Origin of the sequence: Ancylobacter sp. FA202 (genome assembly GCF_000380205.1) — a bacterium.
Lineage (GTDB): Bacteria > Pseudomonadota > Alphaproteobacteria > Rhizobiales > Xanthobacteraceae > Ancylobacter.
Genome location: NZ_KB904820.1, coordinates 1 through 53,805 on the forward strand (window position 1 = coordinate 1; position 53,805 = coordinate 53,805).

Sequence of the window (53,805 nt, forward strand, 5' to 3'; positions counted from 1 at the left end):
GGCGCCATTCGAGGGAGTAGCGGGCAAGCTCGATCATAGCGCACCTCAAAGCAGGGCGAGCTGTTCGGCGGGGCGTGCCGGAATGTGAAAGCTGGACGCGGTAAGCTCGGCCGCCACGCTCTTGCGCTCGCGGGCTGGCGCGAACTCGATGGTGACAATTTCACAGAGGGGAGAAACGTCTTTCCAGCTGTCCCGGTAAAAGGTGGTATCGACGCCGATTCCGCATTCCATGTGCAGGCCGGTCAACCGCTCGAAGTCGACGCCGCGCCCCTCCTTCCTGCGATCGTAGAACTGCGCGCCGGAATAGACGAAGCTCGAAGACATCTGCGGGATGATGAACGTGCCGCGATCGGCAATCTGGCTCGCAATGTCGATGACGTGAAACTCAAATTCCGGGCCGTGATAGCGCGGGCCTCGGCCGCTGCGGGGCACCTTCCCGAACGGGGGATTAGAAATAGCGCTGTTGAACGTCGCGCCTCCAAGGTCGGCCTTCCACCAGTTGCGCCAGTCCATCACGTCGGCAACGATCCAACGGGCCTCGGGCACCAGCTTGCGGCCAATCTCGGCGTAACGCGGATTGATCTCGACGCACACCATTTCCCGGACAGCGGGCCGGGAGGAACCCAGCGCGATCACGTTGGAAGCGAGAACGCCGATACCCGCGCACAGGTCGATGACACGGCCGGCGACGGCATCAATGGCGCAATCCCCAGCAAGGCCGTCGGGAGTGAAGAACGCGCCCGCCGTGCCGTTGTTGTGGGTCGCCCCCTCGTGCCAGTTGTCGAAGACAAAGGCGCGCTCATCATCAGACAGACAGTCCTTGGTCAGGATCGCCTCGGCTTCCTTGTGGGCCTTGATCTGGGCCTTGGTGAGCTTTGCCATCTGTCTTCCCCTTTTTCGCTGCGAAGCAGGCTGCGTCCTGCTTCCTGAGGGTCGCGGAGACCGGGGGAGTTGGGGGGCAAGGGGGATGATGACGGGGGGGACCGCCCACCCGGAGGGCGGCGCGTTTACGCGCCGGCATGGCAGGCCCTTTAGGGCCGAATGCTGGGGGGTGGCGTCATCGCCCTTGCTGGGGCAGAGGGGGCAGCGCCCCCTGGCCCCGCGCTCTGACGATGGATCTCGCGCGCTCGGCGCGCCCTATGTGCCCTTGGGCAAGGGATCGTCACCCGAGAGGGACGAGACGCCGGCGCAGCTGGTGGCTCGGTGCGCCTGGCGCATAGAGCCCGGTCACGACGCGCCGCGGCGGGATGACTTGTATAGAAGGCTTGGAGGGCTTGATAAATCCTATGCGGCCGCTTGTAATTACAGATGGAATTATCTCTGTAAATATGGTTGCAGCTACAGGGTTAGTGCGATGTTTGAGCCAATATCCCATTATGAAAAGCTCGATGATGAAACATTGATGAGGCGGCACGCGCTGTACCGAGCATCAAATGACATCGAGGAATTCGAGAGAAAAAACCTAGAGTACGTTCGATCGGAATACAGCAGCCATGCCACGTCTATAGGGTTCAACGCCTTTTTGGATGAATGGCACAATATAGCCCTTATTGAATGTGTCATCGGCAATCGCGGGCTCGGTTACGAGCCGATCGTCATAGGCCGGAAGACGGCCATGATGCGCGCAACAGAGCACTATACATCAAAGATAATGTCTGGGGCCTACCTTGTTGACGAGGCGGGTGAGGACGAAAGGCAGAACCTTGCAGGGCGGAGGGTAATAAGATTCTTCGGACAATGCCTTATAAATCTTGGCGGCGTGCCGTTGGGGCGAAAAGTATTAATGGAGCATCTATCGCATAGCCGGATGATCGAAGAAGAATGGTTTGGGCTGACTGATGGGCGGGACATGGTCCGTCCGTGAACGAGGTGAGGCCGGCCTGTTTCTATAGCCACCGGAATGTCGTCGCCGGCATCGAGGGGGGGAGAGGCGAGAGGGGTGGCAAAGCCCCACTCTCGCAGCGGGCCGCTGCGCGGTCGATCCGCGCGGCGGCCGCGCACGGCACTTCAACCTGGATCGGGGGTGTGCTATATAAGTGGAGGTAGGGGAGCGGACTTTCGCCCGCTCCCCAGCTTTGCGCCTAGATGAAGATCGAGACCCGGAGCGCGGCCTGCCAGCCGCTCCGGGTTTTCTTCAAACTAAACGACACACTCAGCGGTATAAACCACATTGCGTGTCCTCCATTTGAGGGCAAGGCCCGTTGCCTCGGCCGGGAGGCCAATCTTCCCGGTGGCGCGGGCTGGCTTCGCGCCGGCTGCTTCTGCCCTCAAATTCGATCCCGTTTCTTATCGTCCTCGATGTTAAGAATGTCTCCGCTGGGCGCGCCTATGAGCTAGCGCCGTTTGACGGGAAGCCCCCAGAGCTGCCCAAGGTGCTCGGCAATCGCCACGGCGCGGGCCATATCGCCCGCCGGGCCATCGGTGATGCACTCGCACCCGGCATGCGTCTCGGTCGGCCGATACCGTCCATAGACGGACCACAGTTCTGCATCGGCGTCGTCGCACGCCTCGAAAATCGTCCCGTCATCGAAGGGCATGGAAACATCGCGCACGCCGCCAACCTCCAGCCAGTCGAACAGGGCGATTTCTTCGGTTGTCGGGGGCTTGCCGCCGGTCCAGCAGTTGAACAGCTCGGCCTCTGTGAAAATGTCGTCGGTCATGCCATCCGCCTTTCCAGAGCCATCAGGAGCCGGCGATAGAAGGCGATAGCCGCATCGCTGGCCTCGTCGGCGGTGTCGGCCTCGGGGAAGCCCGGCACGATCAGGGTGTGCCCGTCATAGGCGTGGCGCGCATGGATGGTCACGATATCCCGCACCGTCTCGTCATCGCCATGCAGCAGGGAAAAGGCGCCCTCGGGGACATGCCGGCCGAAGCCAATGATTCCGGTCGGGTAGCAGTATGAGAACGTTATGGGCAGCGGCGCCGGCGCGCCCTCGGGCTGAATTGTTACGGGCTCGGCCATGGTCTTCCTTCTCCTTTCGCTGCGAAGCAGGCTGCGTCCTGCTTCCTGAGGGTCGCGGAGACCGGGGGAGTTGGGGGGCAAGGGGGATGATGACGGGGGGGACCGCCCACCCGGAGGGCTGCGCGGAGCGCCGGCATGGCAGGCCGCTTGCGGCCGAATGCTGGGGGGTGGCGTCATCGCCCTTGCTGGGGATGAGGGGGCGGCGCCCCCTGGCCCCACGCGCTTACGATGGATCTCGCGCGCCCTGGCGCGCTCTATGTGAATGTGGATGTCGTCGCCGGCATCGAGGGGGGAGAGGCGAGAGGGGTGGCAAAGCCCCACTCTCGCGGCGGCCCGCTGCGCGGTCGATCCGCGCGGCGGCCGCGCTCGGCGCCTCAGCCGCTTGGCGTCGCCTTGATGACAAAAGGACCGACGTGCTGGCCCGTCTGCGCCTTGGCCTTGATTTGCTCAATCATCCGGTTCTGCTGCTCAGTCGGCACGCCCTGTTCAGTCCAGAGGCGGCGCAGTGCTGTTTCCGGGTGGTCTGTCATGTTGCGTCCCCGCGATGAAAGGTGGCCGGGGCGCGATACGCCCCGGCCCGTTGCTCACTCGGCGGCAAGCGCCACGTCGTCGCCCCTGTCGTCGTCGCCCATGTCCTCGGCGTCCTCGATGTCCTCGGCCGTGTCGGGGAAAGCCGGGGTCTCGATGCAGGCCGGCACGTAGTCGGCGCGCATCTCGGCAACGGTACGGATCACGGCCTCATACTTGGGCAGCTTCTGCATGCTGGCGATCCGGTCGGCCGGCACGTCCTGCGAGGCGAGGATATCGGCAAGCTGCTTCTTGGACAGGCGCTCAAGGAACGCTTGGTCTGCCTTGAAGTGCCGGGTGATGTCGAAGTTCACGGCGCGGGCGATTTCATCGGCGCGGGCAAGGCGCACCGGGCGCTTTTTCTCGTGGCGCATCTGCACGGCATTGAGGTTGATCGCCGTCACCACGGCCAGCAGGTCCAGCAGGGTCGGCAGCTTCTGCTCGATGAGCCATTCCCAAAGCTCGGCCACGTCGCCGGGCAAAGACTGGTTGATGCGCTCGATCAGGTCATTCCAGCCCGTGAGAGCGGCGCAGGCGGCGGGGTTCTGGATCGCCGGCGTCAGGTCCTTCTGCTCGCCGCGAAGCTCCACGGCGCTCTCAAAGGACGCATAGCCCATGCTGTTCTTGTAGAAGGCGCGGATCAGAAGCGGGTGAAGGCTGGCGGCAAGGGCGATATCCGGCCGGCCGGCGAGCGTGATGCGCAGCGCGGCGGTGCGCTGGGCTGTCAGTTCTTCCACCAGCACGGAAGAAATCGCGGGCGCGTCGTCGTCGGTAGCCTCGTCCGTCACCAGCGCGTCGGCTTCCTCGGCGGTCGCGCCGTTCCTGATGGCCTCGACAGCCTTCCAGTCGTCGGCCCGCACAAGGCCACGGGAAATCTGCATCGAACCGTCGCGACCGACACTGACCACGCAACCGGCCTTGCCGATCAAAGCGGGGTCATAGGTGGTCATTGCGTCGTACAGTGCTTCAAGGCACTCCTGCACGGCGTCGTAACGCTCGGAGGCGGCTTCAAGCTCGGCCTCGGTGCCATCGTCGGCGTTGAGCGTTTCGGTAAGCGCATCGGCTTCGGCCTGTAGCGCCTCAATCTCGGCCTGCTGCTCCGGCGTCGGCTCCCGCCGCGTGGGATAGATGCGGTGATAACCGGACGCATAATGCAGGTTGCCCTCAAGGTCGGGTTCCGCCCAACCCCAGCCCTCGGCGGCCAGCACCTCGGCTTCTTCGTTCAGCTTCTCCACGACCATGCGGGTGAGCAAGGGGCGATCCGTCAGATAGACATCGCTCGCGGCGGAAAAGAGGTCGCGGGATACGGCGCCGCCGGCCTGCTCATAGGCTTCCAACCCAATGCAGCGCGCGAAACGATGATCACCCTTCACATGCTCGCGGCTGAGAGTTTCACGGATCGTTCGGGGCTCGCGAGCATAGTAGCCCGTGGCGTCGAACCATGCGGCTTCCTGCTCGGCGTGATCGTCGGACAGGGCGAGAGCTTCGGCCTGCTCAAGGGTGATATCCCCCTCGCCCATGGCGGCGAGGATACGGGGGGACAGGTGGGCGAGCTTGAGGCGCCGCCGCACCGTCATGTGCGAAATGCCGAACCGGGCGGCGATTTCCTCCGGGGGCAACCCGCCTTCGGAGAGGGTGCGGAAGGCGGCGATTTCGTCCACCTCGCTCATGCGCTCGCGCACGATGTTCTCGGCCAACGAGAGTTCGGCATTGTTGGCCTCGGTACGGAACTGGCACATGATGCCATGATCCTTTGTGATTTTGCCCTCTTTCGCCAGCAGGGCGAAGGCGGCGAGGCGGCGGGCGCCGGCCACGACTTCAAACTTGCCCTTGCTCCCCTTGCTGACGACGAGATTTTGCAGCTGGCCGTGGGCGTGGAGGCTGGCGGCGAGTTCGGTGATGCCTGCATCGGACCGGAAGCGACGGACGTTCGCGGGGCTGGGAACCAGCTTGTTGAGGGGGATGGTGTGCAGGTCGGTGGTGGTGTCGGTCATCTGTCTTCCCCTTTTTCGCTGCGAAGCAGGCTGCGTCCTGCTTCCTGAGGGTCGCGGAGACCGGGGGAGTTGGGGGCAAGGGGGATGATGACGGGGGGGACCGCCCACCCGGAGGGCGGCGCGGAGCGCCGGCATGGCAGGCCGCTTTGCGGCCGAATGCTGGGGGGTGGCGTCATCGCCCTTGCTGGGGCAGAGGGGGCAGCGCCCCCTGGCCCCACGCGCTTCACGAAAGCGACTGGCGCGCCTGGCGCGCTCTGTGTGCCCTCGGGCAATGAGCCTCACATGCTGAACGGTTGGGCCTTGGACAACCGCACTTGCTACTCGGACGAGCAAGGTGCTCATTATTGTCAGCATGACTCGGCGGGGGACGCATGGACGACTACATTAATGTGACGCGCCAAGATGCGATCGCCGTAGCCGGCCGCGTCGAAGGCGATTTCTTCGACCGCAAGGCCGCGAAAATCGACGGGCGAGGCATACAGAAAATCGCCGTCGCTTTCGCCAACGCTGATGGCGGCGAAATTGTCATCGGAATTGCGGACGACAAGGACGAACCGGACGTCACGAAACGTTGGCAGGGCCTGCCAAATCCGGAGGACTTCAACAGTCACATTCAGGCGCTCGTCAACCTCAACCCGGCGATCGACTTCCGCCACGAGTTCCTGAAGGCCGAATCCTACCCAAACGTCGTCCTCCGTGTGTTCGTTGCCAAAAGCGTGAACGTATCCACCACCGCCGACGGCAAGGTTTATCAGCGCAGAGGCGCACAATCCCTCCCCGTAACCGATCCGGCAAAAGTGACGGCGCTCGCCTTCGCCAAGGGCGCAGCAAGCTACGAGGATACCGTGCTTCCTAATCTGACCGCGGAGGACATCGTTGACTCCAAAGTCCTCGCCGAATTCTGCGCGGAGATCACCCCCCCGCAGGAACCGCTGGCGTTTTGCGTAAACGAGGGCCTCATCGATCGGAAGAGTTACGTGCCCAACTCCGCAGGCGTCCTTCTCTTCAACGAAAATCCGCAAGCCGTCTTCCCCCGCCGGTGCGGCATCAAGATAGTGTTCTATGACACCCGTCAGATCGTTCCCGAGCGCGAGCATCTCAAGAAAAACATCACGATCTCTGGGCCTCTCTATAACCTGATCCACCGCGCCGTGGCCGAGATCCAGTCTATCATGTCCAACATCAGCATCCAGACGAAGGACGGATACAAGAAGGTCGACTACCCGCCCGAGGCGATCTGGGAGATTCTAGTCAACGCTGTTATCCATCGGGATTACTCGATCGCCGACGACATCCAGGTCGTCATCTTCCAGGACAGGATCGAGATTCGTAGCCCGGGGCGCTTGCCGGGATTCGTTACTACCGAAAACTTCCTCGACGTTCGCTACAGCCGGAATTCAAAAATCGTCCGCTGCCTGGCGCGTTATAAGACGCCACCGAACAAGGATCTCGGTGAGGGTCTGAACACTGCGTTCCAGAAGATGAAAGAGTGGAAGCTCCAAAGCCCTAAGCTCCAAGAGGAGAACAACTACGTCGTCGTCACCATTCCGCACACCCCCCTCGCCTCGCCGGAAGAGCTTATCATCGAATACCTCGCGAACAACGAGGAGATCCGGAACAAGCTCGCGAGGGACCTGACCGGCATCCGCTCCGAGAATCAGATGAAGGAGGTTTTCTACCGCCTCCGCGATCGAGGCCTGATCGAGCGCGTTCCCGGCAAAAAGGGCAACGCCGCGGCCTGGAGGAAGCCCGTCCCCGCCGAGGTTCAGGACTGAGCGATGCGGTCGGCGGGGATCTTTCTGCTGAACCCTGCGCATGAGCCGCGTCGGGCGGCCTCGATGTCGTGCTGCAGCCATGCCTGACCGACGAGCAGGGCGCGGATGGCCTCGCGCGGATCTCCACCACATGCGGCGATCGCGCTGTCGATCTCCTGATCGGTGATGTCGACGTGCGGCCCGGACTGTATGGAGGTCGGCATGGCCTGTCTCCCGATCGGCGGCGGATATCGTGTTTGAGAAAGGGCGCCGGAGCAAGTGAGCCAGCCCCGGCGCGAGTTAGGGAGGAACGTGGCAGGGCTATACGCCCTGCCGCCGCATCTTCTGCACGAGGGCCACGTTCGCGGCCGCCTGGTCGGCGGACAGGTCCCGGGCATAGGTTTCAGCGGCGGCGTCGCCCTTGCCCTGCATGGCGAGGACAAGGGCGTAGGACTGCCGCACGCGCGCATCGGCGTCGGGGCTCTCGGCGGCCTGTTTGGCGAGGGCTTCGGCCTCGGGCAGGCGGCCGGCGAGTGCGAGCGTCATGGCCTTGTTGGACATGACGCGCGGGTCCTGGCGCAGATTGAGCGAGCGATCGAAGAAGGCGAGCGCGGTCGCGTAGTCGCCCTTCTGCGCGGCCGCCACCCCCTGGGCGCTGAGGACGGACGGGTCCGGGCGATCGGGCGTATGGGCCTGAGCGAGGACACGTTCGGCGTCTCCGACCTGGCCGGCATTCAGGAGGCTCTTGCCATAGGCGGCACGAAGCTCGCGATCATTGGGGTTCTTCACGGCCGCGACCCGAAGGACGGCCGTGGCCTGTTCGCGCTGGCCCTGGGCTTGAAGGGCCTGGGCTTCCGCGATGACAGAGGAAGAGGGGGAACCGGCGGCGAAAGCCGCCGGTTTTGTGAGAGATGAGCACCCGGCTAACAGCAGCCCTGGCAAGATCGTGCCCACGCAAAGGAGCTTTTGCATATGGTTTCCGCTCGCCTTCAACTGTTCATGTCGCTGATACATGTCAGTCGCAGCGGATTTCATAAAACAGGTTGCGGTTGAGAGTGGCGCCGCTCTGGCTGCAAAGCGCCCCTTGATAGGACCAGCACTGGCGACCACGCGCCCATGATGGCCCCTTTTGGCCGGGTTTCGCCGAGAACATCTCGAATTGAGGCGTGGACTGACCGGCCTCCACGGTGGCGGTCGCCTGCGCCATTAGCTCGGCCTGGGAATAACACGTTCCGCCGCCGGTCTCTCCGCCCTTGGGATTACCCTCTCCCCACGCGAGGCAAGCATGGGCCGTGCCCACGCGCACCCAAGTGCAGGTTGAGGCGACGCAGGTGTTGACGTCGGTGCGAACAGCGCCCGTCGCGACCCAGCCGCTCCAGCTCGGTTCCGAGGCACCCGCCGCACAGGACGAGGTTCGTTCTTCTTCGGCCTCCCAGGTATGGCTGCCGGTTTGGCCGGCGGCGCACGCTCCGGTCTTCGCGCTCCAGCGACGTTCGGACGCCAGCGGCGTACAGACGGCTTCACGAGCGGTCGAGCCGGAGGCGACGAGCAGATTGCCGGACGGCGCAACCAGTCCGTAAAGCGGGCCGAACAGGGGGCTGTAGGGAAGCGTGCCGGAGAGGGTTACGCGACCATTGTCACGGGTGATGGAGAAGTCTGCTGCGTCGACGGACGCATAGTTTCCGTCTTTGAGAAATTCGGCGATCTGGGCCTTGGCGAGGGCGATCACCTGCGCGTCGGTTTTGCCGCGTGCGGCCTCGCCCACTGAGGTATCCATGGCATGCTGCAACTTGCTCTGCAGGGTGGAGGCGCGCGTGTAGTCGACCACCATGACGCCGGCGCCGAGGGCGGCGACGAGGAACAGCCCGACGAACACGGCGACGCTTCCCTCGGAGGAGGAGCACAGGCGGTCGATATGTCTCTTGAAGAGTCCGGTCATTGTCAGTTCCAGTGCAAGAATTCGATGGCGGCGGGCATGACCGCGAGGACCATCAGGGGCAGGAGGAAGAAAACGGCGACGGGAAGGGCCATGATCGCGGCTGTGGCGGCCGCTTTTTTCTCGATGCGGGACATGCGGATGGTGCGGCCGTCGGCAGCGAGGGCTCTGAAAGCTGGCCCGATTTCGGTTCCCTGTTCATCCGACTGGATGAAGGCCATGCAGGCGCTTTTGACTTCGACCACGTCGGAGCGACGGCCGAAATTCTCAAAGGCGGTCCGCTTTTCCGGCAGCAGGGACATTTCGGTGATGAGGATCGTCAGATCCTCGGCAAGCGCGCGCGAGCGGATGCTGATGTCCGTTGCGACGCGCCGCAGCGCGGCGTCGATCGACTGCCCGCCCTCGACGAGAATGATCATCAAGTCGAGAGCGTCGGGCCAAGCGTCCTGAATGGACGCCTGGCGCTTGCGCGTGGCGCGGTCGACGAGAATGTCCGGGACCTTCATGCCGATATAGGCGGCGAAGACTACGGCGCTCAGTTTCAGCGGCAGGGGCAGCGCCATCACATCGAGGACGCCGAAATAGATTACGCCTATCGCCATACCGGCGAAGGGAAACAGGAACTTCGCCGCGAGATAGGTGGCCTCGGCGCGCGTGCCGCGCTTGCCGGCGCGATGAAGCCGGTCCCGCATGTTCTCCATGGCGAACCACTTTCTGAGGGCGAGGGTCCGCACGAGATAGTCGGCGACGGCGTCGCGATAGGGCGCGGGCCGAGCCGGGACGGCGGGCGTGCCGGCCAGCATGCGAGGGCGGCTCCGGTCGCGGGCGCGGCCCATGGACAGCGCATGCAGAGCTGTGAAAACCGAGACGCCGATAAGAGCGGAGGCGAGTGCTAGCTGCGCTGACATGATGCTCACCCGCCGCTCATGGCGTTGTCTTGCATCCGCTTCAGCACAAAGAAGCCGATCAGCACCCAGACGATGCAGACAGCGGTAACGATGCGCCCGCTCGTCGTGGTCCAGAGGACCTGGGTTCGCTCGGGGTCCATGAAGTAGGTCAGGCCCAGCAGCAGGAACGGCATCGCGGCGAGGGCCTTCGCGCTGGAGCGCGCGGATGACCCCATGGCCTCGATCTTCTCGTTGAGCTTGCGGCGCTCGCGCAGCGTGTTCGAGAGATTGCCGAGGGTGTCGGCGATGGCGCCGCCCTCGGTCTCCTGGATGCTGATGGCGATGGCGAGGAACCGGGTGTCTGATATGGGCACCCGGTGGGCCAGCATTTCGGTTGCGTCTGTTAGCGAGGCACCGATGCCCTGTGCATGAACGACCAGCTCGAATTCCGTCCGGACGGGCTCGGCAGCCTCCTTGGCGACGGAGCGGATGCATTCTGAGACGGGCAGACCGGCGCGGGTTCCGCGCACCAGCACATCGAGGGCATTCGGAAGCTCTTGCGAGAACGCGGCGTACCGCGCCGCGATCTTGCGCTCCAGATAGGCGGCGGGAAGCATGATGCCGGCCGCTATGGCAAGCGGCAGGGAGATGATGGCCGATCCCGTGGGAACAAGAAGGACGAGGAAGACGAGGCCGCTGACGCCGATCTGCACGCGGCGATAGTGTGATCTGGACCAGGACAGGCCCGACCGTTCCAGGCGGAGTTCGACGGCGCGGGCGCGATCGCCGGCGCTGCTGCGGGCCTGCTCGTCACGGCTGAGCTGAGCGAGGCGATCCATGATCATCTGACGGCGTGCGTGTCTCGCCGTGCGTTCATCCCCGAACAGGGCCGCTCTTGTGCGATCCACAAAGGCTCGCTTGCGGTCGTCCGCCAGCGAGGGCCGGAGGTACGGATAGAACGAGGCCACCACGAGCAGCGACACGGAAAAGCCGCCAAACAGAGCTGCGAGGGTCTGCATCACGGCTCCCTCGCGGTCATGTTGAGGGTCGACAGCGCGGAGGCCAGGCGCTCGGCGAGGCCATAGCGTTCGGCAACCCGGTAGAAGGAGGGGCGCAGCTGCCCCTTGCCGACATGTCGGCCGCGCGCGTGGTCGTAGACGATCAGGTCTTCCGTGGTGATCGTCTCGCCCTCGACGCGCAGAACGTCGGTGACGTGCGTCACCACGCGCTTGCCGTCGATCAGCTGCTCGGTCTGAATGATGACGTCGAGCGAGTCGGCGAGGTCGCGCTTGATATTCAGGCTTGGCACGGACTGGTAGCCCGGCGCCGTCCGAACAAGCGCTTCCATGCGGGAGAGGGCGAGCCGGGGGTCATTGGCGTGCACGGTGCCCATGGAGCCGCTGTGGCCCGTGTTCATCGCCTGGATCAGGTCGACCGCCTCTTCGCCGCGCACCTCGCCAACGATGATGCGGTGCGGGCGTTGACGGAGCGCGTTGCGGACGAGCTGCCGCATTGTGACTTCGCCGGTTCCCTCCGCATTCGCGGCCCGGGTCTCCATGCGGACGACGTGGGGCTTCTGCAGCTGGAGTTCGGCGGTGTCCTCGCAGGTCACGATGCGCTCGCGCTCGTCGACGCAGGAAGACACGCAATTCAGCAGGGTGGTCTTGCCGGAACCCGTGCCGCCGGAAATCAGGATGTTGAGGCGGCACCGGCCGATGACGGCGATGACGTCCATGGTCTCGGGACTGAGCGAACCGGCGGCGACAAGTTGTTCGAGGGTGAGGCGTTCCTTGCGGAATTTCCGGATGGTCAGGATGGTGCCGTCGACCGCGATCGGCGGCAGGGTGACGTTGATGCGCGAGCCATCTTTCAGGCGGGCGTCGCAGATCGGCGAGGATGTATCGACGCGCCGGCCGGTTTCTTCGACCATGCGCTTGGCGATGCGCTGCAAGGCGTCTTCGCTGCGAAAGCGAATGTCGCTCTGCACCATGGCGCCGGCGATTTCGAGGTGTATGTCACCCGTGCCGTTGACCATGATTTCCGAGATATCGTCGCGCGCCAAAAGGGGTTCCAGCGGCCCGAAACCGCACATTTCGGCGGTCAGGTCGTTGATCAGCCATTCGCGATCCGCCGCTTTGAGAAAGCCGGCCTGCGGGTCGGACTGCAGCGTCTGACGGATGGCGTTGTTGACCTCGGCGCGGAAGGCGTCCGAATTCAGCGCCGCCGGATCGGCCGGACCGAAGGTGTCAGCCGCCTTGAACAGGGTGTCGGCCGTGCGGTTGCGGACGGCATCGAGGCGTTCGCGATCCTCGGCGCGAATGGTGGAGACCGGCGCGAGCTGGATCAGCTCGGGCTTGTGCACGGAAGCCGCCGGGGGGGCCGGGAGTTTGGTCCTGGTGCCAAAGAGAGCCATAGCGGCGTTCACTTCCTGAAGGGGGACAACAGGCGGGTGGGAAGGTCGCGCAGGGCGGCCAGCGGCCCGCTGCGCGCCGACGAGGTGGCAAGAGGGGGCGCGGCGGCCGGATCGCCGGGGGCGATGCGCGCATAGAGAGCCCGAAGAGCGCCGGCGGCCGCGCTGTCCGGTGCGCTGGCGGCGACAAGGGAGCCTTCGGCTTCCGCGTCGGCGAAGATCTTCGGCTCGGCAGGAACCGTCACAACGGTGCCCGGACTGACATTCAAGGCCCGCGCGACCTCTCCGACAGACCATTCCTGTTCGGCGCGTCCCGCCTGCCCGGCCTGGTTGAGCACCAGAACGGGGTCGGGACCGTCGACGGCGCGGATCTCGCGCAGTATGGCGCTGGCGCGGGGTATCGCGACAAAATCGGGTGTCGCGACGAGGACCAGGTGATCGGCCCTGGCGAGGGCCGAAAGGGTATCGGGTCCGAGGAGCCATGCCGGGAAGTCCGTCACGACCGTGCGGGCGGATTTGCGGGCGGTGTTGAGAAGGCTGGGAATGCCCCGCCGATCGACGCTGGCGCCAAAGTCGCTCTCGGCGCTGACAATGCCGAGGTTCGGCGAAAGCGGCGTGCTCATTGTGATTTTGTCGAGCATCTCCTGATCCAGCTCGAAAGGCTGGTAGAGCATGCGCGACAGGTCGGGGATGGACTCGACCAGAAGGCCCGGTAGCGACGACATGGGCGCGGACATATCGAGGAGCAGGCTGGAGCCCGAGCGTGCCCCGAGCCATGCGAGGTTGGCCGCGATGGAGGTGGCGCCGACGCCGCCGCGTGCCCCGATGACGAGAGTGACGGCGCCGATCGCGCCGTCGCTCTCGCGCCGCGACAGGATGTGATCGCCGATGGAGCGGATGAGGTCTGCCGCCGCGAAGGGGGCGACGAGATAGTCCGCCGCACCCTCGCGCTTCAGGCGGCGATAAAGCGAAATGTCGTTGTGGTGCCCGATGACGAAAACCTGGGTGGCCTCACCGCAATGGGGCGCGAGCAGCGCGAGCTCGGCCATCAGCTGATCGGCGCCCTGGCCGGGCTGCATCTCGATCGCGACGATATCGGGAACAGCGCCCAACTGCTGGATGGCGCGAATGAGACCGGGCACGCCGTCCTCTCCGAGGAGGCTGGTGACGCGCGACATGCTGGCGTGGCGGATCGCGGCGGACAGGACGGCGCCGACCGGCGCTGTCGTGTGAGCGGCCACCAGAGAGAGCCGCGGCAGCGCGCGGATGCCCGGCTCGGGCGAGGGAGAGGTGGTGTCGACCGCGACCAGCATCAACGGCCTCCCGCGTCTTGCACGGAGATCGCCTCGGCGGTGTAGCCGGTGCTGGGGTCGCGGCCTTCGCGCAGGGCGCGCACGTCATTGACCCGCTTGCCGGCGTCGCCGGCGGCGGCGGTGCGCGGCCGCTGAATGTCGAGCGGATCGAGAGCCTGGGCGGCGATATTGGACTGATAGGCGCAGCCGAAGTTCCAATAGGGCTCGTTCGACCACCACTCATTGTCGGCAGCGGCTTGTGAAATCTGCCCCCCTCCCCCGCCCCCGCCGGCGAGATCGAAGGGCCATTGACCGCACGGATGGGGCACGGCGGCAGCAAGGGCTCGGTAGGAGAGGTAGATGGGGGCGATGCTGGTGATGCCGGCGTCATCATAAGACGCCTGGGTGATGGCGCGGGCCGGGACACCCTGGCGGACAAGCTCGGCACGGACGGTGGAAACGGTCTGGCGGGTGAGCGGATCAGCGCGCCCTGCCCCGGCGGGGACGCGGATCATGACATTGCTGCGGCTATCGGCCCGGTAGGCGCGCGCGAACTGCGCAACGTCATCGGCCTGTCGCCTGTCTAGCCCGCGAAGTGTGGAGGGATAGACGGGCAGGCTTCGGGCCTCGTCGACCAGCTCGATAGGGTGTCGCGCATCGACGGAGGACGGGTAGTAGCCGGTATCGAAACGCTGCTGGGTGCAGCCGGCGGCTGCGAGTGCGACCAGGGAGGCGGCGAAGAAATGGGTGCTGTTCATGATCGTGCCTCGGATCAGTCGACGATGAAACCGGCGTGGCCGTAGTAGCCATTCGCGACGGGAGGCCCGGCCTTGGTGGGAGTGTTCCGGGGACCGCTGGCAGGAGCGATGATGCGGTTGACCTGGCCGAAGAACACGGCGCGCGGATCGGGAGCGTCGGCGAAACCCTGATCGGGTCGCGTGGCCTGCTTGGTGTGCAGCGGTCGCGCCAGCATCGGCTGCACGATGATGACAAGCTCGGTTTCCTGGCGCTGATAGTCACGGGAGCGGAAGAGCGCCCCGAGGACGGGCAGGTGCATGAGGCCGGGCACGCCGGTGATCGCCTGCCGGCCGCCCTGCTGGATGAGCCCGGCCGTTACAAGGGAACCGCCGGAGGGGAGTTCCACGGTGGTTTCCTGCTTGCGCAGCTTGAAGGCGGGGATGGTGACGGTGCTGTTGTTGCTGACCGGATAGGTGAGCTGGTTCTGCGTATCGACTTCGGAGACTTCGGTCGCAACGCGCAGGGAGATGTTGCCGGAGGACAGCACGGTCGGGGCGAAGGTCAGCGACACGCCAAATTTCTTGAATTCGATGCTGGGTTGGCACGAATTGTCATTGGTGCAGGTGACGCCGGTCGGGATCGGCACCTCGCCGCCGACGAGGAAGTTGGCGGTCTCGCCGGAAATGGCCGTCAGGACGGGTTCGGCGAGGGTACGGGCGACGCCGACCTGCTCCATGGCCTCGACGGACAGGGTGCCATCGGAGCCCGAGATCACCCCTGACGTTGAGGACAGCGCCTGACCGGCGACGCCGAAGGGGTTGGACATGACGCCGCCGATAGCGACGTCGCCGATTTCCCAGGTGCCGGCGGCGTTGACGCCGAGCTGCTTGAGAACATTCCGCTGCACCTCGGCGACCGTCACTTTCAGCATGACCTGTTCGCTGGCGCTGATGGTCATGGCGTTGACGACGCGCTCGGCCGAGCCGACGAAGCCCTGCGCGATATCCATGGCCTTGGTGGCGACGGCGGCGCTGGGCACCGCGCCGGAGAGGACGACGGAATCGGCGGACATGCGGACCGAGATGGACGCGCCCGGGAGCGCGGCCGCAAGAATGCTGCTCAGGCTGCCGACGTCGCGCGCGACGCGCACCTCCACCTCGGCGATCTGGGAGCCGTCGTCGCTGCTGATGAGAATGGTGGTGGTGCCGGGGCCGATGCCGGTGATGTAGATCTGTCGGTCTGTCTGCACCGTGGCAGTGGCGACCTTGGGATCAGCCACATAGGCATCGGCCGCCGCGCGCGGCACGTTGAAGACGTAGGAGCGACCGAGCCCGACATCGAGGGTCTTGCGGATGATGCCTCGGGCCGGCGCGGATGCTGCCGGCGCGGCCCCTGTCTGGTTGAACGCGGTATTGAAATCGGGCGCGACAAAGCCCGGATTGGCGCGCGCCGGCTGGGCCTGCTGGGCGGCGGCCGTGCCGAGCGATCCGAGCAGAAGGGACGTGATCGTTACGAGCGACGTGGCGCACCGCGCACGGGAGGGAGCCATCTGCGATTCCTCGGCTTCACTGCTTACGGGCGATGCCGTAGCGGACGGTCATCATCTGAAGGTTGGTGCCGGCATAGGCGTCGCCGGCCTCGCCGCGCGGGCGCAGGGCGAGCTTGATGGTGCCGACGGCGGCGCCCGCGATCCGCTCGGCCTGTGCTGGGTCGAGTTCGAGCGTGACGGTGTCACCCGTGACCGGCGTACCGCCCATGGCGTCGGCGCCGAGATTGGGGCCGACCGCGAGGACGCGGATATCGCGCATGAGCGTGGTGGCCGCCTTCGCGCTACCGGCGCCGCCCGCTTCGACGGCAAGCACGTCGACATGGTCGCCCGGCATGATGAAATTGCCGGCGGAGCGGCTACCGCGCGCGTCAATGTCGACGGCGACGGCGCGCTTGCCATCCGGCAGGCTGAAGGCGAGAAGGCTCCCGGTCCCTTTGGCGAGGCGCTGGCGGCTGATCGCCTCGCCCGCCAGCAGGCTCTGGCGCGCGATACTGCCGACGATATCGGCCTCGATCTTGGCCGCGTCGTCCGTCGATCTGTGAAGGATGGCGGTCGCGGGGTGCGAACCCTCGACGGTCTTCACCCAGCGCACATCGCTCGCGGCGAGCTTCGCACCTATGGGAAGTTCTCGCGCGGCGACAAGAAGATCGACGGTCGCCGGACCTTCGACGCGGCCCGAGGGAGCGGGTTGGACCGTTACCGCTGGCCCTGGGGCTGACGGAGCGGAGGCGAGGACCGCATAAGCGGCGACACCGGAAAGCAACGAGGCGCCGAAGACGCCGATGCGCTTAAGGTTCACGCAGCACCTCTATTTCAACTGAGCCAGGTGGCGGCAATGGCCGCGAGAGCGAGCGGCACGCCGAAGGGAACGCGCGCCTTGCGGATGCTCACGGCGCCGAGGGTGACGTCATCGACCCACACAATGCCGGTAAGCGGCATCACGAACGGGAGCTGACGCGACATCGCCAGGGCGACGATGAAGGCGATGAGCGCCACCAGAAAAATCAGCAGCCAGGCGACGAAGACAAAGAACGGATGGCCGAAGCCGAGCCAAAGTCCGATCGCCCCGGCGAATTTAACGTCCCCTCCCCCCAGCGGCAGGCTGGAGGTCAGGGCGCCAACGAGGGCGACGACGAACAACGTGGCGAACAGCCCGGCGCCCGTGGCGATATGGATAAGCGTGTCTTCAAGGGAGAGCTGCCGAAGCGGCGCGCAGATGATGAAGGCGCCGATGATGAGAAAAACGACGCGGTTAGGCAGGCGTAGTGATCGAATGTCGATCACGAGAGCGACGAGCAGCAGGCCGGTAAAGACTACTTTTGGGAAAAGCGCGGCCATGCGGAAGCTCTGTTGTGGTTCGTGACGATCTGGAGATGGAAGCTCTTACGGCTTGTAGGACAGGGACTCGCGCGATGTGGCGATGTCTTGCGCCGCAGCGTTAAGCGGCTCGTCGTAGCGACCGGCGATCATGCTGATGGCGCCGGCGGCGATCAGGACAACGGCGATGATCACCAGGCCGTATTCGAGCGTCGCGGCTCCCGTGTCGTCGTTCAGAAGTCGTCGGACATAGGCGGTAAGGTCTGTCATCTCGCGCTCCTTGAAGGGCGTTGCCGGGTCCACGAGGACCCGGCTCCGCGCTCGATGGTGGGTATGTCGGCGTCAGTTGGACGAGGCCTTGGCGGTCGTCTGCGCGGCCGTCAGGGTGGTGCCGACGTCGGTGAAGAGCGCGGTGATCTGGCCCTTGAAAGCACCGGCGGCGCCGGTCACGGCGGCGACGACGCCGAGGGTGATGAGGCCGTATTCGACGGTGGCCGCACCGGACTCGTCGCCGAGGACCTTCTTGGCGCCGTTGATGACATTCTTCATTCTCGTCTCCTGTATAGGTGGGTGTTTCGCCTGTTCTTATCAGGCGTATTCATGCCTACTCGCGAGACGTTGGACGGGTCAACGCAGCGGCATAGGCTATACAGGTTCGGAATGCTGATTTTCTTGGATAGCCGATTTGCGTCTCGTCTAGCCTATACGACAACGTCGGCTAGACGGCGCCGTATCAGTCGGATTTTCAACATTGAGAGGACACTGACATGATGAAGCATGCGGTCATTATGCTGTCGGCGGCGCTTGTGGCGGCGCCAGCGGCAGCTCAGTCCACGGGCACGGCGGCACCGCCGGCGCTCGGTGGAAAGGTGGAGATCCCGGTCGATGAGGCCCGCGTGTTCGCGGTGCCTTCAGGGGTTTCCACCGTGGTCATCGGAAACCCGGCGATCACGGATGTGGTGTTCACCCTCGATCGGCAGGGTGCGATCTTCACCGGCCGGAGCTTTGGCGCGACCAACGTGCTGTTCCTGACGGAATCGGGAGACACCGTGAAAAGCGCGCAGGTGCGCGTGGTGCGCGCCCCCGGCCTCGTGACGGTGACGCATGGAGACAAGCGCGCGACCTTCGCGTGCGACCCGCGTTGTGCGCCGACGCAGTCTATCGGCGACGCGCCGGAGGTGACGATACCGATCGGCGCACAGGTGCAAGAGCGGACGAATGCCGCTGCGGCCGCTGCGAGGTGATGCGATGGCAATGCGAGCTTTCGCGCGCTTGCAGCGCGAGGAATCGGGGTCGATGCTCGTAGAGTTCGGCCTGCTTTTTATTCCGCTGGTTGTCGTGATCGTCGGGATTATCGAAATCGGGCTGGTCCTGTTGGCTCAACAGGTTCTGCAGTCCAACACCTCCAATGCCGTGCGCGCGATCGAGCGCGGCGAGGCTTTGGGATTATCGGCGGAGGACGCGCGGTCTCTGGCGCGCCAGGCCATCTGCTCGGGCACATTGGTCCTGGTGGGTGAAGCCGCGTGCGCTGCGTCCCTCAAGCTCGATGTGCGGATCATCGACGGATCACCGGTCCCGTCCATGTTCGACGACGAGGGCGCTGTCGACGATGACGCCTTCGGAGCCGGGAACGGGGTCGCCGGCAACAGCATGCTCGTGCGGGCCGTCCTGGCGCTGCCGTCGCTGACCGGCTTCCTGCCCGACCTGATCACCGGCCCTGGCGGCCAGCGGATCGTTACCGCGCAGGCCGTGTTCCGGATCGACCCCTATGCACCCCCGCTGTGAGCAACCACGATGCGATATCTCAGACAATTAGGTTCGGACGAGCGCGGCGTCGGCACGGTGGAATTCGCCCTCATGCTGCCGGTTCTTGTGCTGGTCTTCGTCGGCGGCAACTTCCTTGCCGAGACGGTGATCGTCCAGAACAAGGTGGCCTGGGCCGCGAACGCGCTGGCGCGGCTGGCATCCATGGATGCAACCATCGACGATGCTCGCTGGAACAGCTATCGGGCCATGACCGCGACCATGCTGGAGCCCATGGACGGCGCCCCGACAGTGGTGCTGAGCAGCGTGGGAAACGCCGGGGATGGCCTCAAGGTGCGCTGGAGCGCCAGCAACGGCGCGGCTCTAGTGCGCGGCGCTCCATTCGCCTTCCCGGCGGGCGCCGCCGCTTATGCCAGCTCGGATAAGAATGTTCTCGTGGCAAAGGTGACGCTGCCGCACAGCTCTCTCCTGGCGCGGATATGGAACGCCCTGCCCTGGGCGCCCTTCACCTTCACCGAGGATCAGACGTACAGCGATGTGGCCTATGCCCTTCCCTTGACGAAAAGCGGCGTGGGAACTGACCTTTGGACGCGCCGCAGCACGGGCGGCGCCACTGTCTTTTGACTACCCTGCCCGCCGGGGCCTTATGCCGCAAGGAAATGCGCTGCAATGGCCGGGATGATCCTGAAAAGGACATCCCGGCGAGCCGGCCATTACTTCCCGAAACCAACGGGAATAATCAGGCACTGCGGTAGCTCTTTATCCACACCCGCCCGCATTATCCGCCCGGCTCGGTGTGACATATTAACCTCATATACATCTTATTCGGCTACGCTGACGAGCGCTGCGGCCTTCTCTGTGAGCGAATAGACGTACACGCGCCCGCGCCCGCCATCGTGTAAATTGGTCTTGTAGGTCAGAAAGCCGCGACTTTCGAGCGCTTTAACGATCTCGACCACGACATTACGAGGCGCCTTCACCCTCTCGCACAGCTTTGTCACAGTCACGGCCTCGCCCGCGAGATGCATCGTGTAGATACACGACATAAGACCGGCCTGCTTTAGACGCCGACTTGCGGTCTCCCCCGGGCGACGATTTTCCATGATGAGATTGATTAATCTCATCATATACGTCCTGGACATCTGGCGGGTATCCGCCGTCTGGGGGATTGGCATGCGAATCTCCTATGCATATTATCAGCCGTAAATCGGTCGAAGAACGGGAGCCCCCTGTTCAGAAACCAAAGGCGATCGGCGTGGATTTCAGTTGGCGGGTGATTTCTTGTTGTTGTCCAGCACGGCTCGGAACGCTCCACGCGAACCGCCGCGCAAGATGTGAAGCAAGCTAATCGACCGGGCGACGGGACCTTGGCAAGGTATAATTTGGTTGCGCTCATGCAGTTTTCATTCTTTAGAAAGGCTTCAATATTGCGATATCACGCACATCTGATTGGAGTGCGTTAGATGGCCGCGTGTGGCGTTAACGCGACGGTTGTTTCGCGTACCCGGATCAGTCGCCCTATAGAGATTTACTATCACCCGGAGATTTCGCCGGGCTCTCAACGTTGCGGGGTTGTCATGCGTCCGGCACGAGTGCCGGGCTCCGTCCTGCCGCCTCTCATGCCTGCGGCGGGCGTCTCCGCCGTCTATGCGGCACATTGGAGCAATGAGCACCGGCGGCCGCTGGCGATCGAGGACATTGTCGCGGTTACGACGCTCTATTACGGGCTGAGCCGTGCAGCCCTCGTCGGATCGAGCGCCGTCACGCGCCGGGTCACTGATGACGCTCTCGTGCCCTTCCGCTATGTCGCGCTGACCCTGGCCGCGCGGCTGACGAAAGAGACGGCCAAGACCATCGCGGCGGCAATTGGTCGGCGGGACAGCACAAGCGTGTATATGGCTTATCGGTATATCAAGGATAAGCGCCGTGCGAATGAACGTTGGCATGACGATCTTCTGATGCTGACCACGATACTGAGCGATCTTTTTGAAGTGACGCCGTCCGGTCGTCTGGGCGCTTAGCAGCAGGAGTACAACATGGCGTTCCATGTACGTTGCGAGAAGACCGATCGTGTGGTGCGCCGCCTGTCCAGAGAGATGGGAATGGGGCTGACGGACGTGGTCCGGGAGTCCGCCCGGTTCATGCTGGAGAGCCGCGTGAAGGCGCTGCCGCTGAAGCAGCGCTTGCTGGCGCTGCAAGCCGAGATTGATGGCCCTCGACTGACGGGGCATGTGCCGGTCGGCACGTCCGCCACTTCCCTCTATGTGCCGGGCGTGACCTTCGCGACCATTCTTGCCAGCGAGCCGTGCTCGGATGATCTGTGCTCGGCCATCGAGGCGGCCTCGCGCGTCTACACGTCGAGCAGCGCGGCATATCGCGGGGCGGTCTTGCTCATGGAGCGGACCGGCATCGAGCCGGGCCACGCCCGCCACAAGGTCGAAGCGATGATCACGCTGGCCGGCATCCGCTCGCTGCCGGCCAGCGACCGTGTCGAGGACCAGGCGCTCGTCATCGCGCGCGATTGGCGCGCGGCGGGCAATAATTGCCCGCCCGACCATTTCAGCCTGATGGACCGGGCATACTGCGCCACCATGCGCGTGAGCCCGGTGATCCTCTACCCGCCCTCGCATCAGAACTGATAGGCTAGGCCGGCGCGCACATCGTAGAGCGAGGGATCGAGCTTCACGCTCATTCCGCTGCTGTAGTCGATGATTTCGGCGTCGCCGCCCTCGAAGGTGTAGTTTCCTTCGACGCGCAGGATCCAGTTCGGATCGAGCTTGATATCGACGCCGGCGCCGAGCTGGAGGGCGCTGCGATAGCCGTCCTTCACGGTGTAGGCGGTTCCGGCCAGCTCGCCGAGCTTCGCGAAGCGCACATCTGTGAGTGCCCACGCGGCGCGAACAAAAAGAAGGGTGTTGTCCTGGAAGGCGTAGCCGGCGCGCACGGCCAAACCGAACTGCCAGTCGATATCGGCCGGGAATGCGCCACCCAGGCGCTGACCGAGATAGGTGAACGTACCTTCAGCGCCGATGACGTAGGAATCGAACTGATAGTTGTAGCCGGCATAGCCGCCGATCATCGCCCCCCCATCGGAATGGGAGGTGTGAGCGGCGAAGTCGAAGGGGGCGACGCTCAGGCTCTGTGAAGCGCTCGCGCCGGCGTAGCCGGCGGCGATGCCGATATAGGAGCCGGTCCAATTGGACGGCGCGGCCGAATAGTCCGCGCCCCACATGTCATTGAACGCCGATCCGGTGCTCTGGGCGAAGGCAGGCGCGGCCACGGTAGACAATGCCAGGCCGGCCAGCGTGGCGACTATGAGTTTCATCGCAGATGTCCCTACTATCGGTGTTTCTGCCGTTTGGCAGTCAATAGGGAACGTGAGGAAGTCGTCACATAGAGGCAATAAATCGGGAAGGCTATACAGTAAGTTGGCGCCTTCATCGCCATTTTCTGCGGGACTTATGTTGAGAGTCGATCTAGACATGGACGCAACAGGAAACGGCCCCGCGTGAGCGGGGCCGTTTTTTCTTCCCTCGCCTGGGAGGCCGCTGTTAAGCGGCCTCCTCCGTTGCGGCGGACTGGTAGCCGTGGAGATAGCCGGCGGCCCGTTCGGCGTGCGCGGCGGCTGTGAAAATGGCGCGCTTGTCTTCCTTCAGCACCTTCAGCCAGGCTGCCACATAGGCCGCGTGATCCTCGCGGGGTTCCAGAGTGATTTCGAGGTCGGCCGCGAGGAAGGCCGCGCCGATCTCGGCGACCAGTTCCTCGGCCGCATATCCGGCATCCCCCCAACGCTTGGCCTCAAAGTCGCGATTGAGGCGCGGCTTTGCGCCGCTCCAGTGCACCAGCTCGTGCAGAAGTGTGGCGGCATAGCTCTCGGCGTCAATGAATGCCTCAAAGGGCGGCATCTGGATAAGATCAATCGCCGGGCTGTAGAACGCGCGGGAACCGCCGTGACGCAACAGAGCGTCGGTGTTCGCGACAAAGGTATCTGCGACCTGATAGCGGCCGGCAGGCGGAACATGCGCAACGGGCGCGGCCGTGTAGTGCTCGGGCAGTCCGTCGATCTGTTCGGCGTTGAACACGTTATAGGTCTTGAGGAAGGGAATGCGGGTTTCCACCTCTTCCCCGTCATTGTTGACTTCGTTGCGCTCGATGGCGCCGGCATAAACGACGACGCATGAGCGGGCGCCCTTGCGCACCTGGGCGCCGAGTTCCTGGGCCTGTCGGTAGGTCATCCAGTAATTCGAGGAATACCCTGTTGATTTCCGCGGAGATTTGACCCTGGATTTCCACTGAGAAGTGACCCGGCCGGATGGTGGTCTGTGGTCAGGTGGCGGTCAAGTTCCTGGATTTCTCCTTGGTTGTTTTGGCGGGTTTTGCCGAGCTATTCCGGAAACGGAAACTGTCGTTCCCGGTCTCCAGGATGTGGCAGTGATGGGTAAGGCGGTCGAGCAGGGCCGTGGTCATCTTGGCGTCGCCGAAGACGGTGGCCCATTCCGAGAAGCTGAGATTGGTGGTGATGACGACGCTGGTGCGCTCATAAAGCTTGCTCAGCAGGTGGAAGAGCAAGGCGCCGCCTGATGCGCTGAAGGGCAGATAGCCGAGCTCATCGAGGATGACGAGATCGGAGTGCGCGAGCCTGGTGGCGATCTGTCCGGCTTTTCCCTGGGCCTTTTCCTGTTCGAGGGCATTGACGAGTTCGACGGTGGAGAAGAAGCGGATCCGCTTGTGATGGTGCTCGACGGCCTGAACGCCCAGCGCCGTTGCGATGTGCGTCTTGCCGGTGCCGGGACCGCCGACGAGGACGACGTTATGGGCCTCGTCGAGGAACTCACAGCGGTGGAGCTGGCGAACGAGTGCTTCATTGACCTCGCTGCTGGCGAAGTCGAAGCCATTGAGGTCGCGGTAGGCCGGGAAGCGTGCGGTCTTGAGCTGATAGGCCGTTGATCGGACCTCCCGCTCGGCGGTCTCGGCCTTCAGCAACTGCGATAGGATCGGCATGGCGGTCTCGAAGGCCGGAGAGCCTTGTTCCGTCAGTTCGCTAACGGCTTGGGCCATGCCGTGCATCTTGAGGCTGCGCAACATGATGACGATAGCCCCGCTGGCCGGATTATGACGCATGGCGCACCTCCCTGGCCCGCCGCAGGGCGTCATAGCGTTCGACGTTGGCCTGCGGTTCGGTGGTCAGCGTGAGGGCCTGAGGGGCGTCGATCGTTGGTGTGGTCAGCGGCGTACCATCGATCAGTCGGTGCAGAAGGTTGAGGATGTGGGTCTTGGTCGGCACGCCGGCCTTGCATGCCAACTCGACGGCCGTGAGCACGACCTGTTCGTCATGCTGCAAGACCAGGGACAGGATCTCGACCATCTCGCGGTCGCCACCCGGTGTTTTGAGCAGATGTTGCTGGAGGGAACGGAAGGCAGTTGGCATCTCGGCGAAGGGAGCCCCGTTCCGCAGGGCTCCGGGTTTGCGCTGGACGACCGCCAGATAGTGCCGCCAGTCGTAGATCGTCTGGCTCTGGCGATCATGAGATCGGACAAAGGCTCGGCGATGCTCGCAGATCGCGTGCCCCTCGGCGACGATGACGATCCGGTCGGGATAGACGCGCAAGCTGACGGGTCGATTGGCGAAGGACGCCGGCACGCTGTATCGATTGCGCTCCAGATGAACCAAGCAGGTTGGCGTCACCCGTTTGGTGTGCTCGACGAAGCCGTCGAAGGGGCGGGGCATCGCCATAAGGTGCCGGACCTCTTCGGCCCACACATCGGCGATCGTACCGGGTTGCGAGCCATGCTCGATCTGTGACCACAACTCCCGGCATCGCTTCTCCAGCCAGTCATTCAAGGCTGCCAGGGACGGGACGTTGGGCAGGGGCTGCCAGAGCCGATGGCGGGCATCCTGTACGTTCTTCTCGATCTGCCCCTTCTCCCAGCCCGAGGCCGGATTGCAAAACTCGGCCTCGAACAGGAGGTGGCTCACCATGGCCGAGAAGCGGATGTTGACCTGGCGCTGCTTGCCACGGCCGACCTTGTCGACGGCCGTTTTCATGTTGTCGTAAATGCCCCGCCGCGGCACGCCGCCGAAAACCCGGAAGGCGTGGTTATGGGCATCGAACAGCATCTCATGGGTCTGGAGTGGGTAGGCGCGCAGCATGAAGGCGCGGCTGTAGGACAGCTTCACATGAGCGACCTGCAGCTTGGTGCGCTCGCCGGCGATGATCGCCCAGTCCTCAGACCAGTCGAACTGGAAGGCCTCTCCGGGCACAAAAGCCAGCGGCACGAAGGTGCCGCGGCCGCTGGTCTGCTGCTCGCGCAGCCGGGCTGCCTTCCAGTCCCGGGCGAAGGCCGCCACCCGATTGTACGATCCCTCATAGCCCAGCGTCACAAGATCGGCGTGCAGCTGCTTCACCGTGCGCTTGTGCTTACGCGACTCGCCAGCCTCGACCTGCAGCATCGCCGCAAGCTTGTCGGCATAGGGATCGAGTTTGCTCGGCCGGTCAGGAGCCTGAAACTGNGGCTCGACGCTGTCCGCCCGCAGATACTTGCGCACGGTGTTCCTCGAGAGGCCGGTGCTGCGGGATATCTCTCGGATCGAGCGACGATCCCGATGATGCCAGCGTCTGATGACGCTCAATAACTCCATGTCGATCACTCCGCTGTCCCCCGCGTAGCCCGCGTGAGACGTGGTGAAAACATGGGTCACTTCTCGATGGAAAAATCCCCGGCAGACGGGTCAGATCTCAATGGAATTCAACAAATACCCCCTCGCCTGCGCTTCCATCCAGAGCAACAGGGTGTTGATGCCGGAATAGGGCACGCCGTTGTGGCGCAGCGGGCGCGGGGTGCTGCCCGCCTTCCACGGCTTCGCCCATGGGCGGGTGCCGGCCTCCAGCTGGGCGATGATGGCATTGGTGACGGTCTGATAGATGTCCGTCCGGGTTTCGGTGGTGAGCTTTGCCTTTGCCATCTGTCTTCCCCTTTTTCGCTGCGAAGCAGGCTGCGTCCTGCTTCCTGAGGGTCGCGGAGACCGGGGGAGTTGGGGGGCAAGGGGGATGATGACGGGGGGGACCGCCCACCCGGAGGGCGGCGCGTTTACGCGCCGGCATGGCAGGCCGGTTTGCGGCCGAATGCTGGGGGTTGGCGTCATCGCCCTTGCTGGGGATGAGGGGGCAGCGCCCCCTGGTCCCATCTTCTTTACGAAAGAGCTGGCGCGCCTCGGCGCGCTCTGATCGCCTTGGGCAAGGGATCGTCACCCGAGAGGGACGAGACGCCGGCGCAGCTGGTGACTCGGTGCGCGTGGCGCATAGAGCCAGGTCACGCCGCAACGCGGCGGGAGGACCACCCCTGCCCTATCGCCTGGAGGCCCAATTTCGCTTCCAAACGGTTCAGTTTGATTCCGCGAACCGGAAATGGACTCACGGCTGAGAGAACTCGATGGCAGTGTAAACTGCACCAATTTGAACCCATCGGGCACGAATTATTCAAAACACTGGCTGGATACGACACTACGATCGCGCAACGCTTGGCTCACAGCAGCCTGCCTTCGAAGCGACATCACTCGGAGCATAGTGGGAGGGGGAGACTTGCGATCGGTTATTACAATCATCGAGCAGCTAGACCGCGCCCTGAGCGAGCTGGCTATCAATCACCCGCTCAATGGCCGCATCGCTCTGATCCTCGTCGACAACGGCCTGGAGCTGATGTGTCATGTGAAATGCACTGATCTCTTAGCCGATGACCGCGGCCGAACCCCGCGCGGGCTGACCCAGGAACAAAGGAATGACGCGCGGGGACGCGCCTTCGACAGGAAACTCGGGCTCCTCCGGGACCTCGGCCATATCCGGGCTGAGCAGGCTCAGGCAATCACGACCCTGCACGGCTACAGGAATCAACTTTACCATGTCGGCCTGCGCGACGATCCGGTCATCGGCCAGCTCGCCCACCTGTATTTCCACTTGGCCGCCGAGCTGCTTGAGCCACTGCTCGGCACTCAACGCCACCTGGGTTGGGAGCCTGAGATCATCACCGACGCCGCGCGGCGCCTCTTGCCTGAGCTGGCTACCGCGAAACGCTACGGTGCGAAAGTAGATATTGCGGGGCTGCGCGCCCGATGGGTTGCCGAATGTCCCTCGCCGCCGGCGCCCATCGAGCAGGCCCTAAGTAGGCACCTTCTCGCAAGGGTCGACGAAGCTGAGGCATCTTTCAGCATTATCGCGAGGGGACGTTCGGGGACGGACGATCCTACTGCGACCCTGCGGACGGTACAACTCGAGGCCGATACTCTGACGGCAATTCGCCGCCATCGCCGCGATCACGATAAGCAGCTGAAGGCGAAGGGTCTCGAGCCGAAGCCACTCGATGATGAGCAACTCGCGATGGCGCGGGGAATGAGGGTCCTTGAAGACCTCAACGCACGCCTTCTACCGAACTGGACCCCCAAACACCCAATATTGCCCTTCAACAGTTGGCGAAAGCAGGCGACATCGATCAGCACGAAACGCAAGGCGTACATCGCGCTGGGGAGCTTTGACCGGATCAGAAGGGAGATCGACCAGTTGGAGGACATCATGGCCGAGCCGATCGAGGACATGTGCGGGTGGCATCAGTACCTCGAAGATGTCGCGATGGACAACCGGTAGACCCGATGGATCCGAAATTCGCAGCCCATGGCGAGGCGCTCCATGGCTCATTCCACCGTCTTGTCGCAAGGGAGTGGTGGACGCATGACACGCATACGGCTTGGTCAGCTCTTCGATTGTACGGAGCAAGGCGGCGTTCTGGTTGCGGAAGCCGCTGATGGTTCACTTCGACACATCGACGACGTGCCATCGGGGCTAGCCTGCCAATGCGTATGCCCCGGCTGCGACCGACGAATGGTTGCAAAGAAGGGGGATCTGCAAGCACACCACTTCGCGCATCATTTTGCTCGCGACGGTGCTTCATGCACGTCCGCGGGCGAAACGGCCCTCCACAAGTTAGCGAAACAGGTTCTCGACGAGCGACTGGAGATCGCGCTTCCCGAGCTCCTCATTTCGCATCGAGACGATACCGAAGTTGTGGTGCGGGCAACGAGACTCGTATTCGACGAGGCCATTCTTGAAACCAAGGATGGGTCGATTGTGCCGGACGTAGTCCTGATACTGCGGGATCGGCGTCTCATCGTTGAATTCAAAGTCACTCACCCCTGCGATGACGTGAAAATCGCGCGCATCCAGACCATGAATGTCGGGGCGATCGAGATCGACCTGTCCGCCTACCGGGATCAAGCATTGGATGAGCTAGCCGACGACATCCTCTACAACGCCCCCAGGATCTGGCTTCACAATCCGCACGAGCCCGCTGCCCGGAACCGCTTGCAGGAGAGGGCGCGCCAACGTGTCGAAGATCGGCAAAAGTACATCGACGAGCACCGTCGAAATTATTGGCACCGCCTTCCGGCTCGCGAAGGGGGGAGTGGGGAGTGCGAGGCTATCCTGCGACAGGACGGCTTGGATGCTCTGATCAACCTCCCCGTCAACGGAAGCGGATGTTTCACGGTCCCGCTCGCCGAGTGGCAAGGTGCAATTGTCCTCGACCTGCTGCAATCGAAATCCCAACCCTTTAGAACGCGAACGGCCGTCGCCGCCCTGGTCAGGCGGAGTTGGATCGACCCGCGCTTCTGCTCGGTCTCCGAGGACATTGCCAAAGCCCTGAAGGATGCGGGCTTGCCGTTCGCATCCCCCGCAGAATCCGTTGAGAGCTATCTTCGCCAACTGGAGCGGCTCGGGTTTGTACACTCCGCGCCCTCAGAGATTTGGAAGACGTCAGGTCTGCTGCGGCAAAGGATTCACGAAGCGAAGGAGTTGCGGGCGCGCCCTTCGAAGCGCTTGGCCGAAATGCGGGGCATCGTATCAGAGCTGCTTCTTGGCCTGCCAGACGAGGAAACGCGCGGCTTCTCATTCGAGACATGGATCCAGGCCGAACTATCGGATCGTGGACAGTCCGTCGCGGACTCGATCCACGGCAGTGAGCCTGAATGGACGGCGCTTTGCCATCAACTGTCCAACATCGGCACCCAAATCCGCTTTTCGCCTCGTGCCAACCTCGAGCTTTTTGGGCTCCCATGTGAGGGGAAGCTTGAGCGCGCGTTGAAGAGGAAACGCCTCGAGGCCGAAGACAGAGAACGGGAAAAGCGGGAGAAGGAGAAGGCCGGTGCCGAAGCGCGGGTAGTCCGGCTCGAGAAGCTCGCGGCCGCGAACCTGGGTGAAGGTTATGAAATCTGGCTGAGCACCGGCGATGCGGCTCTGGACGGCCAGACTCCACTGGAGGCCGCGCGGAGCGAAACTGGGCTTCGCGACGCAATCCATGCTCTCGGACGAAAAGCGGACCAGCTCAGGATCGAGGAGCAAGCCCGCGAGCGCAAGCATAAAGCCGTCCGAGAGCTCGAGGCCCTCGCTCGCAGCCGCTACGTCGCCCCTGAACGGGCGGATCTTTGGATGCGGGGTTCCCGCCCTGAGCTCGGCGGGCAGTCGCCGGCCGACTTCACGATCGACGACGCCACGCGCGACAAATGTGCGATCTACCTCCCAGGGAAAAAGTCACGCTACTGAACCGCCCCGGTTTCACCGGAGGCCATTTGGTTTAAGTCACGCCGCCATTTGCTGCTCACCGAGCATGACGTAGTAGCGCTCCTCGGCTTCGGCCGGCGGGATGTTGCCGATAGGCTCCAGGAGCCGGCGATGGTTGAACCAGTCGACCCAGGTCAGCGTGGCGAACTCGACGGCCTCGAAGGATCGCCAAGGCCCCCCACGATGGATGACCTCGGCCTTGTAGAGGCCGTTGATCGTCTCGGCGAGTGCGTTGTCATAGCTGTCACCGACGCTGCCGACGGAGGGCTCGATGCCGGCCTCAGCCAGCCGTTCGGTGTAGCGAATGCTCACATATTGCGAACCGCGGTCGCTATGGTGCACCAGGCCGCCGCGATGGGCGGGCCGTCGCTCGTGAAGGGCCTGCTCCAGGGCATCAAGCACGAAGCTGGCATGCGCGGTCCGGCTCACCCTCCAGCCGACGATGCGGCGAGCATAGGCGTCGATCACAAAGGCGACGTAGACGAAGCCCGCCCAGGTGCTGACATAGGTGAAGTCCGAGAGCCAGAGCCGGTTAGGCGCCGGCGCATGGAACACCCGGTTCACACGGTCGAGCGGGCACGGTGCCGACTTGTCCGAGATGGTCGTGCGGACCGGCTTGCCGCGGATCACACCAGCGAGGCCCATGCCCTGCATCAGCCGTTCGACGGTGCAACGGGCAACGTCAAACCCTTCGCGCATCATCTGTCGCCAGACCTTGCGCGCTCCATAGACCTCGAAGTTCTCGGCGAACACGCGCTCGATCTCGGGCCGCAAGGCCGCGTCCCGTAGCGCCCGTGCCGAGCACTTCGACGGATCAAGCCGCCGGGCGACATGCGCATGATAGGTCGATGGGGCGATCGGCAGGACCTTGCAGATCGGCTCGACCCCATACGCACCGCGATGATCATCGATGAACGCGATCATGTCTTCGACCGGCGGTCGAGCTCCGCCATGGCGAAATATGCAGATGCCTTGCGCAGGATCTCGTTCGCCTGCCGCAGCTCGCGGTTCTCGCGCTCAAGGGCCTTCAGCTTCGCAGACATATCCGTCGTCACCCCGGCCCGCTTACCGGCGTCGACCTCAGCCTTCTTCAGCCACTCGTTCAGTGAGTGTGCCGAGCAGCCAATCTTCGCCGCTATCGACACAATCGCCTGCCAGCGCGACGGATGCTCAGCCTCATGATCCAGCACCATCCGCACCGCGCGAGCGCGCACCTCAGGCGAGAACTTGTTCGTCGTCTTGCTCGTCATAGCCCCATCCTCTCAGGAGTTGGGGTCTCCGGCAAAGCCGGGGCGGTTCACCGACGGACAGGACATTCCAGGCCTGCGCGGGGCTTTCGATCGGCGTTGTGTCGTTTCGGAGGGGATAGTCATCACGATGGATGTCGTCCCGGATATTTCCAGCCGACACAGCGATGAAGCGAGGCGCGTTGTCGGCGCCGAATGCAAGCGTGTCGAGGGCAGCGGACCAGGACGACGGCCGGCCCCGCCAATAATCGCCTTCCGAGGTGATGGCGAGACATATCGCGCGGGGGCGGTTCGGCGCGACGATCTCGGCACGAGAGATCGACTGCGCGGTGATCGCACCATAGAGATCGGGATCGTTGGCACCATGATCGGGCAGCACCTTGACCGATTCCAGCCTGTGGCGCAGCGCCACTGGCCCGTTGCTAGCGAGCACGTCGATCAGATCCCCGTAGAGCGCTACACCTGACAACTGGGTGCCGTGGCCACCGTGCGCCTGGTTGCTCACGTCCTCGACGTTCCAGCCTGAATCGAAAGCCTGTTGATCAACCGCGGCGAGTCCCGGCCGGATTAGCGGATGTCGGCGGGTCGAACCGGAATCAAGGAGACAGACGGCCGGTACATCGGCGGCGGGAGCAACTATCCGATCCGCCGTTTCCGCAGCCCAAGCCCGTTGTTCAGCGCCGTCCATGGCCATGAAGAAGGACGGCGTGTCGCGCGCCGTGCGCAGCTCGGCGATCGTGTCAGTATTGGCGACGATGCGCCCTAACGCCTCCGCCGTGCCGTGGACAATGACCACTTCTCGCTCGGGAAAGGCCAGCGCGTGCTGGCGCATTGGAAGCGCGAGACGTCCCACCGTGGCAACGAAGCGCTCCTTCGTGCCTAGTCGCAGCCAAACCTCCCACCAGATCGCGACGCCCGGAAGAGGAAAGAGGGCTTCATCGTCAGTGTAGAGCGACCGGGCGACCGCCAGTCGCGCGGTCTCGATAGAGGCGACCAGGACCTCATTCTTTGGACCGGTCGCCTCCTCTATGATCTGACCGTCGACCTCGCGCTTGCGAATGCGGTCCTTGTCCCGATAATCGGCGACCTTCTTGAGGTAATAGTCGCGCTGCTTTTCCGGGACGAAGACGGTAGCGGCAACCGTCGTACCGTCGGCGGTACCTGGCCGTACACTTACCAGCTCGATCGGGAACTTTCCCTGCCGATTTTCGAGCTTGTCAACGATCTCGGCCTGAGCTGCGGGCAGATCGAATTGGAGATAGAAGCCCGGCGTTCCGACGGCAAGACCATCTTCACGCGCACGGAGCTGTGCTTCGGCGCCAGCCAAGGCCACCGTCAGTGCCGTGGCCAGCTTCTCTGCATGCTTAGCTCTGTCGCGCTGCGGCGGCGACGAACCACCGCCACCACGGTGAGCCGTGTAGTCCTGTGCGACACCGTTGCCAGGAAGATAGACATGCGGGAGTGGGCGCAGAGGATCGTCTGCCATTTACCGATGCGCAGCTCCCTTGCGCTCCGCGATGGTCGCTGTGAGATCCCGCAATGTGATACGATCTCGATCCTCAAGAACGACCAGCTTGGCCGCATCAGCTGCAGCCCGTGAGATTTCGGCCTGACTCATCCCCGTCGCTTCGCTGACTACCGCGCCCCAATCCAATCCTTCGGTGTCGAATGTCGCCAGCCGCGCCTGGAGGATCCGCTTCGCGACCTCGGCGCTCGGAAGCGCATACTCGATCACATCGTCGAACCTGCGGAACAGAGCGGGGTCGAGCAACTCGGGATGGTTGGTGGCGGCAATCACCAACCCCTCACTTTCGTCTTCCTCAAGAAACTGCAGGAAGGAGTTGAGTACGCGGCGTATCTCGCCGACGTCATTGCGCTCCGTCCTACGGGCGCCGATGGCGTCGAACTCGTCGAAAAAATAGACGCCCTTTGCTTCGACCATTGCGGTGAACACCATGCGAAGTTTCGATGCCGTTTCGCCCATGAACTTTGTCATCAGTGCGTCAAGCTGGACCGTAAAGAGCGGCAGGTGCAGCTCCCCCGCCAAGGCCGAAGCCGTCATCGTCTTGCCGGAACCAGGGGGACCGATCAGCAGCAGCTTACGGCGCGGTGCCAGCCCGCGACTGAGAAGCCGATGCCTCTGACGCTGCTCACGAAGAACACGGCGAAGCCGCTCGTCAAGTGCTTCGGGGAGCACCATGCTCGACAGCCTGACATCCGCGTACCGGACGGCGATCAGATTTGCGAGGTCGCCCCGAGGCTGCGCCAAGGGGATGGGAGTCGCCCTTCGCTTGGCGGACCGCTCCTTGTTGGCACGCGCGGCATCAACAAGTTCGCGAAGCTGCAATGCGACTTTGCCGTGGCCCCGGCGCGCCTCGCTGGCAGCTGCCTGTAGGGCGATCGTCAGGAACTGCTCATCGTCACCTTCGACGTGGCTCTTGAGGAGGGAAATCAGTTGCTGCGCGGTCGTCATGACATCTCAACGCAGCGAAACGCTGCGTAGCTCCAGATATCGGTTTGCCCAGGATCGCAGCACAGGATTCCTCTCGCGGCGTTCGAACAGCACTCCCGAGAGATAGGCCTTTCTCCCCAAGAACAAGTTAAGAACGAGTTTAGGCGTCAAGGCCAGTGGAATCAGCCCGCCGCTGATCGCGATTCCCAGCTTTCCTGCCGGGTGTGACGGCCACAACCCACACCCGCTGTTGAAAAATTACGCCTCCTTCGCTTGCCCCCAACGAGATCATCAATGTCACCACGCGCGCCATGACCGACGTTTATGGCCGGATGGTTCCGACTTTCTCGCCAATGCGCCCGCCGATTGTGGAACCGCCCCCCAACGATCTGGCATGGTGGATGTCCTCGGTGCTTTCTCCGATCTGACATGCTGGTCGCCGCAGTGGTCAACAAAATCGCCCTGCGGCTCTGTTTCTGATTTGTTCCAGTTCACACACGTTGGGTTATGTTTCAGAAACACGCGAGGGGCAGATGAAGCCTGCTTCGGATCGGTCAAGGCGGAGCATTGGGAATGTCACTGGGCGACGTCATCGCATTCAGGAACGGCTCCTACGAAATTCGGGCCATTGTCGATGGTCGATACGTCGTCCGGATCCGCAATCGCCAACGGAACACCGAGAGCTACAAGGTTTGGACCCGCAAAGAGCGCGACCAATTCGATCGCGAGCAGAACCGTCTGCACAATCTCGATGAACGTGCTCGCGAGCTATATGAACGACATCTCTCCGGCGAAACCTATGCTGGTCTCGGACGGGAGTTCGGCATCGGCCCAACCCGGGTGAGGCAGATCTGCTCGCGTCAACAAAGGAAGGAACGCACGGCCGCGCGGCCATCTGAGCTGAGCACGGCGCACCTTCCCCGGGAGGATACGTCCACCGCTCCCGAAGAATGGGACTTGGCGAAGCCAGCCAGTTCTTAACTCGACCGTCGCGACTCCCCTTACGTTCAGCGGGCTTGTCCGTGCTGGAGCTCCTGGTCCATCTCAGGAGCAGGGCTTCAAGACAAGTATGCGCCTTCGACGAGGACGTGTTCACAGTTTGGCATGAGTACGTGTTCAGCCCCAGAGGTGGCGGACCGCGGTGTCGGCCTCCGGGCGGGAGCAGAACTCGCAGTCGGGGATTTTCGACCGCATGCGGCGCATCCGCGGCAGATGGGCACGCCAGGGATCCACCTGCCAGTAGTTGGTCTCGGCCCGCCCGGTTGCTTGCCGCACCAGCTCGACCGCCAGAAGCGCGCCAGCAAGCGCCGACACGAAGGCGAACGGGGTGAGCACCTGCCGCCCCTCGGGCGTGCGCAAAGCCTGTTCTCCGCACAATTCGCGGAACAAGGTGTCGAACGCCTTGCCGACCAGCTTCCCTGGATCCAGCGACGGGTAGGCCTGACAGATCTTCTCGGCGACAGCGCCGTCGATGAAGCCCTGCTTCACCTCGTCGAGTGAGATCCCCAGGCCGTCGGCGATGGACCGCTCTCGGGCCGCTTCGTCCGGGATGTGCTGGTAGATGCAGGCGAGGCATGCGCCGGCCGTCGGTTGGATATGCGAGTGGACCACCACGCCCCGGACATCGGTGGTCGAGGCGTCGAGTACCTTGCCCGGCACGTACTTCTGAAGCTGGCGGCGGGCGCGGCGGCTGTCGACGGTGACGATGGCCAGAGGCACCTTTGGAAGCTTGGCCACGTAATCCTTGAACTCAAGAATCTCCTGCGCAAGCTCAAGATGGAGGAAATCGCTCGCGGCATGCGCCACGAGGGCGGTAGCCTTTGGATCACCGACATCACCGTCGCTCAAGTACAGGCAGCGATTGATATTGCCCGAGCCGACGTTTTTCGGATCCACCACATCAAGGCGTCCCTGCACCGGCAGATGCCGCAGCGCCTTGAGGAATCCGTGAGCCACGGCGCCGGCGCCGACCAGCACGGCGCCGCTCAAGTCGATCGGCGCCAGGCCGCGAAGTGCGGGCAGGCCGAGGTCGGCCAGGCGCACCTCGAATGGATCGGGCGTCGGCGGAAGGCGAGCATCGTCGACGACGACGTTGAGCACCACCGCCGCGGCGCCACAGGCGCAGATCATGGCGAACAAGGGATGCGGCGGCTCAGCGCCAAGCGGCCCGACGGGCGCCCGCGAGACGACCGCGCATTCGGCGTCGATTGCGGCATAGACGGCCGGCGCCGAGGCCCTAGCCGCAGCACCGCCTACGAGCAATTCGACATCAGCCTGGGCCGGATCGTTGGTCAGCAGAACCGTGCGCTCGAGCATGGTGGCGATCTCCGCCGCCCACCCGGCCGCCGGCCCATCGTCGGCGGTGATCAGGACGCGACGCTGCAGACGCTCTGCCGCCTCGTCCTCTTCGACCCCTAGGAGGGCGGCGAGCATGCGTGCGTTTTCAGCCGCGCCGCTCATGGACGCACCAGGAGGCGCGCGTCCGGGCCATGGTTGGGTGTCAGCATCCATTCTCCAGTCTCCGACAACTCGAAGATCTTCACCTCCTCAAGGAAGGTGGCGACGGTCGTGGTCGCGGCGAAGCGCGGCAGGACCAGCGAAAGGGCACCGCTGTGACGCACGATCGCCCACTTGGCGTCGGCCTGTGAGTGAAACGCTTCGGCCGGATGGGTGTGGATCTGGGCGGCGACCTTGAGCCGACCCGATTTCAGACTCGCCATCAGCGCCTGCAAGCTCTCGGGCGGAAGATGGAAGTAGTCGCGCGCCGTTTCCTGATACGGCTCGTAGACTTCTCCCAGGACGGAACCGCCCGTGGTTGCTGCAAGCCATAGGGCGACACGCTCGCATCGGAGTTCACCGCCATTGCGCAGAATGCCGAGGGTCTCGTGCAGCACCGCAGTTGGGAGGATGCGCGGAGTCATTGGTCAGCGGCCCGTTTCCAAACCCGCCACAGCTGTTCGAGCAGGCCTAGAAGGCCATTGCCCGACTGGCCGCGGTAGTTGTCCCAGTGGTCGGCGCTATGGCCGGAGTGGTTGTGATAGTCGCGAGACCCGCGCATGCAGATGAATGGCCGCGTGTGCTGCTCGTGCGGGCCGGAGTTGAAGATGCTCATGCTACCCGTGAACACGTACTCGTAGGGACTACCAGGCTCGCGCGTGGACGGAATATGTTGCCCATCCGCCGTTAGGATCTCGATCGCCGGCGGCTGGTCGTCCCAGCCATCGCAGGTGAAGCGAAGGCGCACCGGAACGCGGCTGTGGTGGTTAAAGACCACGTCGAGCACCGGGAACTGGGCCGTCAAGACGGTCCAGCCCCGGCGTGCGATCAGACGGTCGTCGAGAAGGGCGAGTTCGCGATCGAACGCGCCGCGCGACAACGCCTCAAGCACGGCCGCCACCCCCCTCCGGCGGACTCCAATCGAGCTCGACGGCGCCGGAGAGGCTATTTTGGGCGAAGGTCAGACCCGAGTTGATGGTGCGGCCATCGACCGTCACCACCCACGTGGAGGTGTCCTGCAGCTTCAACTTCTTGGCGGCGCGCTCCAACACCGTGCTGACCAATTCGCCCGGGCGCGCGCGGACCGCGCCCTGAGCGGGGAAGATGCCGGCCGTCGTGAACACGGTCACCAGAACGACGTCCGGCTTCTTGGGCCGGGTGACGATGTGCTCAACGCCCTTCTCCTCGAAAGAGATCACGCCGCCCGGCCGCAAGACGACGTCCGGCTCGTCGTGGCGCTCAAGCACCAGTTCATTGTCGGGGCTAAACTCGAACAGACTGGTCAGTTCATCGACGTCAAGGGTCGGCGCGCCCCAGACCTGGCCGATCTCGTCAAGCGTCCAGCTGTACGACCGATCACCCTCGAATGCCCGAAAGACGGCGCCCTTTTCTGCCTTCAGGTTGACCTTGTCTTCGAGGCCGATGAGGCGGGTGCGGTTGGCGCGGACCAAGATCAGTTGGTACTCGCTCGCAGGCGCAAACCCCGCCAGGGTCAGAAGCTCACGGCCCGTCTGTTCCGCATCGTGCGGGCCGTAGACTTGGCCATTCACCGTCACTTGGTGCCGGTTCGCCATCAGCTCCACAGTCTTGCTATCCATCTTCGCCTCCATGGGATTGCCGAGCCGGCTATGGCCGGCCCCGACTCTTGACACCCAGGCGCCTTGGACTAGTTTGGCCCAAGAGTCTTGATATGGACTGTATGGATCGGGACTCATGCGCGCGTCAAGTCCAAAAGCGGACTGAAGGAGGGGCAAAAATGGAAAACATGTCGGTCGACGCCCGTGCGGGCGCCGGGCCATCAAGGATTCCTGTTGAGCTAGAGGCGTTCTTCGCCATTGCGGAAAAGTGGCGCCTAACCACCGATGAGCAAATCAAGCTGTTAGGCTCGCCGGGTCGATCGACCTTCTTCAAATGGAAAAAGGATGGGGGCGCGGTTCCGCCCGACACTACGGAACGGATTTCCCAAATCCTCGGCATCTGGAAGTCACTGGCAATTCTCTTCACAAATGAAGCGCGCGGGTGCGATTGGATTCGGCACAGCAATGACTATTTCGACGGCGTTAGCGCGCTCGACGTGATGCTGACGGGTGGGGTTGTAGATCTCTACAAGGTGAGATGGTATCTTGATGCGCAGCGAGGCGGGTGATCGGCCGAACGTGCGATGGCGGGGCGACGGCTTCCGCCTGATTCCGTCGAGATTTCCGCCGGTCTCAATCTACGAAGACGTGGTCGCCGAGGATCGTCTCGATGCACTGGTCGCGATCGAGAACCTGACCAACCCGCGACTGCAGTCAGCCCATCGCCTGATGGGGCTAAGCCTCGGCCTCTCTCCGGATTCGCCACGTCTTCAGAACTGGAACCACGCGCCGTTCGCCTATTCCAATCCCGAGGGAAGCCGCTTTTTCCCGCCCGAACGCCCGTGTCTGGAACTGTGTGATTCCCGTCAAACCGCTTTGGCGGTCTCCGTGGCGAGGCGCGAGGTCTTTCTCGCCCGGACTGAGGAGAAGCCGATTGGCCTCGACATGCGCATGTTGAAGACACCGATCGAGGGCGAGTTCGTTGATCTTCGAGATGTCGATCTCACGCTGTTGCGGGATTCGTCCTTGGTGGGGCGCAAGGCGCGTTGGAAGATCGGCGAGACCATTTCGGCCGGGGCCGAGGGGGTGCTGTATCTCGCCCCCGAGCGGCCCTCGTCAGTCTGCATCTCTGTGTTGAAGGCCGGTGTCCTCGGCCGCTCCCTGCAGACCGTTCACTACCGCTACACATGGAATGGTCAGCGCGTGACGAAGGTCTACGCGTTCGACGATGGTGTCGAACTGCTGCCCGAATCTTTGGCCGGGCCGGCGGAGGTGCTGGCCGCCTAGGCGGGGAGGTCGCCGCCGTGCCAGTCGGTCAGTACCACGAATTCATGGAACCGGCAGCCTGGCGTGCGGCAGACGACGCTTGGGCGTACGGCGCCGTCGGATCGGACGGCGTGGTCCTTCAGGACGATGGGGTGTCCCCACGCGCAGGTCATATGTGCCTTGAAGCGGTGTACCGTGCGAGGGTGGCAGGCCTTCCAGGACATCGGCGGGGGGGCGCCATCGCCTTCGTAGCAGGCGATAGGAACTGGTGCGAACAACCGGGCGCGTTCCGGCGGAACGCCAGGACGGCGCAGACCCAGCCCGGTCAGCCAGCGCCATAAGTTCACCAGCCACTGCCACATAGCCCACGCTCCCTTCAACTGATCTTTTGACGACAAGCCCCTGCAGTACACTCGCCCTGTCCAACCCTGCACAGGTGAACCTGTTTACCTGCCGAAGGACCAACCGCCATGGTCGTGGGCTTCTGCGAGGCATAGCGGGAGCTTCAGCTCTCCTCGTCGGTCTCAACGTCCTCGGTCTCCTCCTCGTCTGGCTCGTCCGCCATCAGCCCGAGCGGGATACCCCCCGCCAGCAGCCTCTCCTTGCTGAGCAGCCCGGCGTCCTCCAGCGCATCCATGTCCGGCAGGTCGCGCAGCGTATTGAGCCCGAAATGGCTCAGGAACGCCTTCGTCGTCACATAGGTGTAGGGCGCGCCGGGCTGCGGCGCCCGGGGGCCGGCGGCGATGAAGCCGAGACGGCGCAGATGGCCGATAACGTCGCGGCTGATCTCCTTGCCGAAGAACTGGCTGAGCGCGCCGCGGGTGATCGGCTGGAAATAGCCGATGCCCATCAGAACAAGCGCTTCAGACGGGGAGAGCGGCTTGGCCTCGGTGGTGCCCAGCCCGGTCGCCAGCTGGATGGCATCGGCGAAGCTCTTGCGGGTGCGGTGCTGCCAACCGCCGGCAACCGCCACCAGCTCATAAGGCCGGCCCCGCAATTCGGCGCGGATGTCGTCGATGATGAGGTCGAGATTGCAGTCGCGGCCGACCACGCGGGCCAGCACCTCGCGGGTCACCGGTGTGGGGGAGGCGAAGATCACCGCCTCGACCCGCCCCATCCATTCGCGCCAGCGCAGCTCGGGCGGAAGATGTGCCAGATCGAGATCGAAGCTCACCGGGGCTCTCGCGCGCCGGGCCATGTCAGAGCCCGTAGAGCTTGAAACTGGAGCGCCCGGTGAGCTCGCGCACCGCGCCCAGCGCTTCCAGCCGCTCAAACAAACGCCGCGCGGCCCAGCGCGAGAGGGTCGGTGTCGTCAGTGTGCCTGGCACCGCGTCGTCGTCGAGCAGAAGGGCGATCGCCTCCCCCGCCCCCTTGGCGCGCAACTTGGGCATTACCGCCTGCAGCCGGGCGGCGCGGGGGGCAATCTCGGCGGCGCAGCGCAGGGCCCGCGCGGCGGCGTGCACCACGGCGAGGCAGATGGCGGCGTCAAAGCCGTTGTCTGCCGGGCGCAACCGCCCTCCCCGGCCGGCGCGGCGAAACGCGGCGCCCTGCGCTTCCGCCATCAGCAGCGGCACTGGCAGCGGCCAGCGCAGGCGCAGCGCCAGGACCTGATCGGCCAGCCACCAGCCGAGCAGCTCGGCGCCCGGCGCGGCTGTGTCGACGGCGCGCAGGATCGCGGCGGCGGCGAAGGGCGCGGGAGCGCCCGTGCGGGTCAGGACCTCGACCTGATCGGGCAGCGTCGCCAGCTCGTCGCTCCAGCGAATTCCCAGCAGCCCGGTGACCGAGCGCAGGGTCTCCAGATCGACATTCGGGGAGCGCTCAGCGAGGCGGCGCCAGGCGGCGAGAACACGGCCGGCCGGGCCGGGATCGTCGCCCGGCTGACGCAGGTGCCACGCATCGCGCAGGCCCGCCTCGTCCTCGGCGCGGCCGATGACGGACATGGCGGCGGCGGCGCCTGTCAGGGCGAGGCGCTGGCGCCAGGCGCCGGCCCAGGGCGGATTCGCGCGAACCAGATTATCAAGCGAATTCAACGCCGCACCGGCGAGAAAAGCGGCTTCGGCGGGCTCCGCCACCGAGCCGCGCGGCCGCGCCCAGCTGGGGACAGTGGGCACCGGGAAGGGCGCAAGGGGGTGGGGAATCAGCGCGACATTCATGGCCGAAGCCTAGCGATCATGTGCGCTTTAGTCCATCATAAGCACAATTAACCGCACGTACTGTCGAAGAATATGAATATCCGATAATGTTGCATTATCGGTTGTTTTTCTCTTTATATAGAGTGGCGAGCGTATCGGGTCGAGATCGCCCCGCTTTGATCGGATTGGGGTGGCGTTGACGGTGGCGAACCGCCCCTTATATAGCTAGACAGTCTAGCTAGGAGCTTGCGCCGATGGAATGGCCGCTGCAGGATGCCAAGAACCAGTTCTCCCGCGTGGTGCAGAAAGCACGCGCTGAGGGACCGCAGATCGTCACTTTGCGCGGCGAGCGCGCGGCGGTCGTGCTCTCTGCCGCCGATTACGACGCCCTGCGTGCCGGCCGCCCCAGCCTGGTCGACGATCTGCTCGCCGGCCCCGCCTGGGACGCAGACCTCGCCGATGCCGTTGATCGGCGCGCCAGCGCCCCCAGCCGCGACGTCGCGCTCTGATGTACCTGCTCGATACCAACGTCATCTCGGAAGCCCGGCGCGGCTCACTTCCGGCGCTATCCTGGCTGCGCCGCGTCGATCCGCTCAGCGTCCATCTCAGCACCCTTACCCTCGGCGAGATCATGCGCGGCATCGCGCTGAAGCAGAAGGCCGATCCCAAAACGGCCGGTCACCTCGCGGAATGGCTGCGCAAGCTCCGCCACGATCATGCCGACCGCATTCTTCCCGTCACCGATCCGATTTCGGTCGAGTGGGGGCGGATCGCCGCCACCGCCATTGTTCACGACCTCATCCTCGTGACCCGCAATGTGAAGGATTTTGACGACACAGGCGCCTCCTTCGTCAACCCGTGGGACGCCGATTGATGGGTGAGGCAAAGGGACAGATCGTGGAGGCAATGGATCAGCTGCCTGACCAACCCCTCCCCTCGCCTGTTGTGCAGCCGCCATCCGCATTGCCCGCGCATCTCGAACGCCTCACGGCGCGCGCCCGCGACTATGTCGAGGCGTCGAGCTCGGCCAACACGCGGCGCGCCTATGCCAGCGACTGGGCGCATTTCTCCGGCTGGTGCCGGCGGCAGGGCCTCGACCCGCTGCCCCCCTCCCCCCAGCTCGTCGGGCTTTACATCACCGCCTGCGCCTCGGGCACGGCGCTTCCCGACGGCAAGGCGAATGCCGTCGCGACCATCGAGCGGCGGCTCTCCGCCATCGGCTGGAACTACGCCCAGCGCGGCACACCGCTTGATCGCAAGGATCGCCACATCGCCACCGTCCTCGCCGGCATCCGCAACACCCACGCCGCCCCTCCCCGGCAGAAGGAAGCGGTGCTTCCCGAAGACCTCCGCGCCATGCTGGAGACGCTGGAACGCGGGTCGCTTCGCGGCCTGCGCGACCGCGCCATGCTGCTGGTCGGCTTTGCCGGCGGGTTGCGCCGCTCCGAGATTGTCGGGCTGGATTGCGGGCGCGACCAGACGCCCGACGGGCGCGGCTGGGTCGAGATCCTCGACAAAGGCATGGTGGTGACGTTGCGCGGAAAGACCGGCTGGCGCGAGGTGGAAATCGGGCGCGGCTCATCGGATGCCACCTGCCCGGTTACCGCGCTGCAGACCTGGCTGAAGCTGGCGCGCATTGGCCATGGCCCGCTGTTCCGGCGGGTGACCGGCAGCGGCACCAATGTCGGCGCCGAGCGCCTGAATGACCGTGAGGTCGCCCGTCTGGTCAAGCGCGCGGCGCTAGCGGCCGGGGTGCGCGGCGATCTCAGCGAGGGCGAACGGGAGATGAAATTCTCGGGCCATTCGCTGCGCGCGGGCCTCGCCTCCTCGGCCGAGGTGGACGAGCGCTATGTGCAGAGACAGCTCGGCCACGCCTCCGCCGAGATGACCCGCCGCTATCAGCGCCGGCGCGACCGGTTTCGCGTTAACCTCACCAAGGCGGCGGGGCTGTGATCCACGCGCCCTCTTTGGGCGTTGACCACTCCTCACACTTCTCCCTGAGCAAGCTTCTTGAAGCTCGGGTGAATGAGGCATATACAAGCATATACACACGGAGGCATGCTTATGGTCGAACAGCATCAATCCCCTGCCAAAGAGGTCCGGCTGTTTCGCAACAACCGCAGCCAGGCCGTCCGCATTCCTGTTGAGTTTGAACTGCCAGGCGACCGCGCCCTAATCAGCCGTGAAGGCGACAGGATCATTATCGAACCCGTTCGTCAGAGCACCGGATTGCTTGCATTGCTGGCGACGTGGGAGCCGCTCGATGAAGAATTTCCCACAATCGAAGACAGGCCAGCCGAACCGGAGGATGTCTTTTGACGCGCTATCTGCTGGATACGAACATCATCAGCGACATGGTACGCAATCCAGCTGGACAGGCGGCCCGACGACTTCAGAATGTCGGTGACGGCAATATCTGCACCAGCATCATCGTGGCGTGCGAGTTGCGGTACGGTTGCGCTAAGAAGGGCTCGGCAAAGCTGTTGGCGAAGGTCGAGGACGTTTTGGCCACGATCCCGGTACTGCCGTTGGAGATTCCGGCCGATGGCGAGTACGGCGGCATCCGCGCTGAACTCGAGGCAGCAGGCCAGATCATTGGCCACAACGATCTTCTGATTGCTGCCCATGCTTACACGCTAGGGACAACCTTGGTCACGGCCAATGTCGGCGAGTTCAGCCGGATCCGAGGCCTGAAGGTCGAGAATTGGCTCGGGTGAAGCAACAGGCTTTGCTTTCCGGGCGGTGCCCGCACCTGGAGCTTGAGTGACGGGACGGACCTGGGGGCACACTATCGCGGTAAGTCAGCCCAACGACATGGTCCCACTTTCCCCATTTGAGACGCAGAGTCGGCGCTATGCCGGTCAGCGAGGCGCCAAACTGGCGGTCCGAGGACTTTGACGATTCCGGCCATGCGGAGTGAGTTTTCGCGCGGGCTAAACTGCTTGGCGCCGTTCGCACCCTAAATGCGATCCTTAGCTGGGGTGCCGATGGGCCTCGGCGAACGCACCCCGTCATCCGGTGATCTGCGCATTCCAATCTTCGGCCTCTGGCCAAAGGCGCAAGAACTCTGCTCCCGCAGCAGCCGCAATTTCCCGGAGTCGTGAGGCGTAAACGTCGCCCTGGTCGTTTACGTCGCATGCAGCCACGAGCAGAGAACCCGGTCGCGCAGCGAGGGCACGAATGTACTGATCGCTGGCCGGCGCCCACCCTCCCCCGGTGCTGGCGTAAATGCTGTCGGCGCGACAGCCTTCTATTGCGGCGAGGCTCATTGCGTCGATCGCAGCCTCCGTGATGCAAAGCCGCCGAGCGTTGGCTTCGCCCAGTTGGAAAAGCGCCTTCGAGCCGCCGGCTGCGAAGCCTCGCCAGTCCGGCCCGCGCTCTTCCCAGCCGACGACGCCCCCTGCAGGGTCGATGTGAGCCGCCCACATCGACCCCCTCGGCCCCTCTCGCAAGCAGCCGGCCGCGGTCGCTCTCTCAACAATTGCCGCGGGGATGCCGCGGGCTTCGGATAGATAGACCCACGCGGCGGATCCGGGAATTGGAGGAGATCGCTCGGCCCAACGCCGGGAGGGAGCGATGCTAGGACCCCGTCGCGATTTGCGTTGCCAAACTGGATCACGCGGAACGAAGCCCACGAGATCAGCGACGACCTGAAGCGCGCTCGTGAAACCTTGGGCCCCGAGGTGTTGGGCAAGTGAGAAGACGTCGCCCTTCGCCTGCGACGTCGGATCGAACCAGCCGCGACCATGGTGGTTGACGATGATGATTTCACCGTCCGCGCGTCGATATTTGATCGCCCGCGATGTGCTTTCCCGAAGGTCGACCTTCCAGCCGCGGCTCTCCAGTAGAGCGGAGCAGGGCACCTTTTCCTTGATCTCATCTCGGTTATAGTCAGCCATGCGGGAGGTCCTTTCCCTCGCGTCCAGCTGGTGGCACCGTTACAGCTGTTACCCCGCTTGGCCAACCCATTGACGGCTCACGCGTTTCTTGCGTTGGAACGGGGGCAGCCCTCTTCGGAAGAGCCCAAATCCGTTGGACAGCACGAATAGTTACAGCTGTAACCCCCATCGCGCCGTTCATGAGGCGCTGTCGCGTGCCCGCTTGAGCGCGCCATCCGCGAGGCCAAAGAGGCTCTTTTCCAGATGCAAGCTGCCCTCGACAGCACGGTCAACCATTGCGCGGAAGTACCCTCCCGGACTTGAGATCTGTTCCGGGCTCCTCATCGACTTTTCGAGAACCGTAATCAGGATGGCAGCGGCCGCATAGCGGCCCACCTTGCCCGCCCCGTCGAGCCAAGCAGCCTCCGACAGCCCGATCATGACGCGCATGATCTCGGCGGAGCCGGTGAGTTCTGGCCAACTCTTGAACGACCGGCCCGTAATCTCGCAGGATTCCGAGCATGCCGAGCGAATTAGGCCAACTGAGACCGATGCAAGGATCTCGGATTGAACTTCGTCGGCGCTTCGCGAGGCCCTTGTTCCGCGTGGACGTTCCCTTAGGGGGTGATTGGCCGCAGACTTTTTTTCGGCTGAGAGAACGACCGCTTTGCGGTCGTTCTGTTCGTAGGAAGAGTCTCGCTCGTTAGAGCGAGGCCGGTGATTTTTACGTTCAAATGAGTTTTGATGGGTTGTATTAATATTAGGCGCGACATGAGTGTCACCCGCGCATGACATTTCATGTTGAATGGCTTCCTCAGTAACCTCGGTGACGATACGGCGATGGAGATCTTCGAGCTCTTGTGCTTCGATCTCAAGCCCCCGCGCCCGGCACTTGATCTGCTCAAGTTCGGCGGCCCATCTCACCGCCTGGTCGGGATAGGCGTCGCAGGCATCTACAATCGCCCGCGCAAGCCGCGTCGTCGTCCGACGAGCCTCTTGCTCACCGTTCAGACGTGCCTGGAACTCATCAACGAGACGCTTCAGTTCGTGGATCCTCACCCGCGCCGGCGTGAAGTCCAAGCCATAGCCTTTGCCGATCTCGCCTTCTTTGTCGCGATAAACGAAACGGCGTCCTGTAGGGCTGTCGCGATAAGCCACAATTCCGGCCTCGACCAGACGGCGGATGCAACGAGAGACCTGGCGTACCGATCGCGCCGTATACTCGGCAAGCTTGGCGTTTGAGATCGCAACGATTGGACGGCTTGCACCTTTCCAGTCATCCGCTCGCGAGAGGCCAATCAGGATATCCATGATGTGATAGGTCGCTCCGTCAATCCCCAGGACCGGCGCCGCCTTCTTGAGGATAATTGCGATTTCGGCTTTCGAGACCTCTGGCACATCGTTCGCCATGGCGAGCCGAGCGCTTGCAAGAATACCCGGTGTGACACGCCGGAACGACGCGATCTGTGTAACTTGGGACATAGCTAGCCGCCCCGCGATCCATTGATCGCGGCTCCATCACTTGTGTGGATGAAAAGCCAGCAAATTGGCGCACTTCATCGCGCCCCGACTGGAAACCAGGGCTTGATTGTGCAAGCGCCCCATCATAGAATCAGTTTGTCACTGCTGATGCTGATGGAACTGAACCGTTCTGTTGGCTAGGAATCGAAGGGCTTACCGATTGCAGTCGGTGAGCCCTTTTTCTTTTCGCGTGTCAGGTCATGACTTCGCTCCTTGTTCCGAACGTTTGAATTCCTCCACCAGCTGAGGCAGCCGCTCGATCAGCCAAGCTGAGAGGCCGGGTGCTGGCGCGTGTGGAATGGAAATCTGGGTGACCTTCAACGTTCGCTTCGTTGTCACCGAAAGCCCTTCGCCGAGATCAAGCCGTCCCGGTGGCTTAGGCGCGTCGACGCGGCGAGCCAAAATTTGAAGTACCCCGGCAAATCGATCGTCGCTGCTCAGCGACTGCCATTTTTCTGAAGCCAACAGTTCATTGACAGCGGAATTCGCGTCCGCAGGAAGCTTCTGATCCTTGAAGAATGATCCAAGCTTCTCCCATTTCGGCCGGCCGACAGAAGGAGCCGGCCCGATTTTACGCACGAACCCTTCCGGCAAAGCGGCGGCGACCGCCGTCAAAATCGAAATGTATGCGAGGCCCTTCGCTTCGCTCCGACCGAGTGCCTTGGCGATCGTCTCGCGTGTGAAGCCTTGCTTCTTCAGCTCGCCGGCGAAGAGCGCCTGCTCGATGAAGGACAGGTTGGCACGCTCGGCGTTCTCGATGCCTTGAGCAATGACGAGCTGCTCGTCGGTGAGCGACACGACGACGGCTCGAACGGGCCGCCCGAGAATTTGGCAGGCGCGCCATCGCCGGTGCCCAAAGGCCACCTGATACGTGCCAGCCTTCTCCGGGATGGGGCGAACAAGTATGGGTAGTTTCTGCCCTTCGTTTCTTATGCTTTCGACGAACAGAGGGAACCGCGGATTGCCCTCAATGTCGAACCTGTCGCGGACGAAAGAGGGGACTAGTGTAGCGGGATCGAGCTCGACCACAGCCTCAGCCGACTGCAATTGCGCGCGCAGGCGATCGTTCTCGGCTTCGACCGTCGAGAACGACTGCTGCATCGACTTTACCGCCCCGGACATACCGGCCGAGCTCGCGCGCGACTTGTCGGCGGCAGGGGAGGGCAGGTTCTTCTCGAGTTCCGTACGGTCGACATTGCCGAATAGGTGCTTCATGCGATTGGAACGGTCTTTCGCGTTCGTCACGAGCGCCCCCACACGTGCTTGATGTGATTCAAGATCTCCCGATTGACCGCGTCCACGGATTCAATCGCGCGGGTGAGTGTGTCACGCCCCACCGTCCCTCTCGCCATCTCGTAGAGGCTCTTCTTCTCCAGCCCTGCATTCGCAATGGCCGTCGTCTCTACGACGACCGGCGCGAGCACATCTTCGCCGAACAGAGACCGTAGCAGTGCAACGATATTCACCTGAGGCACATCATGGGGGTTATGCCGCGTTAGGATGTATCGAATGAAATCGTGTTCGAGAGTCCCGCCGTTCTCTTGGATGACTTGGAGGATGTCGCTGGTCATCTTCAGGAATTGATTCATACTCGAGACGTCGAGCATTGCCGGATGAACCGTGACAAGCAGCGCGGTCGCCGCGTACAGAGCCCCCAGCGTGAGATATCCGAGCTGGGGCGGCGCATCGATCAAGACGACATCGTAGTCATCTTCGACGCTGCCGATCACCGATCGCAATCTGCGAAAGAACATCGCCTCTCCACGACCGTCGCCGCGAGAGATCGCCTGAGGTGTCTCGTGCTCATACTCCATGAGTTCAAGATTGCCCGGGACGAGATCAATACCGTCGAAGTAGGTCTTGCGAATAACGTCCTTCAGGGGCACCCGTAGATCGTCGTCATAACGGATCGCACCGTAGACGGTTTGGTTGTCGTCGACATCAAGCTCCGGCTGAAAGCCGAACATCGTCGATAGCGAAGCCTGTGGATCGAGATCGATCGCGAGAACGCGCAATCCTTCGAGCGCCAGGAAATGTGCGAGATGGATCGTAGTCGTCGTTTTCGCCGAACCACCCTTGAAATTGGCGATCGCTATGATCTGCAGCTTCTCGCCGGCCCGGCGTCGTGGCAGGAAAGCTAGCGCCTCCTTAGGTCGCTTGTGGGCGAGGTGCTCGCGGAGCTCGTTAATCTGCGCGAGCGTGTAAGCTCGGCGGCGGTTATCCTTCCCGTGCAGTTCCGGAACAGCGCTCTCGCCGTCAAGGGACATCTGCCTGAGCGTGGATTCTGCAATTCCCACCATCGACGCGGCCTCCCGCGAGGTGAAGGTCTTGAGCGACTTTTTGGCTTCTGGCGGGTAGAGTTGCGAGCGGAGCGCCTGCAGCTGCGCGGCGAGCAGCAGCGAATGCCGCGTGATTTTCGCGAGCGAGGGTTCGTTCTCCAGCTTATGTGCCATCGCTCCGGACATTGCGCTCACGACGGAAAATTCCTGATAATCGAAAAAAAAGCGTCGGCGAACATTCGCGCGATTCCCGATGTTGGTCAAACTTTATTTAGTTAACAGATACTTACCGCCCCTCTCCGTCGACGACGGCGAGATATCGCTCGCACAGGATTCGTCCAACGATTCCGTGAAGTTAAAAGTCATGGAGCGAGGTGGCACACTGCCATCTCTCCGTTCGTTTATTACAGGGGCGCAGCGATCGCTCAGAGAAAACTGAGCGTGTCGGATCCGGGCTAGGATTCTGATCGGGGCGAGCCGATTCTTACGGTAAGAGAAAAGGCGCAGCGGTGTATTGCCAGCTCAAGAACGGGTGTCGTTTGATGGGCTCAAATGCGTGCCTCACCGCGATGTTTGCTTCCGCCACTGAGCGGGCGCGTCGAACGTGCCGGCCCACAGACCGCGCCGGGCGATCTGCGCATCGCGTTGTTCCACCGAATATCTGCCGCCGCTGTATCGGACATAATCGATTGCCCAGCCGGCCCGCACCATTTCGCGATTGAGGGAGATGCCGGCCGCCGTGTCGCACTCGGCGACCAGTCTCTGATAGGAGTCAACGTCCAGGGGTCGGCAAACGACATTGCCGCCGCGGCCGATCAACTGCGAAAGAAACGCGGTCGCTCGACTCCCACAAGGGTAGGGGCGACCCTGCCCTTTGAAGCAGGGCTGGGCGCTTTCCGGCGCATCAATGCCGAACAGCCGGATCCTCGCGTGCTGCCCCGCGATCGCTAGCGTGTCGCCGTCGATCACCGTCGCGCGGCCGACGATCTCGCGTGACATAGCCGTCGGGGTAGGCGCCGCCACCTCCTTTCCCGCGCGAGTTGCCGTTCCGGACCAATCATACCCAGCAACTACCAAGAGACCAGCAGCGAAGAGCATAGTCAGTTGGAGCGGCCTCATGGCCCTTCTTATCCGCCAGAAGAGCCTCATTCCTTGGTCCGGGGCTTGGGAGTGTATGACAATGCGGCCTCATCGATCACGCCGTTCGGAGCGAGGCGGCCCTGCACCACGGCAAACCGGTCCTCGCGCATCGGTCCATCGGCGATGACAGACTTGAGGCAGCGACGGAATGTCTTGCCGGCGACGCGAACATATAGCTCGATACCGCCGCTCGATCGGAGACGAAGCGTCACCTCGGGCTGAGGAGAAGGCTCGGGCACATAAAGGTCGAGGGGTAGACGTGTCACGGGAACAGGAATCGATATCTTGGGATGCCCGACATCAATGGGGCTCGACACAACCGCAGACGCGAGAAACGGTGGAGTCAACTTTTGTGGATGGACCTTCGGAAGAGGCCCATTGTTCGGAACAAACCGCTGTCTTCGTTGCATTAATTGGCCTCTCCGAGCGTATTCTTGGCCATGGCGAAGAGGCTCCGCGAAATGAAGAGCTCGCCCTTGGTTCCCCGCTGCACAAGCCCGCGCATATAGGCGCCCGCATTCTTGACGTCACCATTGAAAGCGCGCTGCACCGTCACGGCCAGAGCCGCGATCGCGAGATCGGTGCCGAGCTGCGATTTAGCTTCCTCCCAGACCTGGGGGTTGATGTAGGCCATGCGGCACAGCGGCTGGTTGGCGCCGCGGAGGCTGGACCATGATGCGAAGATGTCTGGCAGCGTGTCTGCCACGTCGGGGCACGCCTGCTTCACAAGCGGCAGCGTAATATTGAGAATGTCGCTGTCAGCGGCCTTGCGCGCGGCTTTTCGGTCTTGCTTGACCCCGCCGCCGCAGCAAGGCTTTTTCCGGAAAGCCTCTTCGCCGAAGGCGCTCGTATGTGCGTGTCGGTCGTTAGACCGACACTGATTGTCTCTACTCTCTACGATGTCACTAGGGGCTGTATCTTGTATGTGGCGCTCATCTTGCGCTGCATTGGCGTCCAAAATCTCTGATTTTACGAAGGCTGCCAAAAGGTCGCTGATCGTCGTGTGGACAAGCTGAAGATCGTCGGCAATAGCGTCGATGATCTCTCGGCAGGCCCCGCGCGGAAGGCGCGCGAGGATGCTCTGATAGGCCGATTGATGTCCGGGCCAATCGGCCGGCACACACCCCCGCACGCCGGTCTCGATCATCTTGGTGATGTCGCGTCGGAGCAACGACAGCCGCTCTTTCGAGCGGCGCAGGGCTCTCTTCTCAGCCTGGACGGTCTGGGCGAGCCCTAGCAATTCCTCGGCGCGCGCGACGATGGGCGAGAGGTCGAAGCCGAACGCCTGCTCGATCTGCCCGTCCCTGCCTTTCCGTGCGAACCGTTTGCCGTTGGGACTGTCGCGCCGGATGATAAGCCCACAATCAACAAGCACCGCAATGTGCCGCCGCAGCGTCGACGCCGGCATGCCGTTGGCCCGTGACGCGAGGTGGTCGTTTGAAGGCCAGACGATGTGTTCGCTGTCACCCGACAAGGCTGTTTCCGGATGGAAGGAGAGCAGGGCGTGAAGGATCGCGAGGGAGCGATCCGTAGCACCGACCAACTCTCTGGCCTCTCGTATGGCCTTGAAGACCTGCCATTTATGAACAACGGCGTCGGGTTTCGCCGATTGGGCGACGAGCTGGGAGGCGATGTGCCCCAGGTCCAGGCGTCGTTGGCCGAAGGGCGTGACGAACATCTGAGGCGCCATCAGCGATCGCTCCCGCCTGGTGCGGCTGGTGCCGCTAGAGACGCGAGGCGGCCTGCGCCGACCTGTCCGGTGACTTTGATGGCATCTAAGCCATGGGTATGATTTGACACCGTTTTCTCCTGAAAACGGCAAAAAGGGTTCGTTCGCCAGGAAGGGCGTTTTCGCTTGACATCGATTCATGTCCTGGCGAAACTAAACCCACAAAATGTTTGGGTGGTTTTGGTTCAGTTTCGCGCTGGCGAGGGCTATTCCCGAAGACCGAAAGGCTTCGATGTTGGTAGCATCGGAGCCTTTCCCTTTTTGTCCGTCCGCTTCTCCTAGGTTGCAGATGCGATCGAACGCCGACTCTATGGGTTGGTCGGTCGATTCGAGCGCTTGGCGCGCAACATTAAGCGGGATCGGGAACCCGGGGCAATCATTTATTGTCTGCATATATGTTCTATATTGCGATAGAGGCGTGTGACATATACGCCTCATATGCTGCTAATTCGGCAGCTGCTACAGAGATAGCGCCTTGTCCGCAAGCGCGTAGACAAAGACGCGACCTCGACCTCCATCATGCGTTTCGGTCGAGTGGGTCAGCAACCCGCGCTCTTCCAGAGATTTAAATAGCTCAACAATGACCTGACGCGGTGCTTTGAGGCGGTCTTTGAGCTTTGAGACGGTGATTTTCTCACCGTTCAGATGCATCATGTAAATGTAAGACATTATGCCCGCTTGCTTCAAGCGATGGCTTGCCGTCTCTCCCTCGCGCTCATCCTCGACGATGCAATCCATCAATTTGGCAACGAAGATCAGTGTTTTAAGCGGGGTATCGGCCGCATATGGGCTTGGCATGGCGTTCTCCGTTGCATAATATAAGCTGCAAATAGGTCGATGAAAGGCAGGTAACTGCCTTAATTGCCGGGCTTCGGGGTTGATCGCCCCGAAAGCCAGCGGCTTTTCACGGGGGCGCCAAGTCCATGAAGACGGCTGGGTTGAGCGAAGAGAATGGCGTGCGCGCAAGCGGATTGTACCACCCGGCACAATCTCTGGGTGGTGCTCGCACTGGCCAGTTTAGTTTTGCGGGCATGAGCAAAGAGAAGGAATCATCGGGAGCGGGTGGAGAGCTTCGCGAGAAAAGCGGGCAGAGAAGTGTCAGCGTCGGCTTTACTACAACTTTTGTGGGGTGCGCCCTAGCCAGCACAGTTTTTTTTGCCGCTCCAGCGCCAGCGAGCGATTGGGGCTGCCAGGTATTGCTGTGCATTTCCAATCCTGGGGGGCCGATGCAGTATGCGGCATGCGTCCCCCCGATCACTCAACTGTATGACGTGCTGCGGTCGGGAGGGAGTTTCCCGACCTGCACTGGTATTGGATTTTCATCCTCGGTGCCGCGAGTCGAGCCCTATCGGTGTGAAGACGGGTCCGTCTTGACTCGGGTCGAAGACTCCTCGGGTTCCGGCAAATTGACCTGCCGCTCGGTTACACGCCAGCCAGTTGAGCTGGACAAGTGCAGGGGTCGCGACGCGAGCGAGACGGCACGGCTGGTTCTCAGCGACGGCAAACGGGTTTGCATGGATTACACGCACACTCGCCCCAAGGTTCGTGAGCAACCGACTTATGTCGATGTGACCATAGAGGGTGTCACTCAGCGGATCTGGTTCTGATGCCCGGCGCCTTTCTTGCTGTGGCGGAAACCTGCGCGCCAATGGTGGATCCGGCGGCGCTGGCCGCCATCGTGCGGCTCGAAAGCAGCTTCAATCCGTTGGCGATCAGGGTGCATAGCGACGCGGTCCTCAAGGGACAGCCGGCGACAAAGCAGGCGGCGGTCGCCGCCGCGAACGATCTGTTGGCGAAGCGTGCAGAGTTCAGCCTTGGGCTCGGCGGCCTGAGTGTCGAGATTGGCCGGAAGTACGGACTAAGCCTCGAAGAGATGTTCGATCCATGCAGAAACCTCGCTGTGACGGGGGAATTGCTGGCGGGCTATCTCCGCGCATCGGCCAAGGCGGGCGCCGGAGACGGCGCGTTCGGCGCAGCTTTCGCACGCTATTTCGGGCAGGGGGAAGAGGAAGCCGGCTACCTCGCGGGCTACGACCAGCGAGCGTTGTCGGCGATGGCGGAGCTGCGCCCGCTTCTTCCTGAACTGCCCCTGACTATCGGCTCTCATTCGGTCGCCGCCGAGAAGGCGGCGACCGAAGAGGCGCGGCCCGCGCCCGGCAAGCGGTCGGCCGCTCCACTCCCATCTGCGCCGCCGTGGGACGTCTACGGCAACACCAGCGGCAGCCGATCACACGTTCTCATTTTCACCCCGTGACATCACTCGATGATGCAAGCAGGAGCAAATCCGATGACGAAGCATGCGAAGGACGCGACA

Annotated in this window: 60 protein-coding genes, 1 pseudogene and 1 other annotated feature (1 of these 62 only partly in view); of the genes and pseudogenes, 19 read left to right on the forward strand and 42 right to left on the reverse strand. The window is 63.3% G+C overall.

Translation table 11 applies throughout. From position 1 onward, the window contains the following. Window positions 1–45 precede the first annotated feature (45 nt). Window positions 46–882, reverse strand: a complete 837-nt coding sequence (locus A3M1_RS0124290) for a methyltransferase (RefSeq protein ID WP_018391595.1) — start codon at window positions 880–882, stop codon at window positions 46–48. A gap of 472 nt (window positions 883–1,354) precedes the next feature. On the opposite strand from A3M1_RS0124290, the gene A3M1_RS0124295 reads away from it, so the two are divergent. Next, on the forward strand, window positions 1,355–1,864 hold the full coding sequence (locus tag A3M1_RS0124295) for a hypothetical protein (RefSeq protein ID WP_245261960.1): 510 nt from the start codon (window positions 1,355–1,357) through the stop codon (window positions 1,862–1,864). Between the two features lie 469 nt (window positions 1,865–2,333). Here A3M1_RS0124295 and A3M1_RS0124305 read toward each other — a convergent pair whose 3' ends face one another. From A3M1_RS0124305 to A3M1_RS0124320, 4 genes are all read right to left on the reverse strand, one after another. Then, entirely contained in the window at window positions 2,334–2,660 is a 327-nt protein-coding gene (locus tag A3M1_RS0124305; protein WP_018391598.1) for a hypothetical protein, read from the reverse strand. Further along, entirely contained in the window at window positions 2,657–2,962 is a 306-nt protein-coding gene (locus A3M1_RS0124310) for a hypothetical protein (protein WP_018391599.1), read from the reverse strand. Before A3M1_RS0124310 ends, A3M1_RS0124305 begins: the two co-directional genes overlap by 4 nt. Before the next feature lie 374 nt (window positions 2,963–3,336). Further along, window positions 3,337–3,492 (reverse strand): hypothetical protein, encoded by a 156-nt coding sequence (locus tag A3M1_RS26810; RefSeq protein WP_156029698.1) that lies wholly within the window; start codon window positions 3,490–3,492, stop codon window positions 3,337–3,339. A gap of 54 nt (window positions 3,493–3,546) precedes the next feature. Further along, on the reverse strand, window positions 3,547–5,658 hold the full coding sequence (locus tag A3M1_RS0124320) for a ParB/RepB/Spo0J family partition protein (RefSeq protein ID WP_245261962.1): 2,112 nt from the start codon (window positions 5,656–5,658) through the stop codon (window positions 3,547–3,549). 236 nt (window positions 5,659–5,894) lie between these two features. Here A3M1_RS0124320 and A3M1_RS0124325 point away from each other — a divergent pair, with 236 nt between their 5' ends. After that, window positions 5,895–7,298 (forward strand): ATP-binding protein, encoded by a 1,404-nt coding sequence (locus A3M1_RS0124325; protein ID WP_018391601.1) that lies wholly within the window; start codon window positions 5,895–5,897, stop codon window positions 7,296–7,298. Here the strand turns inward: A3M1_RS0124325 and A3M1_RS0124330 are convergent. From A3M1_RS0124330 to A3M1_RS0124395, 13 genes are all read right to left on the reverse strand, one after another. Next, window positions 7,289–7,501 (reverse strand): hypothetical protein, encoded by a 213-nt coding sequence (locus tag A3M1_RS0124330; RefSeq protein ID WP_018391602.1) that lies wholly within the window; start codon window positions 7,499–7,501, stop codon window positions 7,289–7,291. The genes A3M1_RS0124325 and A3M1_RS0124330 overlap by 10 nt on opposite strands. Window positions 7,502–7,598: 97 nt before the next feature. After that, window positions 7,599–8,249: a tetratricopeptide repeat protein gene (locus tag A3M1_RS26265; protein WP_198291198.1), complete on the reverse strand. Its 651-nt coding sequence runs from the start codon at window positions 8,247–8,249 to the stop codon at window positions 7,599–7,601. A 43-nt stretch (window positions 8,250–8,292) separates the two neighbouring features. After that, window positions 8,293–9,216, reverse strand: coding sequence for a TadE/TadG family type IV pilus assembly protein (locus A3M1_RS0124345; RefSeq protein ID WP_018391605.1), 924 nt, complete (start codon window positions 9,214–9,216; stop codon window positions 8,293–8,295). Window positions 9,217–9,218: 2 nt separating this feature from the next. After that, window positions 9,219–10,016 carry a type II secretion system F family protein gene (locus tag A3M1_RS0124350; RefSeq protein WP_018964223.1) on the reverse strand — a complete coding sequence of 266 codons (798 nt, stop codon included), beginning with the start codon at window positions 10,014–10,016 and terminating at the stop codon, window positions 9,219–9,221. A gap of 110 nt (window positions 10,017–10,126) precedes the next feature. Continuing rightward, window positions 10,127–11,119: a type II secretion system F family protein gene (locus tag A3M1_RS0124355; RefSeq protein WP_018391607.1), complete on the reverse strand. Its 993-nt coding sequence runs from the start codon at window positions 11,117–11,119 to the stop codon at window positions 10,127–10,129. Further along, complete coding sequence (locus A3M1_RS0124360; RefSeq protein ID WP_245261964.1) at window positions 11,119–12,462, reverse strand: CpaF family protein; 1,344 nt, start codon at window positions 12,460–12,462, stop codon at window positions 11,119–11,121. The genes A3M1_RS0124355 and A3M1_RS0124360 overlap by 1 nt, the downstream gene beginning before the upstream one ends. A 59-nt stretch (window positions 12,463–12,521) precedes the next feature. Continuing rightward, window positions 12,522–13,823 (reverse strand): hypothetical protein, encoded by a 1,302-nt coding sequence (locus A3M1_RS0124365; protein WP_018391609.1) that lies wholly within the window; start codon window positions 13,821–13,823, stop codon window positions 12,522–12,524. Beyond that, window positions 13,823–14,560, reverse strand: a complete 738-nt coding sequence (locus tag A3M1_RS0124370; RefSeq protein WP_018391610.1) for a CpaD family pilus assembly lipoprotein — start codon at window positions 14,558–14,560, stop codon at window positions 13,823–13,825. Before A3M1_RS0124370 ends, A3M1_RS0124365 begins: the two co-directional genes overlap by 1 nt. 14 nt (window positions 14,561–14,574) lie before the next feature. Continuing rightward, on the reverse strand, window positions 14,575–16,089 hold the full coding sequence (locus A3M1_RS0124375; protein ID WP_018391611.1) for a type II and III secretion system protein family protein: 1,515 nt from the start codon (window positions 16,087–16,089) through the stop codon (window positions 14,575–14,577). 16 nt (window positions 16,090–16,105) lie between these two features. After that, complete coding sequence (cpaB, locus tag A3M1_RS0124380; RefSeq protein ID WP_245261966.1) at window positions 16,106–16,888, reverse strand: Flp pilus assembly protein CpaB; 783 nt, start codon at window positions 16,886–16,888, stop codon at window positions 16,106–16,108. A 14-nt stretch (window positions 16,889–16,902) separates the two neighbouring features. Further along, complete coding sequence (locus tag A3M1_RS0124385; RefSeq protein WP_018391613.1) at window positions 16,903–17,427, reverse strand: prepilin peptidase; 525 nt, start codon at window positions 17,425–17,427, stop codon at window positions 16,903–16,905. 45 nt (window positions 17,428–17,472) lie between these two features. Then, window positions 17,473–17,676 carry a hypothetical protein gene (locus tag A3M1_RS0124390; protein WP_018964220.1) on the reverse strand — a complete coding sequence of 68 codons (204 nt, stop codon included), beginning with the start codon at window positions 17,674–17,676 and terminating at the stop codon, window positions 17,473–17,475. 72 nt (window positions 17,677–17,748) lie between these two features. Then, complete coding sequence (locus tag A3M1_RS0124395) at window positions 17,749–17,955, reverse strand: Flp family type IVb pilin (protein WP_018391615.1); 207 nt, start codon at window positions 17,953–17,955, stop codon at window positions 17,749–17,751. Between the two features lie 218 nt (window positions 17,956–18,173). Between A3M1_RS0124395 and A3M1_RS0124400 the strand changes: the two genes are divergently transcribed. The 3 genes from A3M1_RS0124400 to A3M1_RS0124410 are packed head-to-tail and all read left to right on the forward strand — an operon-like array spanning window position 18,174 to window position 19,794. After that, window positions 18,174–18,650 carry a pilus assembly protein N-terminal domain-containing protein gene (locus A3M1_RS0124400; protein ID WP_018391616.1) on the forward strand — a complete coding sequence of 159 codons (477 nt, stop codon included), beginning with the start codon at window positions 18,174–18,176 and terminating at the stop codon, window positions 18,648–18,650. Next, window positions 18,625–19,191, forward strand: coding sequence for a TadE/TadG family type IV pilus assembly protein (locus tag A3M1_RS0124405; RefSeq protein WP_018964219.1), 567 nt, complete (start codon window positions 18,625–18,627; stop codon window positions 19,189–19,191). Before A3M1_RS0124400 ends, A3M1_RS0124405 begins: the two co-directional genes overlap by 26 nt. A gap of 9 nt (window positions 19,192–19,200) precedes the next feature. Continuing rightward, a complete protein-coding gene (locus A3M1_RS0124410; RefSeq protein WP_018391618.1) occupies window positions 19,201–19,794 on the forward strand; it encodes a TadE/TadG family type IV pilus assembly protein in 594 nt (197 codons plus the stop codon). 197 nt (window positions 19,795–19,991) lie between these two features. On the opposite strand, the gene A3M1_RS0124415 is transcribed toward A3M1_RS0124410, so the two are convergent. Next, window positions 19,992–20,345 (reverse strand): MarR family winged helix-turn-helix transcriptional regulator, encoded by a 354-nt coding sequence (locus A3M1_RS0124415; protein WP_018391619.1) that lies wholly within the window; start codon window positions 20,343–20,345, stop codon window positions 19,992–19,994. Window positions 20,346–20,633: 288 nt separating this feature from the next. Between A3M1_RS0124415 and A3M1_RS0124420 the strand changes: the two genes are divergently transcribed. Together A3M1_RS0124420 and A3M1_RS0124425 are read left to right on the forward strand one after the other, a co-directional pair. Next, window positions 20,634–21,191 (forward strand): hypothetical protein, encoded by a 558-nt coding sequence (locus A3M1_RS0124420; protein ID WP_245261968.1) that lies wholly within the window; start codon window positions 20,634–20,636, stop codon window positions 21,189–21,191. A gap of 15 nt (window positions 21,192–21,206) precedes the next feature. Beyond that, complete coding sequence (locus tag A3M1_RS0124425) at window positions 21,207–21,809, forward strand: type II toxin-antitoxin system VapB family antitoxin (RefSeq protein WP_156029692.1); 603 nt, start codon at window positions 21,207–21,209, stop codon at window positions 21,807–21,809. On the opposite strand, the gene A3M1_RS0124430 is transcribed toward A3M1_RS0124425, so the two are convergent. The 6 genes and pseudogenes from A3M1_RS0124430 to A3M1_RS0124450 form a co-directional block, all read right to left on the reverse strand. Next, window positions 21,800–22,495, reverse strand: coding sequence for an outer membrane protein (locus A3M1_RS0124430; protein WP_018391622.1), 696 nt, complete (start codon window positions 22,493–22,495; stop codon window positions 21,800–21,802). The two genes, A3M1_RS0124425 and A3M1_RS0124430, sit on opposite strands and share 10 nt — an antisense overlap. Before the next feature lie 226 nt (window positions 22,496–22,721). Next, window positions 22,722–23,252 carry an ArdC family protein gene (locus tag A3M1_RS0124435; protein ID WP_256379656.1) on the reverse strand — a complete coding sequence of 177 codons (531 nt, stop codon included), beginning with the start codon at window positions 23,250–23,252 and terminating at the stop codon, window positions 22,722–22,724. Window positions 23,253–23,258: 6 nt separating this feature from the next. Beyond that, window positions 23,259–23,420, reverse strand: a pseudogene (locus A3M1_RS27120) (ArdC-like ssDNA-binding domain-containing protein); the annotation flags it as partial. Between the two features lie 76 nt (window positions 23,421–23,496). Then, window positions 23,497–24,291: an IS21-like element helper ATPase IstB gene (gene istB / locus A3M1_RS0124440; protein WP_018388938.1), complete on the reverse strand. Its 795-nt coding sequence runs from the start codon at window positions 24,289–24,291 to the stop codon at window positions 23,497–23,499. Then, window positions 24,281–25,810, reverse strand: coding sequence for an IS21 family transposase (gene istA / locus A3M1_RS0124445; RefSeq protein WP_026221262.1), 1,530 nt, complete (start codon window positions 25,808–25,810; stop codon window positions 24,281–24,283). Before istA ends, istB begins: the two co-directional genes overlap by 11 nt. Before the next feature lie 90 nt (window positions 25,811–25,900). Continuing rightward, window positions 25,901–26,134, reverse strand: coding sequence for an ArdC-like ssDNA-binding domain-containing protein (locus A3M1_RS0124450; protein ID WP_018391624.1), 234 nt, complete (start codon window positions 26,132–26,134; stop codon window positions 25,901–25,903). A 616-nt stretch (window positions 26,135–26,750) separates the two neighbouring features. Here A3M1_RS0124450 and A3M1_RS0124460 point away from each other — a divergent pair. Together A3M1_RS0124460 and A3M1_RS0124465 are read left to right on the forward strand one after the other, a co-directional pair. Next, on the forward strand, window positions 26,751–27,806 hold the full coding sequence (locus A3M1_RS0124460; protein WP_018391626.1) for a hypothetical protein: 1,056 nt from the start codon (window positions 26,751–26,753) through the stop codon (window positions 27,804–27,806). 234 nt (window positions 27,807–28,040) lie between these two features. Further along, entirely contained in the window at window positions 28,041–29,756 is a 1,716-nt protein-coding gene (locus A3M1_RS0124465) for an antitoxin Xre/MbcA/ParS toxin-binding domain-containing protein (protein ID WP_018391627.1), read from the forward strand. A gap of 36 nt (window positions 29,757–29,792) precedes the next feature. Here the strand turns inward: A3M1_RS0124465 and A3M1_RS0124470 are convergent. The 3 genes from A3M1_RS0124470 to A3M1_RS0124485 form a co-directional block, all read right to left on the reverse strand. Beyond that, window positions 29,793–31,024 (reverse strand): IS3 family transposase gene (locus A3M1_RS0124470; RefSeq protein WP_085930248.1). Its coding sequence is split into 2 segments (ribosomal slippage): window positions 29,793–30,727 and window positions 30,727–31,024, totalling 1,233 coding nucleotides; the frame shifts between segments, so codons are not numbered across the junction. After that, window positions 30,624–30,740 (reverse strand) — a sequence feature (AL1L pseudoknot). It overlaps the preceding gene by 117 nt. Next, complete coding sequence (locus tag A3M1_RS25415) at window positions 30,990–32,507, reverse strand: S8 family peptidase (protein WP_245261970.1); 1,518 nt, start codon at window positions 32,505–32,507, stop codon at window positions 30,990–30,992. Before A3M1_RS25415 ends, A3M1_RS0124470 begins: the two co-directional genes overlap by 35 nt. Continuing rightward, window positions 32,508–33,494: an AAA family ATPase gene (locus A3M1_RS0124485; RefSeq protein WP_018391629.1), complete on the reverse strand. Its 987-nt coding sequence runs from the start codon at window positions 33,492–33,494 to the stop codon at window positions 32,508–32,510. A gap of 552 nt (window positions 33,495–34,046) precedes the next feature. On the opposite strand from A3M1_RS0124485, the gene A3M1_RS0124490 reads away from it, so the two are divergent. Beyond that, on the forward strand, window positions 34,047–34,454 hold the full coding sequence (locus A3M1_RS0124490; protein ID WP_018391630.1) for a hypothetical protein: 408 nt from the start codon (window positions 34,047–34,049) through the stop codon (window positions 34,452–34,454). A gap of 135 nt (window positions 34,455–34,589) precedes the next feature. Here the strand turns inward: A3M1_RS0124490 and A3M1_RS0124495 are convergent, their stop codons facing one another. The 4 genes from A3M1_RS0124495 to A3M1_RS0124510 are packed head-to-tail and all read right to left on the reverse strand — an operon-like array spanning window position 34,590 to window position 37,567. Next, window positions 34,590–35,933 carry a ThiF family adenylyltransferase gene (locus A3M1_RS0124495; RefSeq protein ID WP_157626339.1) on the reverse strand — a complete coding sequence of 448 codons (1,344 nt, stop codon included), beginning with the start codon at window positions 35,931–35,933 and terminating at the stop codon, window positions 34,590–34,592. Then, complete coding sequence (locus A3M1_RS0124500; RefSeq protein WP_018391632.1) at window positions 35,930–36,394, reverse strand: Mov34/MPN/PAD-1 family protein; 465 nt, start codon at window positions 36,392–36,394, stop codon at window positions 35,930–35,932. The genes A3M1_RS0124495 and A3M1_RS0124500 overlap by 4 nt, the downstream gene beginning before the upstream one ends. After that, entirely contained in the window at window positions 36,391–36,861 is a 471-nt protein-coding gene (locus tag A3M1_RS0124505) for a putative metal-binding protein (RefSeq protein WP_026221504.1), read from the reverse strand. Before A3M1_RS0124505 ends, A3M1_RS0124500 begins: the two co-directional genes overlap by 4 nt. After that, window positions 36,854–37,567, reverse strand: a complete 714-nt coding sequence (locus A3M1_RS0124510; protein WP_039784649.1) for a multiubiquitin domain-containing protein — start codon at window positions 37,565–37,567, stop codon at window positions 36,854–36,856. Before A3M1_RS0124510 ends, A3M1_RS0124505 begins: the two co-directional genes overlap by 8 nt. Before the next feature lie 158 nt (window positions 37,568–37,725). Between A3M1_RS0124510 and A3M1_RS0124515 the strand changes: the two genes are divergently transcribed. Both A3M1_RS0124515 and A3M1_RS0124520 read left to right on the forward strand, forming a co-directional pair. Then, entirely contained in the window at window positions 37,726–38,115 is a 390-nt protein-coding gene (locus tag A3M1_RS0124515; protein WP_018391635.1) for an antitoxin Xre-like helix-turn-helix domain-containing protein, read from the forward strand. Continuing rightward, window positions 38,096–38,833, forward strand: coding sequence for an RES family NAD+ phosphorylase (locus A3M1_RS0124520; protein WP_018391636.1), 738 nt, complete (start codon window positions 38,096–38,098; stop codon window positions 38,831–38,833). The genes A3M1_RS0124515 and A3M1_RS0124520 overlap by 20 nt, the downstream gene beginning before the upstream one ends. 484 nt (window positions 38,834–39,317) lie before the next feature. On the opposite strand, the gene A3M1_RS0124525 is transcribed toward A3M1_RS0124520, so the two are convergent. Next, entirely contained in the window at window positions 39,318–40,010 is a 693-nt protein-coding gene (locus tag A3M1_RS0124525; protein ID WP_039784636.1) for an SMC-Scp complex subunit ScpB, read from the reverse strand. Between the two features lies 1 nt (window position 40,011). Beyond that, window positions 40,012–40,965: a DUF1403 family protein gene (locus tag A3M1_RS0124530; RefSeq protein ID WP_018391638.1), complete on the reverse strand. Its 954-nt coding sequence runs from the start codon at window positions 40,963–40,965 to the stop codon at window positions 40,012–40,014. A 233-nt stretch (window positions 40,966–41,198) separates the two neighbouring features. On the opposite strand from A3M1_RS0124530, the gene A3M1_RS0124535 reads away from it, so the two are divergent. The 5 genes from A3M1_RS0124535 to A3M1_RS0124555 all read left to right on the forward strand — a co-directional run bounded on the left by A3M1_RS0124535 (window position 41,199) and on the right by A3M1_RS0124555 (window position 43,661). Continuing rightward, window positions 41,199–41,453, forward strand: a complete 255-nt coding sequence (locus A3M1_RS0124535) for a type II toxin-antitoxin system Phd/YefM family antitoxin (RefSeq protein ID WP_018391639.1) — start codon at window positions 41,199–41,201, stop codon at window positions 41,451–41,453. After that, window positions 41,453–41,818 (forward strand): type II toxin-antitoxin system VapC family toxin, encoded by a 366-nt coding sequence (locus tag A3M1_RS0124540; protein WP_018391640.1) that lies wholly within the window; start codon window positions 41,453–41,455, stop codon window positions 41,816–41,818. Before A3M1_RS0124535 ends, A3M1_RS0124540 begins: the two co-directional genes overlap by 1 nt. 32 nt (window positions 41,819–41,850) lie before the next feature. Beyond that, window positions 41,851–42,897 (forward strand): site-specific integrase, encoded by a 1,047-nt coding sequence (locus tag A3M1_RS0124545; protein WP_081621878.1) that lies wholly within the window; start codon window positions 41,851–41,853, stop codon window positions 42,895–42,897. A gap of 111 nt (window positions 42,898–43,008) precedes the next feature. After that, window positions 43,009–43,263, forward strand: coding sequence for an AbrB/MazE/SpoVT family DNA-binding domain-containing protein (locus tag A3M1_RS0124550; RefSeq protein ID WP_018391642.1), 255 nt, complete (start codon window positions 43,009–43,011; stop codon window positions 43,261–43,263). Further along, on the forward strand, window positions 43,260–43,661 hold the full coding sequence (locus A3M1_RS0124555; RefSeq protein WP_018391643.1) for a type II toxin-antitoxin system VapC family toxin: 402 nt from the start codon (window positions 43,260–43,262) through the stop codon (window positions 43,659–43,661). Before A3M1_RS0124550 ends, A3M1_RS0124555 begins: the two co-directional genes overlap by 4 nt. A 294-nt stretch (window positions 43,662–43,955) precedes the next feature. On the opposite strand, the gene A3M1_RS0124560 is transcribed toward A3M1_RS0124555, so the two are convergent. From A3M1_RS0124560 to A3M1_RS0124595, 8 genes are all read right to left on the reverse strand, one after another. Beyond that, on the reverse strand, window positions 43,956–44,843 hold the full coding sequence (locus tag A3M1_RS0124560) for a DUF3991 and TOPRIM domain-containing protein (RefSeq protein ID WP_026221507.1): 888 nt from the start codon (window positions 44,841–44,843) through the stop codon (window positions 43,956–43,958). A gap of 177 nt (window positions 44,844–45,020) precedes the next feature. After that, window positions 45,021–46,304, reverse strand: coding sequence for a plasmid replication protein RepC (gene repC / locus A3M1_RS25420; protein ID WP_039784638.1), 1,284 nt, complete (start codon window positions 46,302–46,304; stop codon window positions 45,021–45,023). A 237-nt stretch (window positions 46,305–46,541) separates the two neighbouring features. Then, on the reverse strand, window positions 46,542–47,600 hold the full coding sequence (gene repB / locus A3M1_RS0124575; RefSeq protein WP_018391647.1) for a plasmid partitioning protein RepB: 1,059 nt from the start codon (window positions 47,598–47,600) through the stop codon (window positions 46,542–46,544). Next, complete coding sequence (repA, locus tag A3M1_RS0124580) at window positions 47,585–48,808, reverse strand: plasmid partitioning protein RepA (protein WP_018391648.1); 1,224 nt, start codon at window positions 48,806–48,808, stop codon at window positions 47,585–47,587. The genes repB and repA overlap by 16 nt, the downstream gene beginning before the upstream one ends. 375 nt (window positions 48,809–49,183) lie before the next feature. Then, complete coding sequence (locus A3M1_RS25425; protein WP_198291199.1) at window positions 49,184–49,621, reverse strand: thermonuclease family protein; 438 nt, start codon at window positions 49,619–49,621, stop codon at window positions 49,184–49,186. A 146-nt stretch (window positions 49,622–49,767) separates the two neighbouring features. After that, a complete protein-coding gene (locus tag A3M1_RS26620) occupies window positions 49,768–50,028 on the reverse strand; it encodes a hypothetical protein (protein WP_157626341.1) in 261 nt (86 codons plus the stop codon). A 143-nt stretch (window positions 50,029–50,171) separates the two neighbouring features. Continuing rightward, on the reverse strand, window positions 50,172–51,452 hold the full coding sequence (gene repC / locus A3M1_RS25430; RefSeq protein WP_018391650.1) for a plasmid replication protein RepC: 1,281 nt from the start codon (window positions 51,450–51,452) through the stop codon (window positions 50,172–50,174). A 498-nt stretch (window positions 51,453–51,950) separates the two neighbouring features. Beyond that, the gene (locus tag A3M1_RS0124595; RefSeq protein ID WP_018391651.1) at window positions 51,951–52,289 is read right to left on the reverse strand and encodes a helix-turn-helix domain-containing protein; all 339 of its coding nucleotides are present in this window, start codon (window positions 52,287–52,289) and stop codon (window positions 51,951–51,953) included. An 808-nt stretch (window positions 52,290–53,097) separates the two neighbouring features. Here A3M1_RS0124595 and A3M1_RS25570 point away from each other — a divergent pair. Next, window positions 53,098–53,745: a transglycosylase SLT domain-containing protein gene (locus tag A3M1_RS25570; RefSeq protein ID WP_081621882.1), complete on the forward strand. Its 648-nt coding sequence runs from the start codon at window positions 53,098–53,100 to the stop codon at window positions 53,743–53,745. Between the two features lie 33 nt (window positions 53,746–53,778). Further along, window positions 53,779–53,805, forward strand: partial view of a TrbC/VirB2 family protein gene (locus A3M1_RS0124605; protein ID WP_018391653.1) — the start only. Its footprint extends 303 nt past the window's final position; only the first 27 of its 330 coding nucleotides appear in the window; it begins with the start codon at window positions 53,779–53,781; its stop codon lies off the right edge, out of view.

What these genes read in the sequence shown, in the direction of transcription:
- A3M1_RS0124450 (WP_018391624.1), bottom strand. Translation starts at nt 26,134, where the DNA reads ATGGCAAAGGCAAAGCTCACCACCGAAACCCGGACGGACATCTATCAG.
- A3M1_RS0124400 (WP_018391616.1), top strand. Translation starts at nt 18,174, where the DNA reads ATGATGAAGCATGCGGTCATTATGCTGTCGGCGGCGCTTGTGGCGGCG.
- A3M1_RS0124325 (WP_018391601.1), top strand. Translation starts at nt 5,895, where the DNA reads ATGGACGACTACATTAATGTGACGCGCCAAGATGCGATCGCCGTAGCC.
- repC (WP_039784638.1), bottom strand. Translation starts at nt 46,304, where the DNA reads ATGTCCCAAGTTACACAGATCGCGTCGTTCCGGCGTGTCACACCGGGT.
- A3M1_RS0124535 (WP_018391639.1), top strand. Translation starts at nt 41,199, where the DNA reads ATGGAATGGCCGCTGCAGGATGCCAAGAACCAGTTCTCCCGCGTGGTG.
- A3M1_RS0124495 (WP_157626339.1), bottom strand. Translation starts at nt 35,933, where the DNA reads ATGAGCGGCGCGGCTGAAAACGCACGCATGCTCGCCGCCCTCCTAGGG.
- A3M1_RS0124595 (WP_018391651.1), bottom strand. Translation starts at nt 52,289, where the DNA reads ATGCCAAGCCCATATGCGGCCGATACCCCGCTTAAAACACTGATCTTC.
- A3M1_RS25570 (WP_081621882.1), top strand. Translation starts at nt 53,098, where the DNA reads ATGCCCGGCGCCTTTCTTGCTGTGGCGGAAACCTGCGCGCCAATGGTG.
- repA (WP_018391648.1), bottom strand. Translation starts at nt 48,808, where the DNA reads ATGTCCGGAGCGATGGCACATAAGCTGGAGAACGAACCCTCGCTCGCG.
- A3M1_RS0124545 (WP_081621878.1), top strand. Translation starts at nt 41,851, where the DNA reads ATGGATCAGCTGCCTGACCAACCCCTCCCCTCGCCTGTTGTGCAGCCG.
- A3M1_RS0124520 (WP_018391636.1), top strand. Translation starts at nt 38,096, where the DNA reads ATGCGCAGCGAGGCGGGTGATCGGCCGAACGTGCGATGGCGGGGCGAC.
- A3M1_RS0124390 (WP_018964220.1), bottom strand. Translation starts at nt 17,676, where the DNA reads ATGACAGACCTTACCGCCTATGTCCGACGACTTCTGAACGACGACACG.
- A3M1_RS0124375 (WP_018391611.1), bottom strand. Translation starts at nt 16,089, where the DNA reads ATGGCTCCCTCCCGTGCGCGGTGCGCCACGTCGCTCGTAACGATCACG.
- A3M1_RS0124320 (WP_245261962.1), bottom strand. Translation starts at nt 5,658, where the DNA reads ATGCCGGCGCTCCGCGCCGCCCTCCGGGTGGGCGGTCCCCCCCGTCAT.
- A3M1_RS0124515 (WP_018391635.1), top strand. Translation starts at nt 37,726, where the DNA reads ATGGAAAACATGTCGGTCGACGCCCGTGCGGGCGCCGGGCCATCAAGG.
- A3M1_RS0124370 (WP_018391610.1), bottom strand. Translation starts at nt 14,560, where the DNA reads ATGAACAGCACCCATTTCTTCGCCGCCTCCCTGGTCGCACTCGCAGCC.
- A3M1_RS0124345 (WP_018391605.1), bottom strand. Translation starts at nt 9,216, where the DNA reads ATGACCGGACTCTTCAAGAGACATATCGACCGCCTGTGCTCCTCCTCC.
- A3M1_RS0124465 (WP_018391627.1), top strand. Translation starts at nt 28,041, where the DNA reads ATGGTTGCAAAGAAGGGGGATCTGCAAGCACACCACTTCGCGCATCAT.
- A3M1_RS0124430 (WP_018391622.1), bottom strand. Translation starts at nt 22,495, where the DNA reads ATGAAACTCATAGTCGCCACGCTGGCCGGCCTGGCATTGTCTACCGTG.
- A3M1_RS25415 (WP_245261970.1), bottom strand. Translation starts at nt 32,507, where the DNA reads ATGGCAGACGATCCTCTGCGCCCACTCCCGCATGTCTATCTTCCTGGC.
- A3M1_RS0124330 (WP_018391602.1), bottom strand. Translation starts at nt 7,501, where the DNA reads ATGCCGACCTCCATACAGTCCGGGCCGCACGTCGACATCACCGATCAG.
- A3M1_RS0124290 (WP_018391595.1), bottom strand. Translation starts at nt 882, where the DNA reads ATGGCAAAGCTCACCAAGGCCCAGATCAAGGCCCACAAGGAAGCCGAG.
- A3M1_RS0124385 (WP_018391613.1), bottom strand. Translation starts at nt 17,427, where the DNA reads ATGGCCGCGCTTTTCCCAAAAGTAGTCTTTACCGGCCTGCTGCTCGTC.
- A3M1_RS0124525 (WP_039784636.1), bottom strand. Translation starts at nt 40,010, where the DNA reads ATGGCCCGGCGCGCGAGAGCCCCGGTGAGCTTCGATCTCGATCTGGCA.
- A3M1_RS0124410 (WP_018391618.1), top strand. Translation starts at nt 19,201, where the DNA reads ATGCGATATCTCAGACAATTAGGTTCGGACGAGCGCGGCGTCGGCACG.
- A3M1_RS0124295 (WP_245261960.1), top strand. Translation starts at nt 1,355, where the DNA reads ATGTTTGAGCCAATATCCCATTATGAAAAGCTCGATGATGAAACATTG.
- A3M1_RS0124395 (WP_018391615.1), bottom strand. Translation starts at nt 17,955, where the DNA reads ATGAAGAATGTCATCAACGGCGCCAAGAAGGTCCTCGGCGACGAGTCC.
- A3M1_RS0124405 (WP_018964219.1), top strand. Translation starts at nt 18,625, where the DNA reads ATGCCGCTGCGGCCGCTGCGAGGTGATGCGATGGCAATGCGAGCTTTC.
- istB (WP_018388938.1), bottom strand. Translation starts at nt 24,291, where the DNA reads ATGCGTCATAATCCGGCCAGCGGGGCTATCGTCATCATGTTGCGCAGC.
- A3M1_RS0124540 (WP_018391640.1), top strand. Translation starts at nt 41,453, where the DNA reads ATGTACCTGCTCGATACCAACGTCATCTCGGAAGCCCGGCGCGGCTCA.
- repC (WP_018391650.1), bottom strand. Translation starts at nt 51,452, where the DNA reads ATGGCGCCTCAGATGTTCGTCACGCCCTTCGGCCAACGACGCCTGGAC.
- A3M1_RS26265 (WP_198291198.1), bottom strand. Translation starts at nt 8,249, where the DNA reads ATGCAAAAGCTCCTTTGCGTGGGCACGATCTTGCCAGGGCTGCTGTTA.
- A3M1_RS0124305 (WP_018391598.1), bottom strand. Translation starts at nt 2,660, where the DNA reads ATGACCGACGACATTTTCACAGAGGCCGAGCTGTTCAACTGCTGGACC.
- A3M1_RS0124500 (WP_018391632.1), bottom strand. Translation starts at nt 36,394, where the DNA reads ATGACTCCGCGCATCCTCCCAACTGCGGTGCTGCACGAGACCCTCGGC.
- A3M1_RS0124365 (WP_018391609.1), bottom strand. Translation starts at nt 13,823, where the DNA reads ATGCTGGTCGCGGTCGACACCACCTCTCCCTCGCCCGAGCCGGGCATC.
- A3M1_RS0124560 (WP_026221507.1), bottom strand. Translation starts at nt 44,843, where the DNA reads ATGGCTGACTATAACCGAGATGAGATCAAGGAAAAGGTGCCCTGCTCC.
- A3M1_RS0124485 (WP_018391629.1), bottom strand. Translation starts at nt 33,494, where the DNA reads ATGACGACCGCGCAGCAACTGATTTCCCTCCTCAAGAGCCACGTCGAA.
- A3M1_RS0124415 (WP_018391619.1), bottom strand. Translation starts at nt 20,345, where the DNA reads ATGCCAATCCCCCAGACGGCGGATACCCGCCAGATGTCCAGGACGTAT.
- A3M1_RS0124530 (WP_018391638.1), bottom strand. Translation starts at nt 40,965, where the DNA reads ATGAATGTCGCGCTGATTCCCCACCCCCTTGCGCCCTTCCCGGTGCCC.
- A3M1_RS0124355 (WP_018391607.1), bottom strand. Translation starts at nt 11,119, where the DNA reads ATGCAGACCCTCGCAGCTCTGTTTGGCGGCTTTTCCGTGTCGCTGCTC.
- A3M1_RS25425 (WP_198291199.1), bottom strand. Translation starts at nt 49,621, where the DNA reads ATGTCACGCGAGATCGTCGGCCGCGCGACGGTGATCGACGGCGACACG.
- A3M1_RS0124310 (WP_018391599.1), bottom strand. Translation starts at nt 2,962, where the DNA reads ATGGCCGAGCCCGTAACAATTCAGCCCGAGGGCGCGCCGGCGCCGCTG.
- A3M1_RS0124490 (WP_018391630.1), top strand. Translation starts at nt 34,047, where the DNA reads ATGTCACTGGGCGACGTCATCGCATTCAGGAACGGCTCCTACGAAATT.
- A3M1_RS0124550 (WP_018391642.1), top strand. Translation starts at nt 43,009, where the DNA reads ATGGTCGAACAGCATCAATCCCCTGCCAAAGAGGTCCGGCTGTTTCGC.
- A3M1_RS0124420 (WP_245261968.1), top strand. Translation starts at nt 20,634, where the DNA reads ATGGCCGCGTGTGGCGTTAACGCGACGGTTGTTTCGCGTACCCGGATC.
- A3M1_RS26810 (WP_156029698.1), bottom strand. Translation starts at nt 3,492, where the DNA reads ATGACAGACCACCCGGAAACAGCACTGCGCCGCCTCTGGACTGAACAG.
- A3M1_RS0124425 (WP_156029692.1), top strand. Translation starts at nt 21,207, where the DNA reads ATGGCGTTCCATGTACGTTGCGAGAAGACCGATCGTGTGGTGCGCCGC.
- A3M1_RS0124510 (WP_039784649.1), bottom strand. Translation starts at nt 37,567, where the DNA reads ATGGATAGCAAGACTGTGGAGCTGATGGCGAACCGGCACCAAGTGACG.
- A3M1_RS0124350 (WP_018964223.1), bottom strand. Translation starts at nt 10,016, where the DNA reads ATGCTGGCCGGCACGCCCGCCGTCCCGGCTCGGCCCGCGCCCTATCGC.